The following is a 57,671-nucleotide window of genomic DNA, read 5'->3' on the forward strand; positions in this document are numbered from 1 at the left end:
ATTTCTCGTTGCTCTGCCATTGGCAGTTTATGAATCTCAAGCAGTAAATCTTTAAATTGACGAGATGAGAATTTGCATTCGTTATTACCTCCAAACTGATCAGCATAACCATCAGAAAAAATATAAAAGTATGTAGGAGAAGTAATATCAATTGAGTGCATTGTGAACTCCCGTTGGTTTTCCTTTTGAAGTCCACCAATTGGAACAGGATCACCCTTAATCTGAATTAGCTCCCCGTCAGTAATATAGTAAAGGGGGTTTTTAGCTCCTGCGAATTCTAATCGTTTCCCATTATCCTTTATCACGCAAATGGAAATATCCATGCCATCTCGATTGTCACTATGATTTTGTTTTAGGAGATATCTAATAGATCTATGCAGTTCATTAAGGATTTCATTTGGTTTAATAACCCCACTGCGCGAAATGGTTTCTAATAGGTTAAATCCAATCATCGACATAAAAGCACCTGGCACTCCATGACCTGTGCAATCAGCGGCTGTGATAATAAAACCACTCTCATTCTGGGGAATATTGCTCAACCGTATATGATGTCGGTGTGATTTTTCATTAGTTTCGCCTTTACCTGAATAACCCGTAAACCAATAAAAATCACCGCTTACAATATCACGTGGCCTGAAGAGGACAAATGAATCGGGAAGTATGCCATGTAATCTATCCTCCGTAGGTAGAAGTGCTTCCTGGATCTGCTTTGCATAGTTGATACTACTCGTAATATCTTTGTTTTGTTTCTCAATTTGAACAACCGCTTTTATTAGATCAAAACCCTGTTGTTCAATCATATCCCTTTGCTCTAAAATTTCTTTATTTTGCGTTTCAAGAAGAATATTTGCCTTCTTTTTTTGGTTTAATGCATATATCACAATACCAGTAAAGGCAAGTACACCAAAAATTATAACAATGAAAATATTTCTAATAAGTTTTTGGTTTTTGATAACTACATTTTGTAACTCCCTCTCCTTACTAACCATATCCAACTGTATTTTTTGGAAATTAGAAATTTTCTCGGTTTTTTGAAGATTTTTCTTGGTTTCATCCAATCTCTCCTTGTTCTCTTCGAGTGCAATTTGGGTTTGTTGCTTTTGGGACTCTGCTACTTGAACTTTGCTTTTAGCTTCGTCCACAATTTGCTTAGTTTCAATCTCCTTTTTCTGAATTTCCTCCTTCTGAATTTTTTTAGTTATTGCTGAGTACAATGCAAAATACTCTGAAGATTTTTGGGTATTTCCTAATTTTTCATAGTCTTCAGCCAATAAAGAATAAATATTCTTCAGCAACCTAGCATCATTAAGCTCACGAGCAATAATAACTGCTTCTTCCAGCGTTTTGATGGCTTTTTCATATTTGCCACTTAGAGAATGTGTGTTTGCTATGTTAATAATAGAAGAAACTATTTCTGGTTTTTTATTAATATTTCTACATTCAACCAGGCATTTTTCAAAGTAAACAAGGGCATTCGGATAATCACCTAAATCAGTATAGGCCATACCGATGTTATTATAGGTGTTTTTAATGGCATTCCGATTGCCAATTTTTTCATACATGCTAATAACGTTCAAAAAATTAGCAATGGCTTCCTTTTGAACACCATTTGTCCAATAGGTTGTTGCAACGTTATTATAAAAGTATCCGGCCTGATTATAGTCACCACTTAATTCCATTGACTTGGCCTTTGCCAAATTCTCGCCAATCTCTTTTTGAAGGGTTTCGGAAAGTTGCTGTTGCGACATTAAGTAATTTGGCTGTACAACCGAGATAAATCCCGAGAATATTATGACTCCTATTAATTTAATGTACATCAAAGTATAATATATTATTGTTCTTTTTCAAGAGTAATGGGAATGCTTGTCATTCTTCGAAATTCTTCACCCTCTTCCAGCATGTCATCGTCTTCTGCTTTATAAAACCATTTTATTTCAACCACATAACCTTTAATCGGTAACTGTTCGAGGGCAGTTAATATTTCAACAATATTCTTTGCGGATGATGAATTTAAGTACTCAAGTCTAAAGTTAATAATAGTTTTTTGTTGAGGATTAGTAATATATTCTTTCACTAATTTCTGAAGTGGACTATAACAAACTATAGCATTTTCGGGGAGGGATTTCCCAGTTATTTCAATAATCCCCATATCGCCATCGAATAGTAAAGACGGAGAATCAATTGTTGCTTCAATAAAAAGTTTTTCCATTTAGAATAAAATTTGTTGATAAAAATACAACCAACATATTTAATACAAAATTAAACGATCAAATATGTGAACCAATGAAAATATGTGTTTATATAAATGATTTTAATCAATATCAATCGTGTTAACTATATTATCATCTTGAAAACCAATGTTAGCAATTTATAATCGTTCTTTAATATTAATAAATCTAAACCTTAAAACAAAATATGTTTCTTAACATATTTCATTTGGTTTATCATATATACCTATTTATCAAGACTATAATTAAAATAAAAATGCAATTATAGAATTTAGATATTCAAATTTCAAATTTCAAACCCTTTTGTGAAACTTAAACTTCTAAATTTGTCGAGCAATTTTTTGAACAATCAATTGAAAACTAAATAATAGGAGGTTCCATGACAAAACGTAATGTAATTATCATTGGTGCAGCCGGAAGAGATTTTCACAATTTTAACACTTTCTTCCGCGATAACGAAAGTTATAATGTTGTTGCTTTCACAGCGGCTCAAATTCCAGACATTGATGGCCGTAAATATCCAGCCGAATTAGCAGGAAAATTATATCCAGCAGGTATTCCAATCTTCGCTGAAGAAGAATTGGTTAAACTGATTAAAGATTTAAAGGTTAATGACTGTGTATTCTCATATAGCGATGTTCCTTACAATCGCGTAATGAATATTAGTTCAATTGTTAACGCAGCAGGTGCAAACTTTATGCTACTTGGACCAGCTGAAACTATGGTTAAGAGCACCAAACCTGTTATTGCTGTTGTTGCTACCCGCACAGGTTGTGGTAAATCACAAACATCTCGTAAAGTTGTTGAGCATTTAATGGCTCAAGGTTTAAAGGTGGTTGCAGTTCGTCACCCAATGCCTTACGGCGACCTTGTTGCTCAAAAAGTTCAACGTTTTGCAACTGTTGAAGATTTGAAAAAACACAAATGTACTGTTGAGGAGATGGAAGAGTACGAACCACACGTAGTACGTGGTAACGTTATCTATGCTGGTGTTGATTATGAAGCAATTCTTCGCGCTGCAGAGAAAGATCCTAACGGTTGCGATGTTATCCTTTGGGATGGCGGTAACAACGACTTCGCTTTCTACAAACCAGATTTAACTATCACTGTTGCTGACCCACACAGACCAGGTGCTGAAGTTAGCTACTATCCAGGTGAGGTTAATATTCGTTTAGCTGATGTAATCGTTATTAACAAAATGGATTCTGCATCTCCAGAAGGAATTCAAATTGTTCGTGATAACATTCGCAAAACCAATCCAAAAGCCATCGTTGTTGACGGTGCTTCTCCAATCAAAGTTGACGATCCTAGTTTAATCGAAGGTAAGCGTTGCTTAATCGTTGAAGATGGTCCAACCCTCACCCATGGTGAAATGAAGATTGGTGCTGGTACAATTGCAGCTCGCAAATTTGGTGCATCAGAGGAAATTGATGCTCGTCCATATTTAGTTGGTAAACTAAAAGAGACCTATGCAATTTATCCTAATATTGGTAATATTTTACCAGCTATGGGTTATGGTGAGCAACAACTTCACGATCTTGAAGCTACAATTAACAAGGTTGATTGCGATACAGTTATTATTGGTACTCCAATTGATCTAAACCGTATTATCAAGATTAAAAAACCTAACACTCGTGTTTACTATGATCTAGCCGAAATCGGATTACCAGATCTAAAGGGTGTTCTTGAGGGTTTTGTTAAAAAACACAATCTTAAGAAGTAATTATTCAATATTACGAAATCAAAGACTGCTCCAGCAATGGGGCAGTTTTTTGTTTATAAAAAACGACTCATTAAATTGACTATTTCCCAATGGTATAATTATTGCTATTTTTGCCTCTGATTATTACATGATGAGAAAATTACTGTTTGCTTTGGCATTTTTGCCTCTATTTACATGCCATTCGTCGATGGCAACTGAAAACTATTACTTGCAGGATACTTCAAAGAAAGGGTACAATGCCTCTGCATCATTCCCAAAATCGAAACTTGGAGTAGATGTGATGGTGCTAATGACTGGTGAGCAGCGTGATGTTGAGATTCGTAAGTTTTCAACAAAATTTATTTATTTTTCTAAACCAACTGAATCGGTAATGACACAGATTGACAGGCGCTTAGTTAATGCCATATACTACCGAAGCGGAAGGAAGGAGGTCATTACCCCTAAAGCAGTTGATTTACCCCAAAGTAGTGATTGGGAAAAAATTAAGATTACCGAAGATCCAAATGATATCGGCCCAACAATGATAGAGATTGATGTAATTGAAGTTGAAGTTGAAGCGAGTACTCGCGAACAATACGTTAAGCCACAAACACTCCAAAACTCAGCAAACATAATACTCCGAAAAAAAGCAGCTCTCCTAAATGGAGAATTAGTTTTAATTAAAAAGAAATCGCATAGTAGACCCTACGGAGAAGCCCCTTCGCTTAGAGTTGAAGCCGTTGCTTATCGTAAGATTTAGTTAAGTCATTTCTCGGAAAACAATTCATAAAAAATGCGAGTAATCCTCACATTTTTTACTTTATTTCTTAAGCAAATCCCGGATCAAAGTAAAATTAGGGTGGATTAATTTTTATCTCTACCTTAGATTTATGGAAATAGAATCATTATTAAAGTATTTATTGCCCCAAGAGATATTTCAGTACTTTGATTTAATTGAGATAAAGGAAGAAGGCAATAACGTTTTATTACTTCAATTGGATGAGAAGTCGCTAAAACCATCAGCTCATTCGGACAAAGAATTAGTGTCCAATGGTTTTGATGAGCCTATCCGTATTCAAGATTTTCCTTTACGAGATAGGGCTGTCTATTTTATAGTTAGGCGGCGTAAGTGGAAGGATAAAAAGACGGGCAAGATTTACACCACCCAATGGGATCTAACAGCAAACGGAACGAGTTATTCAAAAGGGTTTGCTGCTTTTTTAAAAGAGTTACTTGGATCATTACCCCATAAGTAGCAATAGTTTAGCCAAGTTCTATTATATAAATGGCGATTACTTTGGGAGGCAATACAAGGAGCACCTGAGCGGATTTAATGGTTGGGAGCAGAAAGAGCATGCTAACGACTGGATTCTTTTTCCTGATAATATAGGAGACCATCTAAGCCTTGATGAGACAAGTCTTTCAAATGGAGAGCTGTATACAATTCTAACGAATAAAGCAGGGAAAGGGAAGAAAGGCTCATTGATTGCCATGGTTGAGGGTACTAGCTCAGCTAACGTTATAAAAATACTCAATAAGATACCTCTAAAGCAAAGAAGCAGAGTAAAAGAGGTTACCCTAGATATGGCCTACTCCATGCATAAGATTGTCAAATCATCCTTCCCGAATGCCCATCGGGTTGTTGATCGTTTTCATGTTCAAAAGCTGGCCTATGATGCGCTACAGGAGATGAGAATACAGCATCGCTGGGATGCCATTAACGAGGCTACAAATGGCATGGAGAATGCCCGGCTAAATCACAAAGAGTATGTCCCAAAACTTTTAACCAACGGGGATACCAAAAAACAACTATTGGCTCGAAGCCGATATTTGCTATTTAAATCAGCAGAGAAATGGACCACCAAGCAGAAAGAAAGGGCAAGTATACTGTTCGAAATGTACCCTGATATTAAAAAAGCATATGGTCTAACTCATAGCTTAAGTACGATATTTACAAAGACCAAAGAAAAAGGAGTAGCGTATACCAAACTTGCTAAATGGTTCAACGATATTACTGATTCTGGCTTCAAATCATTTAATACTATTTCTGCAACTATCTATTCGAATTACCCTGAAATACTAAACTTTTTTGATAATAGAAGCACTAATGCTTCTGCTGAATCGTTTAATGCAAAACTTAAAGCGTTTAGAAGTACTCTGAGAGGGGTTAATGACACATGTTTCTTTTTATATAGAGTAGCAAATATCTATGCCTAATCCACCCTAGTCTTATCATGACCCCAAATCCCTTATCTCGCTTAAAAGTTCTTGTTCCTTTGTTGGTGCTGGAGGACTAGCAGGTAAAGTCGCCTCCTGTTTTCGTTTAGCAGCATTCATAGCCTTTATCACCATGAATACAGCAAATGCAACAATTAAAAAATCGAATATCCCTTGCAAAAAGTTGCCATAATTTAAAGTTACTGCAGGATTAGCATCTGTAGCAGTTTTCATAATAAACTTTAACTCTGTAAAGTTTACACCACCAATAAGCAAACCAAGAGGTGGCATAATTATATCATTAACCATTGATGAAACAATTCTACCAAAAGCAGCGCCAATGATTATACCCACAGCCATATCGGTTACATTACCTTTCATGGCAAATGCTTTAAACTCACTAACAATTTTCATGATTATCGGGGTTTAGAATTTGTACGAAAATCCTACTCCAAGAATCTCTTTGAATTGTACTCTTGGTTTTGACACATTCTTTTTGTCAGCAATCTTGATCTTATCATCGTAAATTAGCTGGGTACTAAGGTTTACAGAGATGTACTTATTAATTTTTAATGCTATTAAAGTTTCCCAGTTCACAACAACATTTTGAGGGTCTTTTGTGTAGTTTGAAAACAAATCAACTTTTGTTGTGAAAGCTACATTTTTCAAAAAATCTCCCTTAAAATCATTTTTGGAGTATATCATCCTGACATAACCCCCAAATTCACTTTTTGTATTTTCCCCTTTATCAACGCCAAAAGCCCCCGCATCAGCTAAACTTTGATCGTTAACAATTGTAAGTTTACCCGTAAATGGAGCAGCAAAAATACTAAAGTATGCATTTGGCTTATAGTCAATACCCAACGCTATAACAACATATGCAGGGGCAAATTTATTCGATATTTTTATTCTTGTTGAATCGGTTGGATAGTTGTAACCAACATCCATTTGAGTTTTGAAATTGATAAGCGCAGCATAATAGAAATTCTTAAAAGCCTCCCGACCATACTTAGAAAGCAGATCGATCTTATCGTCGGTTTTTTTTGTGTATTTTACACCTTCTTGATTAAGAATTCCATATCCAATATCGAGTGAGTTATCCCAAGCATTCTTGTCTTTTTTATATGAGGCAAAAAGGCTAAGAATACCATTTGCTGCTAAAGAATTTTGCCCTCCAGCAGCCCAATTGGTTAGTGACGTTTGTCCAAAATTTATTCCGATTAAACCTCCCCTTTTCCACCCTTTAGTTGTATCGACTGATTGAGTTTTAAGAGTTTTCTCTGCTTCAGTCACTTGTCCTATTGAATAGTAATAAGGTATTGTACACAGAAAAACCGCTATGAGTTTTACAGTCTTCATATAAGTTTAGTTTTGGTAGTTTAAATTAACTCAAATTTAACAATTTAAATTGTTAGATGTTTAACAGTAGTTAATTATTTGTTATTCACTCAACAACAAATGCTACCTGAAGATAATTATTAACTGCCCCCAGCAACTTTGTTTTAATGTAGTATGATTGAGTAAAACACTGGAAAGCATGAAACTCGTGATTTGGAACATTAAACTCATCAAACAAAAGAATATCGCCCTTCTTTAGATAAGGTGCAATACTTGTAAGAATATATAATGTAGATGAAAATAAGTCAGCATCGAGATGGATTACCTTTACCTTTTCGCTTTTCAAACTGTGTAATTGTGAAAATGATATAAAAGTTTCCTGAAATAACCCCTTAATAAACTCAACCCTTTTATCATCAATATCAGGAATAATGGCATTCATATCACCTTTTCTGAATACAACACCCCATGCTTCTGGAAGTCCTTCGAAGGTATCAAAACCATAAAACCTTGAATCCTGATTTTTATTCCCATTCACCCACCAACGAAAGGAATTTCCTTGACAAACACCAAATTCAAGGTAGTCAATAGGAATATCCCCTAAATTCTTAGTTTCTAAAATATGCTGATAGAGTTTATATCGTCTGGCGTAATCCCTTTTGCTTGTATAAAAATCATTATAAGTACCCTTGCTATCCTGCTTAGATATCCATTTTGAAAGGCTTAACGTATTATAGCCAAAAAACATAGGTTTTCGTAAAAAACCAAAAATAAAATGAGGTTTCAGTAGAATTATCAAACCCTTAATAAAAGCATTAACCTTTTTGAAGATCCTTTTCATTGTTATTGAAGATGCGTTATGTTAGCGCAAATATAGAGTTTTTTAGCAATGCAGAAAGATGTTAAGTTACCCGAAAAATTTCTTTTTGAAATCCCCCTTTTGCTTTAACAAAAAATAATCTACCTTGCGTTAGCAAATGGAATTTTTGGAAAATACAGAAAAGGTAATTCTTGCTACCATGCTGTAAATAAATGATTCCTTAAATTTATTCCATTGCTACAAATCAGTTATTTGACATATTGGTTGGCATGATCCAAGTTAAAAAACTTTTTGGTCTTCCTGTTTTCGAATTCTTAAAAACCCGAAAGAGTCTGCAAGACCTTTCGGAGTTTATTTTGGTTGGTATTACCCGAATAAACGCCTTCGGGTACTCCGTACTCCGAAGGGTTTAATTGATCGATACAGAGAAAAAAAAAACTCTGGCAGTTCTATCAACGCTACCAGAGTCTTTTTATTTAGTATTAATAAGCTTTTAGTCTTTATTCTGCCTCAATAACAGTAGTTGCAGGGCTTTCAACTGAATGGAAATCGGCTCCAACAATTACATTTATACTCTTTGGAACAACGCTGAATATGAAGGGTGATACACCCAACGATTCACCGTCTACCTCAAGTCCTATAGGAATATCAGACGAAATATTGACTGTTTTTCCAATATGCCCCGAAATTTTGGGGTGAGAAAGGATGGAACCATTGTACAACCTATAAATATTACGTATCACCTCAAATCTTCTTATCTGGCGAATTACAGTAACATCAAATAGCCCATCATCGGAGATTGCATTTGGGACTTGCATCATTCCCCCGCCGTTAAAACGACCAATGCCAACCGTTAAGCTAAATATCTTGCCACCTAGTTTCTCGTCATCAACGGAAATATTAATATCGGAAGGTTTATAATCAAAAAGTGCTCTTACAAGGCTACCCATATACAGTATCTTACCCCTATGCCCTGTTTCCTTTAATTTATTTGTTCTCCGTGCAACCTCAGCATCAAATCCAACCCCAGCGGCATTGGCAAAATAACGAGCCTGTTTTACCAAAGACTCCTCGTACTCTACCTTTCCAACATCTTGTAGGAATAATTTGCCCGTTTTAATGGCCAAAACCTTCGACTCATAGGTTGAATGTATTGCGTACATCCTCGACCAATCATTACCAGTACCAACCGCTATTACCCCAATAATTATTTCAGCTGTGGGATACTTGGTTTGAATAAATACACCATTCACAATCTCGTTTAGAGTACCATCTCCTCCAACAGCAATTAGCCTCTTAAAGCCGTTATTAATTGCATTTACTGCTAATTCAACTGCATGGTATTTATGTGTAGTAAAAACATGTTCAAAATTGATTTCATTCACCCTAAGCAATGATTCTATTTGCAACCAGTCGGTCTTTCCCTTTCCGCTACCAGCTTGAGGGTTTATAATAACATACCACCTATCAGCCATTGAATTTAATTCCTTTGTGAGCCCAAATATACAATTTTCCTATTATTATGGAAGCTGTGTAAATATTTTTAAGAATTCTTATTTTGCATTCAATCATCTCATTATATGTATATTAATCAATTTAATTGAATTTTGGAAACGCCTCAATATCTCCTTGCAATGGCTAACAATCAGCTATTTCCAAACACATTTGGTTGCAATTATTTACATGGGGGTTTCTTAAAAAGATTTTCTATTTTTGCAGATATTCAAACACAATTTGAATTGTTAATAAGTTGTTAGTAAGAATTGCGAATTTGTTTATATTCAAATTGGTAATATGCTAGCATTAAGTGGGTGATATATATCTTTGAGCCCGATTTTTTTTGTTTTTGATCGTATCCGTTAAATTATTAAATAATGGCAAAAGTAATTGCAATTGCTAACCAAAAGGGTGGAGTTGGTAAAACCACGACCGCTATCAATCTCGCTGCAAGTTTAGCAGTTCTAGAAAAGAAAGTACTACTTGTAGATGCCGATCCTCAGGCAAATGCAACCTCAGGAACTGGTTTTGATCTTAGAAACATCAAAACTAGCATTTATGAATGTTTGGTTGATGAAGTTAATCCCAAAGATATCATTCTGAATAGCGAGATAAAGGGACTTGATCTGATTCCATCTAACATTGATCTTGTTGGGGCTGAGATTGAAATGCTAAATCTACCCAATAGAGAAAAAATGCTAAAAGGCGTAATTGATAAGGTTAAGGACGAATATGATTTTGTACTTATCGACTGCTCACCATCGTTAGGGCTAATCACCGTAAACGCTCTTAGCGCTGCCGATTCTGTTATGATTCCTGTTCAATGCGAGTATTTTGCGCTAGAAGGATTAGGAAAACTTCTTAATACCATTAAGATTATTCAGTCGCGCTTGAATACTGCACTTGAAATTGAAGGATTCCTACTAACCATGTACGATGCACGTTTACGCTTATCGAATCAGGTGGTTGATGAGGTTAAAAAACATTTTCAGCAAATGGTATTCGAGACTATTATTCAGCGTAATATCAAGCTGAGTGAGGCCCCAAGTTACGGCAAGCCTGTAATTCTTTACGACGCTGTATCTACAGGTTCAGCCAACTATGTAAACCTTGCACGTGAATTACTTCAGAGGAACAGCATGACAAAGATTAGCGGTAAGGAAAAGCAAATTAATGAGAATTAATATATTCCTTTTTAGGAGAAGACTAAGGTATGAGTAAGAAAATGGCCCTAGGGCGTGGATTAGGAGCACTAATTGAGGATGCTAACGAGCCCCAAAGAAACGAGGTGACAGAGCATCGAGTAACAAGTGAGCTGGTTAATGAGATTGATCTTGAAAAAATTGATCTCAACCCCTACCAACCACGTACAAGTTTCGATCAAGAAGCCCTAAATGAGTTGTCTGAGTCAATAAAACGATTAGGAATAATTCAACCTATAACCGTTCGTTCTGTTGACGGAAAGTTTCAGCTAATTTCGGGTGAACGTCGTTTACGTGCAGCTAAAATTGCTGGTCTCAAAAGAATTCCTGCTTACATTCGTACTGCTGATGATCAGGGACTTTTGGAAATGGCTTTGGTTGAAAATATTCAGCGTGAAGATCTTGATGCCATTGAAGTTGCAATTAGCTACCAGCGTCTTATTGAGGAGTGTAGCCTTACACAGGAAAATCTTGCCGATAGGGTTGGGAAAAAGAGAGCCACTGTAGGCAACTACCTTCGATTACTAAAACTACCTGCCGATATTCAACTTGGTATTCGCCAAACGAAACTATCCATGGGGCATGCTAGAGCCTTAATCACCATTGATGATCCTATTGCACAGCTAAAAATTTATCGTGCCATCATTGATAATGATCTATCGGTTCGAAAAACAGAGGACGAGGTTCGTGCACTCCAAGAAAAGCATCCTGAAAAATCTCAAAAACTAAAATCAAACAAAGATCTTCCCGAAACTGAAGCTCAGCTTAAGGATCATCTAATAAATAAACTTGGTTGGGCTGCTGATATCAAAACGGGTCCAAAAGGTGATGGTAAAATCGTAATATCCTACCATAACGAAGTTGAACTACAAGAGATTATTCATAAATTTAATAGTTTGGAAGAATAATTTCCAAACTATTTCCTCGTTTTTCTCTAAAATCAAAAAAACGTTGAGAGAATCTCTTTCACCACATATTTGCAGGAATTTTCTAAAATGTTCCGCTATTTTAACTATTATTCTGCTATTGTCGATTCAATCGGTAAAGTCGCAGAATGCGATACACCATAGGGATAGTTTAAAAACAAAGCACCTTTGGCTACTAAGCCAAACCCTTCCCGGATTTGGCCAAATCTACAACAAGCAATACTGGAAAGCTCCTGTTTTTTACGCTGGAATGGGAAGTATGCTTTACTTAGGAGTTAATGCCAACAAAACCTATAATCGGTATATGTTGGATTACAATAAAATAGATGCTTCCGATCCAAATAAGGAGTTTTTTAAGGAACGTTATACCAAAATGAAGCATACACGTAATTTATACTATGCTGGTGTAGGCGCTTTCTATATTGCCAGTGTAGTTGATGCAGTACTTGTTTACAATAAAAACAGCCACTCTCCGGCAACAGCATCAATCCTCTCAACCTTAGTTCCTGGTTTAGGTCAGGTTTACAATAAAAAATATTGGAAGGTTCCTATTGTTTATGGTGGATTGAGCACGCTTTATTTTATGGTTGATTGGAATAATAGGCGCTATTTAAGATTTAAGAATGCCTCAAAACAATATCCCCATGATGAATTTAATGGAGTCCGTACAAGGGATGAACTCAATATTTATAGAGACTCGTATCGTAAGAATAGGGATGTTTGTTTTCTCGGATTTGTTGCTGTTTATGTTCTAAATATCCTTGATGCAAATGTTGATGCCAACTTTTACGATTGGAATGTGGACGATAATTTAGCATTTCGTATTGAACCTACGATTATAAATGATAATTTTGCATCAATAAATTACACACAACCAGCATTTGGTTTATCTTGTAAGTTTAATTTTTAAAACAATACTATGAAGAGAATAATCAGCTACATTTTCACCCTATCTATTCTGCTGAATTACAATCAAGTTGATGCACAAAATACTAAACCAGCTATTCAAGACTCAACCCTTGAGAAAATTGGTCTTTCTGTAGATTTCAATAACAACCTCGATAGCCTATTAAATCTTTGGTATGTTCAACAATCTGTAGATTCTGCCAATTTAACTGCTAAAATGGAGTTGGATAGCACAGTTCCGTTGATAAATATTCCCGATTCTGTTTATACTAAACGCTTATCGAAAATAAATTCATTTATTGAACTACCATATAATAGTATTGTAAAGAGTTTTATCTCCATGTACACCCAAAACAGGAAGGAACTTGTTGGTGTAATGCTTGGATTATCTGATTATTATTTCCCAATTTTTGAAGAAACCCTCGATCTTTACCAATTACCTCAGGAACTGAGATATTTACCGATAATAGAATCTGCCTTGAATCCTAGAGCCGTTTCACGAGCTGGTGCAACCGGATTATGGCAGTTTATGTATGGCACTGGCAGAATGTACAAGTTAACCATAAATTCTTATGTTGATGAGCGTCGTGATCCAATCGCTTCAACCCATGCCGCTGCTCGTTACCTAAAAGATTTATACTCTATTTACAAAGATTGGACTTTGGTTATTGCAGCCTATAACTGTGGCCCTGGCAATGTTAATAAAGCTATTCGTAGAGCAGGGGGTAAGAAAAATTATTGGGATATATACTACTATCTTCCCAGAGAGACAAGAGGTTACGTACCTGCTTTTATAGCAGCAATTTATACCTATAACTATTATAAGGAGTATAATATTAAGCCTCAAATGGTAAATATTCCCCAAACATCAGACACCTTGATGATTAATCAATTACTTCACCTCCAACAAGTATCTGAAGTTCTTGGGATTCCAATCGGACTGCTTCGCGATCTAAACCCCCAGTTCAAACTTGATATAATTCCTGCAAAGGATAGAGCATTTGCTCTAAAAATTCCATTGGATGCTGTAGGTTCATTTATTGATAAAGAGAAAGAAATTTATTCATACAAGGATAGTATCTATTTCAACCCAAAAAACAGCATAAGCCCTACAAAGTTTACCTCATCGTATCAATATGATGTACCAGCAGGGAGCATTAGGTATGAATATAGGGTTCAATCAGGTGATAACCTTGGTTTTATTTCAGAGAGATTGGGCGTTAGCGTTTCACAGCTGCGATCATGGAATAACCTTTATAGTAATATGATCAGGCTAAATCAAAGGCTTGTGGTTTACGTTTCGCCACGAATAGCAACACAACTGGGCATTGCAGTTCCAACCAAAACTACACAAAAAATTGAGGCTGGTTATGTTGTGCATACCGTAAAACCTGGTGATACTTTGTGGACAATTGCTCGTCAATATCCAGGCGTATCTGGTGACGATATTATTAAGATCAATAACCTTAAAAGTGATAGGGTTTACCCAGGTCAAACATTAAAGATTAAAGCAAAGACCTAATCTCCATTTTAACATTACTGGTTTTCTGCAATATTTTTCTACCTTTAAACGGGTTGAACTAAAGAAAACTTTTATTAATGTTAAAACCATATAAAATATTCTTTTTTCTTTCGTTAATTCTAGTACTAGTATCTCTTCCTTCCTTTTTCTTTCCTGAAGGAGGGATTAAGTTTTGCAATATTTCTCTACACTATCCAAGTATCAATCAAATATTTGAGATTGATACGTTCCAAAATCAGAATCAACCTAATCTAAAACCCGAAATCGCTTTCCTCGATCGAATTTTAGATAGCACCCTGAAAACTAATAGTTTACAAAACCAACCTTTAAGTCCAATTAAAGATATTGATTCTACTAGCATTCAAGATTCTAGCAAAATAGCTGATTCCATTCCAAATAAGGCGTTTAGCACAGATTATCTTAAAAGTAAAATCAATAAGGTTCAATTTCCCGATAGTACAAACTACCCATTATCTGCCTTTTTTGAAGCTCTTCGTACAAGGGAGTGCAATAGGAAACTAATTCATGTATTACATTATGGCGATTCACAGATAGAGGGTGATAGAATAACATCCTATTTGCGATCAAGGTTGCAGGCTAAATTTGGAGGCGGTGGTTTAGGCTTAGTACACGCCGTACCACAAAGCAGCCAACCAGCAGCTATAATACAAACAAACTCCTCGAACTGGGAGAAAACAACACTGGCGGATCATGACAAAACACTTACTGACATTAACCGATTTGGAGTACTTGGGGGATACTCGGTTTATACACCAAATCACAATCTTTTTTCTAAATCAACAGATGAGGCATGGGTTCTTTTTCAAAGAACGGGTGGAATAGGTTCTGTACATAATTTTCAAAAACTAAGGCTCTTCTATGGCTTTAATAGTAAGCCATTTATGGTAGAGCTAAATTCCAAAGAAAAAACTCTTGATGCAGAAATTATACCGTCAACCAATAAACTTAATTCATTGACTCTTGATATAGCAAGCAGCATAAATACATTCGAAATTAAATTTAAAGGGGAGAACAGCCCGCTGATTTTTGGGATTTCGCTTGAATCGGAAAAAGGAGTTTATGTTGATAATATCCCAATTCGTGGCAGTTCGGGCACCAATTTTACAAAAACCAATATGGTTTTTATGAAAGATATGCTTCAAATGTTAAATACAAAGCTTATCATACTCCAGTTCGGTGTTAATGTTGTTCCAAACATTGTTGAAAGCTACAAATACTACGAGATTCAACTTTATAGTCAAATTAAGGCCATTCAGGCCGCCAAGCCAGATGCATCAATTATAATGATTGGAGTTTCAGATGTTTCTCGAAAGGAGGGGCTCCGTTTTGTATCGTACCCAAATGTTGAAAAAATAAGGGATGCACAAAAAAATGCCTCCTTTAAAGCAGGTATTCCTTTTTGGGATTGCTACGAAGCGATGGGTGGTAAAAACTCAATGGTTGCATGGGAAAATTCAAAACCTCCCCTTGCCACAAAAGATTTTATTCACTTTACCTATAGAGGGGCAAATCTAATTGCAGAAATGTTCTATGCCGCGCTAATGCTAGAGTATGATAATTATATTTTAAAAGTTAGCAAGCAGAAAATCAATCAATTTGTTTCAAGGGAGGATTCTTTAAATTTATCTGATAAAATGAATTAGCATCAAAATTTCATGTTTAATATTTGGCAATATATCATCGGCATATTCACTTACAACGAAAGCAGACCGATTATTTTTACGGAAGCATCGTTCTGGATATTCTTTACAATATTGCTATTTGGCTATTCTATTGTTTATAAAAAACATCTATTACGCACCATTTACTTACTCCTATTCAGCTATTTTTTTTACTATAAATCAAGTGGGTTATTCTTTGTTCTGCTCATTTTTGCTACCATTTGCGATTTTACAACAGGTATTTTAATACCAATATCATCAAAAAAATGGGTGAGAAGACTTCTTGTTGGGGTAAGCGTTTCAATAAACCTTGGCGTATTATCATACTTTAAGTACTCCTATTTTTATATCGATACTATAAATCATATTTTTGGTACAAACTTAGTGGTTGTAAACTACATATCGCTTTGGACAAATCAAATCTTCAGCGCTCATTTCGATGCTTCAACCATAATTCTTCCTGTTGGAATATCATTTTACACATTCCAGACGATTAGCTATACAGTAGATATTTACAGAGAAAAACTTAAACCGCTCCGTAATATCCTTGATTTTGGATTTTATGTATCATTCTTTCCGCAACTTGTTGCAGGGCCAATTGTGCGTGCAGCAGAGTTCATTCCTCAGATATATAAGAAATTTAGTCTAAGTTGGCAGGAGTTTAACCACGCTTACTTCCTAATCCTTAATGGACTTATAAAGAAGATGGTTATCTCCAATTTTATATCTATTAATTTTGTTGATAGGGTATTCGATAACCCGTTGAGCTACTCAGGGTTTGAAAACCTAATGGCAACCTATGGTTATGCAATACAGATCTACTGTGATTTTTCGGGTTATACTGATATTGCAATAGGCGTGGCTCTCTTATTGGGTTTCAGGTTACCTATCAACTTTAACTCTCCCTATAAAGCGATAAACATTACCGATTTCTGGCGGCGTTGGCATATTTCGCTCTCATCGTGGTTAAGGGATTATCTGTATATCCCCCTAGGAGGAAATAAAAAAGGGAAAACCAGAACCTATATAAACCTAATGATTACAATGCTCTTGGGTGGTTTGTGGCATGGTGCAAATATCCGATTTTTGATTTGGGGGGGCATACATGGAATATCTTTGGCAATTCATAAACTTTGGGTAAGCATATTCCCCGAGCCAAAGGTAAAATCTGCTGTTTGGAAAAGATTCCTAGCAGGGTTTCTTACCTTTCAGATTGTATGCTTAGCATGGATATTCTTTAGATCTACGGATATTGATAATGCGGTTAAAATGCTGCATCAAATTTTTAATCGATTTGGTTTCTCATCAATAATATCAAACCTTACTTCGCAGCTAAACATATACGGACTTATATTGATCGGTTTTGCAATCCATTGGCTACCAATATCATTTAAAGAAAGCTATAGGGGTGCATTTATTAAATCCCCATTAACCTTGAAAATAGTAGCAACCCTTATTATTGTCTTTATTATCATTCAAATTAAAACATCGGATATACAACCATTTATCTATTTTAGATTTTGATGCGTTTAGTTCTTCCTTGCCATACCCTTTATTTTAATTTTCTAAGCGACTATTTTTTATTTATCTTGCTCAATAATAGAATTTTTACTTATGAAATACATAGCGATTAAATCAGGTACATTATTAAAAACCACCCTCTTTATTTTACTACTAAACGGTTGTACTGTAGAAAAACAAACTAATTTGAGTGGTTTTATTGGCCCCAATGAATTTGTATTCATTGAATATTATTTAACACAAGAAGGTGAAGTTCTTAGCGGCACTCCACCACGAGGAATGAGAATCGATGGACCAACCTATAGGTTCGATAAAGAAACAAAACAGCTTGATATCCGCAGAAAAGATAATTTACTTCGCGATTCGATAAAAATCCTTTTAGGTAATGGTAAAATACTTAAAGGTTCTGCTGGAAGTGGGATTTCATTTAGGTTAACCAATATTACCAATCTGCCATATACCAATAATCAGTTAACTATCAACAAAATCGATAAAAATAGAATTTACTTTACGTTCGATAAACAGAAGTATACCCTTAAAACTATTGATGAATGGCAATCATCAACTACCAGAATTGATACAATTAAAACGGTAGAACCCACTATTATAAAAACAAAATTCACATATACATTACGATATCACGGAAAACTAAATAAAAAATCGATCACAGGAATTTAATAATCAACTCATAAACAATTCGATACAAAAGAGTCTTATCGATCGAAGAATTAAATTATCGGAATATTTTCTTCAAATAAAAAGACTTTCAATTATTATTGATTTTATTTGTAATGATTATTTCTACATTTGAGTCCATTTATTTAAAGAAATAGGTCTCCATGATTTAGGGTTTTAAGGCAACTACAAAAAAGAATTCAAATAATATAATTCTGATAATAAACAACTTGTAAACAACGCCTCGATGAAAAAAACATTTACTATTCTACTTTTATTATTACTAATTGTCAAGTTTACATCTGCCGATTCTGTTGATAAAAAAGATGCTCAACGAGTTGCCGAAAATTTTATCCGCGCTCAAATATCTGAAAAAGGCACAAATTTGACCGTTAGCAATATTTCTACCTTCGAATTTCAAGGTGAAACAACGATGTACATCATCTCTTTTAACCCTATGGGTTTTGTGGTTGTCTCTGCTGATGATAGAGCCAATCCGATTATAGGTTATTCAACAACAAACTCTGTGGGCGATGGGCTCAATAATCCTTCTGTTACAAATAGGTTTGAACTTTATAGTAAACAGATAAATGAAACAAAACTTCAAAAGGCTCAAAACATTGAGGTTAAGCAACGATGGGAAAACTATAAAGTAGGCCAACCAGCAAAAATACTCGCTGCTGTTAGCCCCTTGATTACAACAACATGGAATCAACAGGGAACTATAGCAGTTCCAACCTATAATTTATTTTGCCCCAATCATGACTATACTGGTTGTGTTGCCACTGCAATGGCGCAGATTATGAATTATCATAAATGGCCGGCACAGGGTCAAGGGTGGCATAAATATACTCCACAAACAAATCCCTCATATGGAATCCAATACGTTGATTTTTCATCGGTTAGTTATGATTGGGTTAATATGCCCAATTATCTAAATGGATCAAGTTCAACTACTCAGAAAGAAGCAATAGCAACCCTAATGTATCATGCTGGTGTTTCGGTTAATATGGATTACGCATCGGATGGTTCCGCCGCATTTAGTGCTGATGTTATGTATGCGCTGACAAACTATTTTAAATACGATCCTACTACAATCAAAGAGTATGAATTTGATGCGAGTAAAGTAACCGAATGGTTAACCATTGTTAAAGGTGAATTAAATCAAAATCGTCCTATTTATTATTCAGGGCAGGGCACTAGTGGAGGTCATGCGTGGGTGTGTGATGGATACGATGCGTCCGACAATCTTCATATAAATTGGGGTTGGGGTGGATACTTGAATGGTTATTTCGTAGCATCTGAAATGGATCCTGATGCTACCACAAATTTTAGTACATCTAACTCAATAATAGTTGGCATTAAACCTGGGCAAGTCAACCAAAGCATACTTTGGAAGAAGCAAAGTTCTGGCTTTACAGCAGCAGGAAGAGGCATTCAGAATATTTCAGCTGTTAGCGATAGAATTGCCTGGGCCGTTGCTTTCGATGGCAGTGCTGCTAATCCTGCAGCGAAAGTAAAAGATTTCACAAGAACAATTGATGGGGGGTTTACATGGTATTCAGGAACAATCAATGCTTCTGGAACAACAAATTATTCCGCAGCAATGATATCCGCTGTTAGCGACAAGAAAGCTTGGGTGGCGTTATTTGGTCCAACAGGGGGAGGTAAAATTGTTAATACCACTGATGGTGGAGCAACATGGCAAGTTCAATCTACTGCTACGTTTTCATCACCAAATGGCTTCCCAAATGTTGTATACTTTTGGGATGAAAATAACGGTTTTTGTATGGGCGATCCTAATGGAGGTTACTTTGAAATTTATACAACTACTAACGGAGGAAGCACATGGTCAAGAGTATCATCTTCAAAAATCCCATCGAATAGCACAGGAGAGTACGGAAATGTAAGTTACTACTCTGTATATGGCAATACTGTTTGGTTTTCAACTAATAAAGGTAGAATTTACAAATCCATCGATAAAGGATATAATTGGACTGCATACCAAACCCCTATTACCGATGCTTCTTTTGAACTCTCATTCAAAGATGATAACATAGGTATTATTCAAAGAAGAGGAACAGGATCAAACCCTTCATATAAAACAATTAATGGTGGTCAAAATTGGACTTTACTCACCTCAACAGGTAATTTTTACAAGTCAAGTTTTATGTTTATTCCTGGCTCTAACCTTTTAATTTCAACGGGGGCGGATTATACAACTCCTGCCGAGGGTGTTTCATATAGCACTGATAATGGCTCAACTTTTACCGATTATGCAGAATTCTATAAAAGTTACCAATTCCTTGCTATAGGTGCAGCGAGTGATAAATCTATTTGGGCTGGAGGATTTAGTAGTAATCAGTACTATGGCGGGATGTGGCATTATGGTGCTATTCCTATTTCAGCAGATTTCAAAGTAAATAATACACTTGCTCACCAAAATGATTCAACGGTAGTTTTTACCGATAAATCCTATGGTTCTCCAGAAACATGGTCGTGGAATTTTGGCGATGGCGCACTTCCCCAAACCAAAACGGGTGTAGGTCCTCACACAATAAAATATACTACCACAGGTAATAAGACAATTACATTGACCGTAACAAAAGGGACGGATCAACAGATTTATGTAAAAGAAAACTATGTTGCCGTTACTTGGCCTGTTGATGTTGAGACAAATGATATAAGTAAAAAATATTCAGTATTTCCTAACCCTGCTACTACCATTATCAAAATTGATGGTTATGAAAAGGGCACTGTTAAGGTATTTAGTTCTACAGGAGCGTTGGTGTTAGATATTGTAAGTTTACCAAGCGATAAATCTTTAAATATCAGTAGCCTCTCAAGCGGCGTTTACTTCATCAAGATTCAAACACCCGATGGAAAATCTGTAACAAAAAAACTGAGCATTCTCAAATGATAGTAAAAGAATAATTTCTTTAAAATGAAACGGTTTCAACAATAAATTGAAACCGTTTCATTTTTACTATAGTTGAATTCTATTTCACTACTTGCTTGTAAAAATCATTCCCCTTATCATCAATCAAGATAAATGCAGGGAAGTTTACTACCTCTATTTTATAAATTGCCTCCATTCCCAACTCAGGGTATTCAAGTAGTTCAACCTTTATAATATTCTCTTGTGCTAAGATTGCTGCTGGTCCACCGATACTACCGAGGTAAAATCCACCATATTTCTTACAAGCGTCTGTTACAACTTGACTTCTATTGCCTTTGGCAATCATTATCATGCTACCTCCAAGTGATTGAAATAGATCAACGTATGAATCCATACGCCCTGCCGTTGTTGGTCCAAATGAACCCGAAGCCATTCCAACAGGAGTCTTTGCAGGTCCTGCATAGTATATTGGATGATCTTTAATGTGCTGAGGAAGTTCTTCTCCTTTATCTAGTCGTTCTTTTAATTTAGCATGGGCAATATCTCTTCCAACAACAATTATTCCTGTTAACGATAAACGTGTTCCAACGGGGTGTTTGGATAATTCTGCAAGAATTTCCTTCATTGGTTTATTCAGGTCAACTTTAATTGCTTCTCCTTCATCAACCTTTCTATAATTATCTGGAATAAACCTTTCAGGGTTATTCTCCAACTTTTCGACCCAAATACCATCCTTATTGATTTTTGCTTTAATATTTCTGTCGGCAGCACAGGAGACTCCTGCACCAACAGGGCATGATGCGCCATGTCTAGGCAAGCGAATAATTCGAATGTCTAGTGCAAAATATTTACCCCCAAATTGTGCTCCAAGTCCTATACCATAAGCCAATTCTAAAACTTTTTTCTCCAACTCAACATCACGAAATGCCTGCCCATTTTCATTGCCCTCGGTTGGCAAATTATCCAAATATTTTGCTGATGCCAGTTTAACCGTTTTGATGCACGCTTCGGCTGATGTTCCACCAATTACAAATGCCACATGGTAAGGGGGACAAGCAGCAGTACCCAGTAGTTTAAGTTTCTCGACCAAATATTTTTGTAAACTTTGAGGATTTAGAAGTGCTTTTGTTTCCTGAAAAAGCATCGTTTTATTGGCCGAACCACCTCCTTTTGCAATAAATAAAAACTCGTATTCACTCCCATCGGTTGAATAAATATCTATTTGAGCAGGCAAATTAGTTCCAGAATTTTTCTCCTTGTACATATCAAGAGGAATCGTTTGAGAATATCTAAGATTATCCCCAGTATATGTCTTGTATACTCCAAGCGATAATGCCTCCTCATCTCCCCCACCAGTCCAAACCTGCTGACCTTTTTTTGCAAAAATTATTGCAGTACCAGTATCCTGACAGAAAGGAAGTATTCCCTTAGCTGAGATTTCAGCATTTTTAAGCATTACAAGGGCAACAAACTTGTCGTTCTTGCTCGCATTAGGATCATCAAGTATTTCTGCCATTTGCTTTATATGCTCAGTTCGAAGCATAAATGAACAATCGTGCATAGCAATTTTAGACAGCAATGATAACCCTTCGGGTTCAACCTTCAATATTTCCTTCCCTTCGAATTGAGACACTGAAATAAAATCTTTCGATAGTAAATAGTAATCGGTTTCATCTTTCCCAATGGGAAAAGGCTCTTGAAATTTAAAATCTGGTGTTGCCATAGGTTTTATTTTTTGAAAGGTTTCTTTAAAAGGAAAATTTGGGTAAAGTAAAGTTCACCGTCTTTACTCCTTGCAATACCAATACCTGTGAGATTGTAGCTCCCCTCAATATTTTGTTTATGCCCAGTACTTTCGAGCCAGCTCTCTAAAACACTTTCAGCATCAGGTTGCCCGCTAGCTACATTTTCAGCTATTGCATTACCACCAACTTTATTCATTAATCTATCGGCTCTACCATCAAATCCGTCATGGCTAAACGGAACAACACCATTGGCCATGTCCTTTGAATGCTTTAATGCTTCGGCGTAAATAACTTCATTAAACTGCAATTCGCCTAATCCAATCGATTTTCGATGAGCATTTACAAGTTCCAACACTCTTGTTTCCATCTCACCAAATGATTTTTTTTCAACAACCTGTGAAAGAACCGGATAAATTGAAAGAAGATAAATGGTTAGCACCGAAATTAACCTTATGTAGATTTTCTTCATCTATTAGTTGCAAAATAGTTTAGTGATTTCTTCTGGTGGGTTTCCTATAACTGCTTTGTATTTTCCAACCACTATAGGACGTTGAATCAATTTTGGATTTTCTATCATAATTTTTATCAACTCTTCATCAGTAAAACTTCTCCCTTTCAAAGATGTCTTATAGTACGCCTCATTCGTTCTGATTATTTGTATTGGCTTTAAATTGATTTTAAGTAATATTTCTTTAATCTCATTATGTGTAATTGGATCAGAAAGATAATCTCTTACCTCAATCTCTGAAGTCATTTTTTTGAGATAATCCAAACCTGCTCTACTATGCTTACAGTGTGAGTTATGGTAAATTTTATAGATCATATTATTATTTTAAAAAAGGATAAGTTACAATATCCTAAACACAGCATCAAGGAAAATGGTTATCAAAGAAACAAAATATTTGAAAGGAGAAAAAATTATAGATAATAACAGATGGTTAAATCATCTAAAAAATCATTACCCTATCAACTTATCGACATTTTTTTGCATTCTCGTAATATGAATTTACCTTTAGCAATTCAAATATCAAGAGGTAAAAAATGAAGCAGTACATTGATTTTCTTGATCATATTCTCGAAAAGGGGGCAAAAAAAGCCGATAGAACTGGCACAGGAACTCTCAGCGTTTTTGGCTACCAGATGCGTTTTGATTTAGCAGATGGTTTTCCCCTCCTAACCACAAAAAAGTTACATCTAAAGTCGATAATACATGAACTGCTTTGGTTTCTTAAAGGCGATACTAACATTAAGTATTTGAACGAAAATGGGGTTACAATTTGGAATGAATGGGCAGATAAAAATGGGAATCTCGGACCTGTATATGGTTATCAGTGGCGGTCATGGCCAACACCTGATGGTAAACATATTGATCAAATTTCCGAGGTTGTAAATTCAATTATCAACAATCCAGATTCTCGACGCCATTTAGTCTGTGCTTGGAATGTAGGCGAAATCGACAAAATGGCCTTGCCCCCATGCCATGCACTTTTCCAATTTTATGTTGCCGATGGAAAACTCTCATGTCAGCTATACCAACGTAGCGCTGATGTTTTTCTTGGTGTTCCATTCAATATCGCATCCTATGCTTTGCTAACGCTAATGATGGCTCAGGTTACTGGACTAAAACCCGGAGAATTTGTACATTCATTCGGTGATGCACATATCTACCTAAATCATATTAATCAGGTTAAACTTCAGCTAAGCCGTGAACTGCGGAATCTACCCAAAATGATTATCAACCCAAACGTAGAATCTATTTTTGACTTCAATTTTGACGATTTTAAACTCGAAGGGTACGATCCTCATCCACACATTAAGGGGGCAATAGCAATTTAGGACAAGATAAAAATACAATTAATTCACTTTTAAGAAGAAGAACTTAATGACCATCTCAATAATAGTTGCAGTTGCTGAAAATCAAGTAATTGGATACAACAACCAATTGCTTTGGCATATAAAAGAGGATTTACAACGATTCAAGAGTCTAACCATTGGACATCACATCATTATGGGACGAAAAACATATGATAGCATAGGTCGTCCGCTACCTGGTAGAACGAATGTAGTAATAACCCGAGATAAGAACTACCAAGCAGATGGTTGTATGGTTGTAAATTCGTTGGAAGATGCTTTAAATATCGCTAGTCAGGACAGCGAGGTTTTCATTATAGGAGGTGGAGATATTTACAGACAAACGCTTCCTTTGGTCAATAGAATATACCTTACCAGAATTCATGCTAGTTTTTCAGGTGATACCTTTTTCCCCGAACTGGATCTTAAAGAATGGGTTGCTGAAAGTGTTACAAAGGGAAAGCCCATCAATGATGATGGGCTTGGATATACATTTATCAACTTAGTCCGGGAAAAGAAGAACTAGGCTGCTTTCAATCGTTTAACATTTACTTTCTCAAGTTTTTTCTGTGCGTATTCAAGAGAAATTATCATCTCCTGATGATCTCCGGAGGGAAGTTCGAACATTGCATCCATCATAATAGCCTCACAGATTGAACGCAAACCTCGAGCACCAAGCTTAAACTCCATTGATTTATCAACGATATAATTCAGCACATCATCCTCAATTTCAAGTCTAATATTATCGTACTCGAAAAGTTTGATATACTGCTTCACAATCGCATTTTTTGGTTCTGTCAGAATGCTTCGCAAAGCCTCACGATCGAGTGGATCTAAGTAGGTTAAAATTGGCAACCGTCCTATAATCTCAGGAATTAACCCAAACACTCTAAGATCCTGTGGGGAAATATACTGCAAAAGGTTATCCTTATCAATATAATCGCGATTTTTGCTTGCACCATAACCCACAATTTGGGTATTAAGGCGTTGGGCAATTTTTTTCTCAATCCCCTCAAATGCTCCACCGCAAATAAACAGAATGTTCTTGGTATCCACTGCAATCATTTTTTGCTCTGGATGTTTTCGCCCTCCTTGGGGTGGAACATTAACAACAGAACCTTCGAGTAATTTAAGTAAACCTTGCTGAACTCCTTCACCTGAAACATCTCGAGTAATTGAAGGATTATCGCCCTTACGGGCAATCTTATCAAGCTCATCAATAAAAACAATTCCCTTCTCAGCCGCTTCAACGTTATAATCAGCGACCTGTAGGAGGCGCGTTAGAATACTCTCAACATCCTCTCCAACATAACCGGCTTCGGTAAGAACCGTTGCATCTACAATTGTGAATGGAACATGAAGCATCCGAGCAATAGTCCGAGCTAAGAGGGTTTTTCCTGTTCCTGTTTCGCCAACTAGTAGTATATTCGATTTTTCTATCTCAACCTCATCTTCGGTTTTACTATTCTGCATCAATCTTTTATAGTGGTTGTATACCGCTACAGATAGAAATTTTTTGGCCTCATCCTGCCCTATTACATATTGATCAAGAAATTTCTTTATTTCTTTAGGTTTAAGAAGTTTGCTTTTATTCAGTTTAAACTCACCCTTTTTCTTCAACTCCTCACGAACAATTAGGTTTGCTTGTTCAGCGCACATATCGCAAATAAAGGCATTAACACCTGATACAAGTAGGGTTACATCACGTCGATCACGACCACAAAATGAGCATTTATCGCTATTCTTCATCTATTTTACCGTCAATTTCAATTTGTTGTGTGCAAAGGTACAAATAATTTATAGTAAAATATTACCAAATATTTTCAGGCAAACTGGTTCCAATACAAATTTTTATTTAAGAAATCTATAGTATGATACTGCAACTATAAACACAAGACAAATAACAATTCCTATTACCAATAAATATAATGATCCACTTTGAGTTACAGGATTATCACTTCCTAAGACTTGGTATGCCGCCCAGAAATATGGATGCGATCGCAAAGGATCGGCTTTTCTAATAAAGTTTTTTTGAGCAGTTTGAAGCGAAACGCTAATACTTTCACCCTTTTTGATGTACTTAGAAAAATCAATAATTATCTCGGTTCCTGAACTATCATCAACCCTCCATTGTGTAGTGACTAACGAAGGACAACCTGCATAAAAAAATCCTCGTGCCAAACTAATAATCCCTTCGCCTTTTATAAGGTTACCATCACCACTTCTACATGCGCTAATAACTGTTAATCTACTCCTAAGTTTTAAATTAAATATTTCATAGGCATTCAAATAACCATCATTTACGGAATCAGATGTTTGGGTGAATATAAGTTTGGAGAAGTTTGGGTTTTTATCATCAATAAAAGTATGCATTGCTAAATGGATTATATCATACTTTCCGGCAATGGCCTTAAATCTACTTTCAGTTGCATCTTGATCCAAAAGTAAAACTCCTTTGAATCTTTTGCTGACCAAAACAGCTTCATTCTTTGCACCTGGAAGATCTAATAAATCCTGCCGATATACAGATCGCGATGCAATAGTGTCCCTAGTTTTTCCTTTGTATGAAGGGGCAATGGATATGCTTTTAATAAAGGTTATTTTCGGAGCATCTACCTGATCGGTTAGTAATTTTGACGAGAGGGAGTATGATATAGGATAAGTATTAACAAGATAAGGTAAACTAAAAAATTCCTTTGGGTTTAATTGCTTTTCAGTAATTAGAGCCGCAAATGGTATCGAAATTAACTCATTGTGAGGAACTATAACTAATTTTTTTCCTCTCATCTCGCTCTCATAGGGTTCTAAAAGAACGGAGTATAAATAGTAAGAGGAACTAGCAAAGCGTTTTACGTTTTCAATTGATAGGGAACTGAAATTACTAGGAACCAACTCCTCTCTAAATTGAGCAAGGTTATCATAAAAAGTTCTATCTAACTTCTGGATACTATGGGTTACCCTATACTTGCTAATTGCGAATGAGTAAAGATTTGAATCCGTTTTATAGTAATCAATTACCAGTTTATCGTTTGGTAATATTTTTTGGAGTTGTTGTATTGATACCGATGATGTATCATATTTTAGTTTATAATACTTAGGATAGTTGGTCTCTATTTCTTTAAGAATTGTACGATACTCATTTTGAGTATTAAATAGTTGTTCTTCATTTCGCTTTACCTGTTGCGTATTTATACTATTTAACTTTCTTTCTTCATAGAATTTTTCTGTAAGGTAATCGAATCGTTGTTTAATCTGTTGCTCCTGATTTTGCACTTCCAATGATACCCCAGAGATTGAAAGTCCTTTATTTTTTGATATCAACTCATGAAGAATTGCAGCCTTACTTTTGGATATCAACATAAATGCTTCAGTCAAAAATGAGCTATCAACACTTGAGAATTGAAAGGCACTTTCGATAGCTTTATCGTAAAAGTCGTTATATTTTCCTGAAATCAAGAGTTTATCATCTTCACTAAATAGTTTAAACCGGATATCCTCTGATAAGGAAATTGCCTTTTTATAATCCTTTAATGACTCTATAGCTTTTCCTCGATCCTTCTCAATAAGTGATTGTCTTGCATAAATATCACCGAATCCTTTAAAACTATAAGCAGCATTTGATAAAGAGAAAAAGTCGTTAGAATTAATGGTATTTATTGTTTTCGACTTTAAAAACAATTGCTCAGCTTGATCTAAGAGTCCCTGATAAAGTTTTAAATCACCGAGGTAATTGCATAATTGACATATACTTAAAATAGAATTTATACTTGTGCTTAGGCCTAGGGCTTTATTATAATAACTCTCCGCCTCGTTCACTAAAAAAAGTTTTTGATAACATAAACCTATGTAGGTGTATACACTTACATACTCTAATGGACTTTGCTCTTTAGCGTTTTTTAAAATTTCTTCAGATGCTTTAAAATGCAATAACGCATTTCGATAATCTTTGAAATACATATAGGTAATACCTAAATTATTATGAACGGCATAAACCAAGTTTGACTGGTGATTATATGCAAAAACTAAAATTTCTTCCCCATTTCCAAGTGCTTCGTCTAAAAACCCTGCAGTTCTGAAAGCAGAAGCCAATTTGAGCTTAGACAGAATCAACTTATAGCTATCAGGAATCGAATCGCTTTCAATTAAACGTATCCCTTTTTTGATGAATGAGATTGCTGTTTGAACATCATATAAACGGAGATAGCAATCTCCCATTTCAACATAGATGGTTCCGAGAATATTTTTACTAGGTTTCTCAACCTGGCTAATTATTCCCTCTGCTTTTTTATAGTAGATTAATGCTGAATCGGCAGATTTCAACTGCTGCTTGATGTTTGCAAGGTTTAGATAACCACTAGCCAATCTTGTTTTACTAAAACCAGGTATAAGCTGTTTTAAATCAAGAGATTTTTTGAAGTAAATGCCTGCCTTTTCGATATCGCCAGCCACAGCGATATCTACACCTTTATTATTAAAAGATTTTGCAAGGCTATCAAGCATCTTAGCCTTAGAACTAAGTAAATCTTGACCCTGAGAATTAACTAAATTAGAAAAAAGAATTAGTATCAATAGGGATACCGAAAATCTTAACTTTCCCGAGTATAATTTCATGTATGCAATATATACTAATTAGAAGAAATTGGCAAGTAAAATTTACTTGCCAATTCGTTAACTATTCTATTATAGAAAATTATTCTACTACTATATTATTATGGTTGTATAATATTGAGATTCTGTTACAGAAAAAGTTTTTTATCAAAAAATAAAAAAAATTGTGTCACTTTTTATAGTTTTGTGGAATATATAATTGAAGGGACAAACTAAATCACTAACCAAATAATATATTAAACTATGAAAACTCAAAGAAAAACTTTAGAAATGATTGCTCTTAGCATAAATAATCAAAAAGTACTGACCAATAATCAAATGAAAAGTTTAAATGGTGGCGAGAATCTTCCAATTGGTCAAGATCCAAAAATTTATATTAAGGAATAATTTACTTTCAACTAATAACTAAATTTACCAATAAACTAATTTCATGATTGTTTAAGAAAATTTTTGATGATACTTGAAAAAACATAAATTATCATGAATGATCCACACTAAATCAGAAAAAATTGTATAAGGAGTGTGGAAAATATTACCCCCTCATTATTTTCGAAAAATATAAGATTGCAAATATGTTTTCTTTTTTACTCAAACTCTACCAGGGTTTCTAACCTTGGTAGAGTTTTCTTATAATAAAACAACCTGTTTTTGGATTCTATATCTTTTACTAAAACAGTTCAGAAATCAAGTTTTTAAATCTACCTTTTTATCCTGTCTTTAAAAATATATTTAAGCGGGCTAAAGAATCGTTGTAACAATGTTAAATTTTCCGTTGTAATCTCTGCAATACCCGAAAGGTCTCTTTCAAAACTTAATTCTTGTCCGTACGAAGTAATTGGTCCCTTTGGTAAACGAACAACTACTGGAAATCCCTTTTCAACTGAACCGCTTGAAACAGAATGAATTATGCCTTCAACCATTCCGAATTCCATAAATGGGTAGCCATCAAGTTTAATGGTTACTCGCTGTTCCAGTTTTACTTTACCTGCTCCTTCAAAAGGTAGTGTTAACATTGCAAAAATCTCCCCTCTTTCTTCGGGATTAATCGTAAAAAGTCTATCTCCTGATTTTACCTCTTGCAGGTTACTCCAAACATTCATATATGTTAATTTTCCTGATGATGGGGCAATTAATAGATAAGTTTTCTCCCATGTTGAAAGGGTGCTTACCAACTGGTTATAACTATTCACCAAATCCTCTGCCAGTTTTTTGCTTTGGCTTTCTTGCTCAAGCCTAGTATCGATAATGCTTTGTTTAAGTCCTTCAATTGTTATTGCAGTTGTAGAGAGATTCAACCGAGCACTCTCAAGTAATTGACGTTTTGATAGTAATGCTCCTTGAGAACGTTCGTAATCAACAGCAGAAATTACCCCAGTTTTAAAGAGTGAAGAATCTCTGGCAAATTGCTTTTGAGTTAGTTCAAGATCTTTAATGGTAAGATTTCGCTGTGTCCACAGTCTATTATAGTACTGATTATACTGTTTAATCTGTGCTCCAATGGCTTTTATCTTTTGTTCATGGTAACTTTGTTTCAAAAACAACCGATACTCAAAGTATGATTTTGAAAAGGTATTAAACTGAGTTTGAATATCTCCTAAACTGAGTTTGTCGAAATATCTAGAATCAAGAAGGGTATCTGATACTTTTCTGAAATTAAACCCATCAATTATTTTTGAGAGATATTTAATATCTTTTAGTTTGGCTGGATTCTCAATTACTGCAATAGTATCACCTTTTTTAACAAGAGAACCATCAGTAAAAAGAATATCTGTTATCTTACCATTTGCTTTTGAAATAATAACCGAAGGTGGATTCTCACTTGTGATGATTACAGGAGCAACAATAATATCAGGATATTTAAAAAATGCACTACCAATAAAAACTATAGCAATAACCAGAAAAATAATTGTAATTCCCCACCGAACAATTCCCTTTGGAGGCACCCCAAGAATTTCGGCAATCTCCTCTGATCTGAGGTTGATTTTTTTTAATTGATCGCTTTCTTCCATTTTATTGAACACAATAGACGTTTAATAAAAAAATATTTCTGCTTTTGCTAAAAAGATCTTTTTCAAAAGAGATAGTTTCCAAATTTAATTCCTGTTTTACCCTTAGATTTTCATCTACATCCAACTAAAATACAGAACTTACATGCCCTTGATTTGTATTTCTCTATATCAGTTGTTATTATAGCCTTTCGAAAATTCGTTGTCAACTCCTTAAAGTTCCAGCTGGTTTTTTACTAATGTATAGTACGCACCCTTCCTCTCGCTTAATTCCTTATGCGTACCCACTTCAACCACCTTCCCTTTTTCCAGTACAACTATCTGATCTGCATTTTTAACTGTACTTAAACGGTGCGCTACAACAATAACCGTCCTACCTTTGAAAAACTCCTGCAAGTTTTCTAAAATAACCTTCTCGTTGTTAGCATCAAGCGCATTCGTCGCCTCATCGAAAAAGATAAACTTTGGATCTTTATAAACTGCACGGGCAATAAGAATTCTTTGCTTCTGTCCTTGGCTCAGTCCATGACCTTCACCACCAATCTTTGTATTATAACCAAGTGGCAGCGAATCTATAAAATCAGCAATATTGGCAACGTTAGCAGCATGAAGCAATTTTATCTTATCAACCCTATCAACCCCAGGAGCAATATTATTTGCAATAGTGTCTGAAAATATGAATCCATCCTGCATCACCACACCACATTGCTCTCTCCAACGACTAATACTAAATGCAGTAAGGTTATTTTCTCCAATCCGAATTTCTCCTTTAACAGGTGGATAGAAACCAAGAAGGAGCTTAATAAGTGTGGTCTTTCCACTTCCCGATGTACCTACAATAGCTGTTTGTTTACCAGATTCAATTCTAATATTAATATCATCAAGCACCAGATTTGAGTCTGGCTCGTCATAACGAAATCCAAGATTGCTCAGCTCAATGCTTTTATCATCAGGTATATCATTAATCCGTGAATCTTCAATATCCTCTTCATCGTTTCGAAGGTGTATTTCGCCAAGCCTTTCAAGACTTATCTTTGCATCCTGGGTTAAGTTAAAAAATGATATCAGCTGGTCAATCGGGCTGTTTAGCTGACCTATGATGTACTGTACAGCAAGCATCATACCCAAAGACATATCACCATCCACCACGCTCTTCGCCGCTATTACAGTAATAAAAATGTTCTTAATCTCATTGATAAGGACAGCTCCACTTTGCTGGTACTGGCTAAGAGCAAGACCCTTTACACTTACCTTGAATAGTTTTGCCTGAATACGCTCCCACTCCCAACGTTTCTGCTGCTCACAACTATTCAGCTTAATCTCCTGCATTCCCTGTATCAGCTGAATTACATTGCTTTGGTTTGCAGCCATCTGTGCGAATCGACGGTAGTCTAACTCCTCTCGTTTCTTCATGAAAAGCCAAACCCAAAGGGCATAAATAGTACTTCCAAAAAGAAATATTGAGAAAATCATCACATTATAGTAAAGCAAAACTGCACCGAATATAACTAGATTGACCAGCGAAAACATTACATTCAGCGTAGTACCAGTCAAAAAACTCTCTATTCGCTTATTATCATTAATGCGTTGAATTAAATCACCAACCATTTTGGCATCGAAATAACCCATGGGTAGGCGCATCAACTTAACTAGAAAGTCAGATATAAGGGATATATTTATTCGTGTTCCTAAATGCAGTAGTATCCATCCTCTTATAAACTCAACTGACACACGACTAAGGGTTAGTACCATCTGAGCAATTAGCACAAGGTAAATAAAACCAATATTGCGGTTACCAATACCCTTATCAACTATACTTTGAGTTAGGAAGGGAAAAACCAATTGAAGTAAGCTACCAAGAATTAGCCCAAGTAAAAGTTGGGTTATTAATTTTTTGTAGGGACGAAGGTAGTTGAACAGGAAACGGAAACTCTTCTTATTAGGTTTTTCGTCTTGTGCCGAATAAAAATCAGGAGAGGCCTCAAGAAGTAGTGCCACACCACGCTTTTCGCCTTCCTCAACAGTCGAAACCCAGCAACGAACAAATTCTTCACGAGGGAAACTCACTAGTCCACCACCAGGATCCGAAACATGAACAATCTCTTTACCCTTTTTTCCTGTAATATTATAAACAACAACAAAATGGCTCTGATTCCAATGAACAATGGCTGGTAGAGGTGCCTCTTTCAACAACTGCTCAAAGCTGATTTTAACCCCCATTGTACGAAAACCGATGCTTTCGGCTGCACGGCTAATTCCAAGCATACTAACCCCCTCGCGGGTTATATAGCAACGCTCCCGTAAAGTCTGAATATTATAATGCTTACCATAGTATCGTGCTACAATCCTTAGGCATGTTGGACCGCAGTCCATTGCATCGGGTTGGTGGTAGTGGGGGAAAGACATCAGAAACTAAAATTAATTACTTATTTGATAATAATTATTTTACAAAAAATAAAATTGTTTCAACTCTAAAACCTATTATATTAAACAAAAATAGAATTAAATGAATTAAAACAGAGATTTTGAGTGGATATTTAATATAAAAAAAATTCTCTAACTTTCAATATCTTTGAATATAAGACACTTATCCAAACATTTATCGCTAAAAAACCTGTCAGGTTCCTTTTCCTGACAGGTCTAAAAATATAATATCGTTAAATGCTATTTATTCTCAATTCTTACCAATACTTCATCAATCATACCATAATCCTTTGCTTCCTGGGCAGTCATCCAGTAATCACGATCAGAATCTTTTTGAATTCTCTCAAATGGGTTACCTGAATGTTTAGCTACTATATTATAAAGTTCATCACGCAGTTTTAAAATCTCACGAGTGGTGATTTCAATATCTGAAGCTTGTCCCTCTGCTCCGCCCATTGGTTGGTGAATCATTACCCTTGAATGTGGAAGAGCTGTTCGCTTACCTTTTGCTCCTGCAGTGAGTAATACAGCTCCCATTGATGCAGCCATTCCTGTACAGATTGTTGCCACATCGGAACTTATGTACTGCATTGTATCGTAAATTCCTAGTCCTGCATAAACAGAACCACCCGGTGTATTAAGGTAGATTTGAATGTCTTTGGATGGATCCGAAGATTCAAGGAAAAGGAGTTGAGCTTGAATAATATTTGCAACATCATCATTTATTGGAACTCCTAAGAATATTATCCTATCCATCATAAGGCGCGAGAAGACATCCATGGTTGCGATGTTAAGCTGGCGCTCCTCGATAATAGTTGGAGAGATATAGTTACCATGCATAGATTGAAAATTATGCAGTGTTAAACTACTAATTCCACGATGCCTGATGGCATACTTTTCGAATTCACTATTTTTTTGGCTCATATATTATGGTTTTTATTTTAATGGTTTCAAAAAAAAATTATTTGATGTAAATTCAAAGATAAACCCTTTTTTTTAATGTTGGTTTTTAAATAACAGCAATGAGGTTAAATAGTTTTAAAAAAAAGACCGATAGATTTATCTCTACCGGTCCAATTTTATTAATCATCAATCTTTATTTAAGATTGTTAAACTCATCCGTGGTTACTTCCTTCTCATCGAGTTTAACGGCCTCTCTTATCACTGCAACAGCCTTATCTTCAATGAGTTTTTCTTGGATTCTTCGCTTTTCACCATCTTTCTTCAAAACGCTATCGGCATAGCTAACTAAATATTCATCTGGCATCTGGCTCATACCATAAGATGCGAATTGATTACGTGCAAAATTCATGGCAAATCCGTGAATCTCTTCCTCGGTAACGGTTAGGTTGTTCTCCATAGCAACCTTATCTCGAATTAGCTGCCACTTTAGATCTTTCTCAAACATAGGAAACTCCGTTTCGATCTGCTCACGAGTATGTTTCCCTTCGTTTACGGCAACTAACCAACGAATTAAGAAATCTTTTGGGAGTTCAATCTTAAACTTCTCAATCAATTTATCTTTTAAATCTATTAATAAACGATAGTCACTCTCGTGTACAAGGTTTTTGCTTATCTCCTCATCCAATTTGCTATTGAACTCTTTCTCGTTATTTATTACTCCTTCTCCATAAACCTTATTAAAAAACTCCTGATTTAGTTCTGCTTTTTCAAAAGTCAACGTTTCGGTTACAGTTAGCTGAAATTGAGGTTCAACATTGGTTAATTTTTCTTTGGCAATATGAAGTAATGCTGCTCTATCCGCAACATTTGGGAATGATTTTAACGTATCAATAGTAACAACATCCCCAGCCTTTAAACCAATTAACTTTTTTTTCTCATCCTCATTGGCCACCAAAGCGATTGAGATTGAAGCACCTTCAACAAAAACGCCACCCTCCTTTGGAGATTCATCTGGGTTAAGCTCATTTAGGGTTGCTTTAACCAAATCATTTTCTGCAGTAATTTCTACAGGTTTGTAACTTCCATTCCTACGACGATAGCTATCGGAGTATATTTCGCGAAGTTTATCATCAACTTTAATAGAATAGTAGGGAATTTTATCGCGCTTACTAAATTTTAATTCAAACTCAGGAACTAAACCAAGATCGAATGCAAATTCAAAATTTTCCTCTGTATCCCAATCTATTTGTTTTTGTTGTTCGCTCGGTAATGGTTCACCAAGGATATTCAACTTTTGCTCAACAAGGTACTTAGAAAGTGATTCTGAGATTATCTTATTTACCTCATCTACAAGAATGGGTTTACGATACAACTTATTGATAAGAGATGTTGGAGCGTGCCCTGGTCTAAAGCCTTTAATAGTCGCTTTTTTACGATAGTCTTTTAGCGTCTCCTCCACTTTAGGATCATAGTCTGCCTTATCAATTTTAACTTTTAGCACTGCGTTCAGCGCATCTATTTCTTCCTTTAAAATATTCATTAACTAATTCATTTAGATTACTTAACTCAAATTTTGTGATAAATGATTGAAACCTGTTTAAAAAATCAGTGACATAACACTGAAAATCTTTATCGTTCTGAAATACAATTTTGTAATCAATTTTAAAGCTGACAAAGGTAGAAAAATGAGATATAAGAAACAAATGATAAAAAAATGATTTCAAGAACCATTTTTCTATCACTACAACAGTTTGATTTTATGTTATTTAATATTTTTTTTTCAAATTGTAAAAAAAACCGTGTCACCTTTTATGGTTTATGGAATATATAGATGAAGGGTCATTCTACTTAATAGACAAATTGGTATTTATTAAGAGTTTTAAAGAAAATCTATAGTTGAATGCAAAGAATGAAATGGACTTTTTAAGTTGATTAATAGATACTTAATTTTTTTCTATTAGACTTTAAGGGCTTATAATTTTTCAAGATTAAATTTAAAAACTCACACAAGAATAAATCTAAAGAGTAAACATATAGATTAAGAAAACACAACTAACAAAACTCCGGAAATTAATAAATCAAAACCAATGATTGATAGAAACACTCAACGATTAATTGAAAAGCTAATAGATGGCTCAATTAGTAAGAAAGAGGGTCAAACTCTATCGAATAAAATTGAAACGGACGTTTCATTAAAACGAGAATTTGAACTTAGAAAAGAACTAGAAACTATTGCTGCCGAAGAAGAAATTTTTCAGTTAAGACAAAAACTGCAATTAGTGGCTGCCTCGACTTCTAATTCTCTCGTCAATAGAGGTCATACCTTTAAGAAAGGTAGTATTAGGAGATATTTATACTATGCAGCTGCACTTTCTGGTATTACTTTAGGAGGATGGGGTGCTTTAACATTGACCAATAAAACAGTTGATCCAACAAGGGTTTATCTTGATAACTTCCAACCTTATCCAGCAGTTACTGTTGTCCGCTCTGGAGGTGAATTAAATCTAGATAGTATCTTTTTTAGTGCAATGCTATCATATCAAAAAGGAGATTACAATTCAGCAATCGTTGATTTCAAAAAAGTTATTGAGATTAATCCTAATGCATTTACTGTTCAGTTCTATTTAGGGATTACCTATATGGAATTGCTTGATTTTGAAAAAGCACATGAAAATTTAATTGCAGTTGCAGAATCAAATTCTCTTTTTAGAGATCAAGCACTCTGGTATTGCGGACTTTGCTATTTAGGTGAATTTAAGGTTGAAAAAGCGAAAACGATTTTCTTAAACTTATCAAATTCAAATTCTCCTCTTGGGCAAAAGGCAACTAACCTTCTTAGAGATTTATCTAATGGATAAAAATTAATTTTCAAAAAATGATTTACCAATTAACGGTTTCGGAACCGATTTTCCATAACTGAACTATAAATTACCGCCATGAAAACAGAATTACTCGAAGGTGTTAAGGAAAGAGAAAAAGATCTAGCGTCTTTTATCCTAAACAAAAGTTATGAAAGAATTAATTACTTTGAATCTGATGGAATTTTAACTTACATCGTTCTTGAAGATGGTTCACGAGTTAAAATTGACTTGTTTTTACATCAACTCGAAAAAGTATTATCCCCAAAGGTTTTTTACCGCTGTGGATGGTCTTTCATCGTTAACCTTACAAAGATTCATGAATACTGGGTATTAGAATATCCTTTTTTGGTAATGGAGAATGGAGAAATTATACCAGTTCCTCAATCAGAAAAAGATGCTATTAGCGGGTTGATTTCAAGAGAGTTGATAATGAGGAAGGATTAGGTTTTTTCTTAAATACGTTAAAATCTTTATCTTCTTTTAAACACACTGAGGAAAGTGATTCTTTTTGTGTTTATATGGGAATTAGTATTTCTTGTTAAATATTTAATGTGCAATTATAATTATTCGGACTTAACAAATTCTGTTTTTGTTTTTATTCGTGATAACGCCTGATTGATTTTTTCTTCAGGCGTTATTATGTTGTAATCACCCCAAAATGATTCATCAAAACTAAATTTAGAATCAACAAGTATTGCATTTGTTTTAAAAATCTCTTCTCTATTGAACTTAACTACGTTTAATGTATCAATTTGGCAACTAGCAAGTTCTAAAAAAACTTGAAAATCGTTGGAAAAAAGGTGGTATCGTTTTTTATATCTAATGCTTAAATCACCGCGAATATGGTTGATATAATATTTCCCATTCCAAGAACTATAATAAATTGAGTAAAAAATCTTTTCTGGCGTTACATTAAACTTTCTACTTCTCTTTACTATAAAAAGATCATCAGCATTCCTTAAATACTTGGGATTTACCTCAAAATCAGCCTTAAGCAAAGCAAAATTTTCCACATCAATGTAAAGAACTCCTTTGAAAAGAGGTTCGGTAATATTTTCTTTCTGTTCAAATGCTATAACATAAACATTACGTGAGTCTAAAGAAACAATATCCTCCTTTGAATAATTATAACTATCCGTATACTCTGGATCAATAAAATCAGGAATGTTTTTAACTAAATCTAAAGTCAAGCAACTTCTTATTCCTGCTTTAATTTTAAGCACCAATGTATCGTGCTGGTCGATGTTAACAATTTTTCTAGATTTGAGAAGTTTAACCTGATCTGATTCAAAGATTCTATAATATGGTGATTTATAAATTTTCATAACCGCTTCGGAATAGTTTAAATATTTGCTATTCTTTAAAACACCTTCCCTATAAAAACTCGTCATGTAAACTGATTCACCACTATAGTTTACCGAACGGTTACGAAAAACTTTATATACTATATCTCGAGGATCAATATTTCGAATAATTACCTCTTGAAGTGATATATATTCTGTTTCTAAATAAATATCGGCCTTTTGATCAACAAGCAATCTTACAGGTATATATTGGCTTTTATATCCAAGATGTGATATTGTTAATTGTGTGTGTTTTAAAAATGATGGTATTCTCAAAGTAAAAAATCCATCATAATTACTTACTGTTCCAATATTTTTTTCGGCAATACCAACAGCAACAAAGGGTAACGGTTTTTTTGTTAATTTATCAAGTATTAGCCCATTAATACTTATTGATAGTGTAGAATCTTTCGTTACCGATTCATTTTCAATTTTTTGAACCTTTTTTCTATATACTAGAATATGCTTTTCGATAACTTTAAAATCAAGAGTATTATCAGCAAGTACTTCAGAAATAATCTGTCTAAGTGTTTTATTATCAGCATTAATTGTTACTATTTTGTCGTTATCAACTAGTCGACTGTCATAAATAAAGAAATACCCTGTTGCATCTGTAATTTGATTTAACAGGTTATAAATAGTATTCCTTTGCTCCTTTATTATGATTTTTTGATCAAGAACAGGTTCTTGGGCATAAACTTGATTTATTGAATTCCCTGAAAACAAAAAAAGCAGAGTTACCGAAATTATTCGGTAATAAACTGCTTTATGAATGGCATTCGATTTTACTATATCTCTATTTTTCAATAGGTTTAATAATTATGGTTGAATCAGGAGTTTCTTCAACCTCTAAGTTAAGCGATAAGCAAATAAGCTCAGTTATGGTTTTGAGTGAATTATTATAGAAAGTAACAGTTAATTTTCTTTCACCAAGTAATTGGTTTTGTAACTGAATGCTTGTTTTATAGTTTTTATTAATCACCTTAATAATATTACTTAAAGATTCATCTTTAAACTGCATTCTTTGTGTTTTCCATAAAAAATAGGCGGAATTGTTATTGACGACCTTAACAAGATGGTTATTACTTGTAGATATTTTCTCACCAGGAAGTACAATCTGTGTTTGAGAGGGGTCGCTTTTTAATGTAACTCGAACCTTTCCTCGTTCAACTACAAGTTCAAATTGGTTACTATTCAATGTTTTTACATTAAAAGCGGTTCCTAAAACTTCAACAATAACTTTTTCGGTCTCAATTCTAAAAGGTTTTTGGGGATTAGATGTGATATCGAAAAAGGCTTCTCCCTTTAGGTTAACTTTTCTTTCTTTTGTGTCAAACTCGGAGGGGTAAGAGAAAGTTGTATTATTTGCCAAATAAATAACTGAGCCATCTGTAAGTGTCTGAATTAGAGTATTTGAATCACCGCCTGTTTGTAAACTTATCAGATTGGTATTACTTTTGGTAATTGAATAAAACGAAAGACCTGCAATAACCATCAATGTAACAAATGAAGCAGCCCACTTAGCCCAAGTAGGAATTACTCTATGTTCAATAATTCTATTACTAGGAATTAGATCTTCTGTGTTTAATCTGTTATAAAGTGTTTGCCAACCTTTATTGGTGTCAACTTCTTTCTTTTTTTGGTAACCTCCTATTTGCTCCCACTGTTTCTTCATCTCTTCAATAAGGTTTTTGTTTTCAGGAAAAGTTTCGATTTGTTTTTCGAATTGAAAAACATCTTCATTGCTCATCTCTCCTGCAAAATATCTAGCAATGAGCTCGAAATCTTTTGTATTATTTATATCTAGTTTCATAGTAGTCGGATTAATCCGTTTAGCATACCAGCTCATTGTAATGTTTCAAATTCTTTCGAAAAAGCTGTAAGGCTTTACCCATATTTGCTTCAACGGTTTTTATAGAAATTGATAACTTCTCAGCAATTTCATTATATTTCAACCCCTCGAATCGGCTTAGCTTAAAAATTTGGCGACACCTTTCGGGTAATTCGTTTAATGTAACTTCAATAATCTCGTTTAATTCGCTTACTTCAAGTTCATTTGATTCAAAACTTGCTTCGGAACTATTTGTTTCCTTAAAGTTTTGTTCGTATTTTTTCACAACCCTTAAATGCTCCAAATACTTTAATGAATTATTTCGTATTGCACGAAACATATAGGATTTTATTGAAATCTGAATATTCATCGTTTGCCTGTTTTTCCAATAGTTATAGAAAAATTCTTGGACTATCTCTTCTGCCAAATCCATATCCTTAAGAAACCTAAATGCATAATGACAAAGCGGTGAGTAGAGTGATTTAAAAAGCATTTCAAATTCTTTTAAATCGTCCTGTTTAATTCTTGTCTGTTTCAAAAATCCCGCTAGTTGCATCGTACGTTGTAATGTTTGATAATTGTAAAGGTAATTCTTTTATATTATTTGCTAAAAAAACACGATTAAAGCTATCCCGTTAAATCCAATCTAATTTTGAAAACCCAACTAAAAAACCCCACATGCAATGTATTTATTTTGCTTTTACTTACCATGTGGGGGTTTATCTATCACTTTTCCATATACTTTAAATGTTTAACGAGATAGCTTTAATTTAAAATTAATTTTGAATTACTGTTTTTTAAATCTTTTATTGAATTTATTTATCGCTGATTGAATAGATTCATCGGGTACTATAGTATTGTATTCACCCCAGTAATCTTGGTCGAAATACTCATTTACTTTATCAGCAAACACTGTGTATTGTTTAAACGATTCTTTCATTGGGAATTTTTCAATATTATCTGATTTTCTTTCAGTTACTGCCATTTCAGACATTACTGTATAGGTAGTTTTAAATATTCTTTTTTTCCAATCGCATGAAAACTTGACTTCATTGCGAACATAATTTATGTAATACTTCCCATTTTGTTCTTTGTAGGTTACCAAGTAGCTGGTGTTTGATGGAATGAATCTTAAACCCAAGGGTTTCTTCTTAACAAAACTTTGTGCAGCTTTAATTTCATCTTTTAAATCGAGACTAAACTCAGCCATTGTTATAGCTTTACTATCTTTTGATATATATATTTTGCCGAAGTAAAGAGGATACTCAAGAGTTACAATTGGTTGAAATCCTATTACATAGTTCATTTTACCGTCAATATTAACCATGTCCAGATATTCGTATTTATAATAATCGATGCTCTCTTTAGAAAGTAATACATCTGGATTCTTTACAATATCAAGTAGTAACGAAATATTTGGACCACCAACAAGCTTTACAGTAAGGGTATCAAATTTTTTAACATTCGTTCCTTTTCTTCCCTTAAATATTTTTACTCTATCAGAACTATAACCAGAGTTATAAGGTGCTTTATATATATCAATTATTGCTTCAGAAATTGATACATAATCTCTACGTTGTTTAATTGTTTCACGATAAAAACCAGTAAGTAAGTTAGGATCTTGGCTATAGTTATCCTGAATACTGCCAATAGCCTGAAGAACAAGACTACGAGGATCTTCTGGTTTTACAACAAGTTCCTTTAATTCAATGGAATAGGGATCAACAAAAAAGGTTTGTTCTCCCTGAGGGTTATCAACTACGCTAAATTTCTTATTCACATAACCTAAATGTGATACTTCGAATTCGGGTGCATTCAGTGATTTTTGTACTTTAAGAGTAAATTCCCCATCCGAATTCGATACGGTACCAATATTAGTTCCTGGTACAGAGATACTCGCAAAAGTAATTTTTTGCTTTGTTTTAGAGTCTTTTATAACACCATTTACAGTAAAGAATGTGGTGTTGTTCTGAGCATATGAATAGCTAAATCCTATTATCAGGAGTGCTATAAAGCTCAACTTGGTAAATCGCTTAATAAAAGTATTCATAATTTTTATATTTAAATTGTTAAACATTGAATTTCAACCTTCACTTATAAGACCGCAATCCAATAATATACCCTATTTTTTCCTGTTTTTATTAATTAAGCTGAATATTAAACACCTAAACAACTCTTTATAAGTGAAGGTTAATTTATCTTAGAAATTTCAAAAATAGGTAATGAGAAAAAGGAGTCCTCATATTGCAATATTCAATTATATCGCTATTTAAACTAAAATTATTAACTTGTAAAAGTTCTTCAATTAGTTATTGACCATAAAAATTGTATGTATGAAAATTTACCTTATTGGTTTTATGGCAAGCGGAAAAACAACCGTTGGGCTTGAATTGGCAAAAACACTCAATTATGAATTCATTGACCTTGATGTATATATAGAACAAAAGTATAATAAAACCATTAAGCAAATTTTTGAACAAAAGGGAGAAGATCATTTTCGAACTCTTGAAAATGAGGCACTGCGTGAAGTTTCTTCAATTGATGGTAATATTCTTATTGCTTCAGGAGGGGGTACTTCCTGCTTCTATAACAGTATTGATTTTATGAACAAAACGGGATTAACCATTTATATTAAGGTTGATGTTGGGGAATTGGTCTCTCGGCTCATAGAATCAAAGACAGATCGTCCTTTGCTTTGGGGGAAAACGCCCCAAGAACTTAATGATTATATTTTAAGGGTACTTAATGAACGAGAAAAGTATTACGAAAAAGCAAAAATTACTATTGAGTCTTCAAATATTAGTATTGACCAACTAGCACAAACTATCAATGCAGCAATTGGTTAATTCTTTTATATTATTATTTTTTTGAATGCAAAGTTTACTTCTGATTTTTATCGATTTGGTTTAAACCTACAAAATTCTTAAAATTTTAAATATGGCGAACCTTGAAACAACCTACATGGGGTTGAAGCTCAGAAACCCTCTTATTGCAGGCAGCTGCGGTCTTACAGATTCCTTAACGAACATTAAAGCAATTGCTGATAATGGGATTGGTGCAATTGTCATTAAATCGATGTTTGAGGAGCAAATTCATATTGAGACTGAAAAGTACATAAAAAATGGGCAGGGTAATGTTAACACTTCAACAAAAACTGCCGATAATCTTATTGGTAAAAGAATTTACGATTACGACGAGGCTTACTCATATATATACGATTATGCCAAGAACAATACTTTAGAAAAATACCTATCGCTAATAAGTGAGGCAAAGAAAAGTATCGACGTTCCAATTATTGCAAGTATAAACTGCGTTTCCAACTATGATTGGCAGTCATTTGCAAAAAGAATTCAGGATGCAGGTGCAGATGCACTTGAACTGAATATATACATCCTTCCATCCGATTTCCGCCGAAGTGGTGATGAAAATGAAAATGTATACTTTGATATAATTAATGAGGTTAAAAAGTTTATTACAATACCCTTTGCTGTTAAGATTGGTTACTATTTCTCATCACTTGCTCAAACTGTTCAAAAACTTTCGGAGACAGGCACAAAAGGATTGGTTCTATTTAATAGACCATACAACACTGATATCGATATTGAAAAAATCAGCTTATCCGCTGGAAACATTTATAGTTCCGATTTTGAATACAACCATACGCTTCGGTGGATTTCGATACTATCGGGGAAAATAAGTTGTGATCTTTCCGCATCAACTGGCGTTCACAACTATGAAACTGCGATAAAAATGTTACTAGCTGGAGCAACCACGGTACAAATGGCTTCTGTTTTTTATAAGCACGGATTTATAGTAGTAGGTGATTTTCTTGCAAGGATGAACGATTGGATGAATCGGCACCATTTCAATAGCATTTCTGATTTTAGAGGAAAACTAAGCAAGAATAACCTTGAAAACCCCGCTGCAATTGAGCGAGTTCAGTTCATGAAACTTTATTCTGGTATTGAATAATTTGTTTCTTTAAATATTTAGCCGCTCTGCTTTTTAGGCAGGGCGGTTTTTTATTGCTTTAATTGACAGTATAAAAATTATTTAGCCTTGAATTTTTGTAGCTTTACAAAAAAATCCCAAAGGATTCAATCCTATTATATTCCTAAAAACAAAACCATCAATTAAGAACATATACATTGAGATATTTTTTACATATTGGGTATAATGGATTCAACTACCGTGGATGGCAGCGACAACATGAAGTATTAAGCATTCAGGAAGTACTTGAAACAAATCTTAGTAAACTCCTGAAAACACCTATTATCTGCTTGGGTTGTGGGAGAACAGATGCTCAGGTTCATGCAAGCCAATATTTTTTCCATATGGACGTTGATAAAGAGTGGGATTTTGACCTCATTTTCCGTTTAAATAAAATGCTTTCGGAGGACATAGCCATTTTTGAAATCATTCCAATGGAGGGTTATCCCCATGCTCAATTGGATGCAATAAAACGAACATACGACTATTTTATTCACACATACAAAGATCCTTTTTTAAGTGGACTAAGTTCTTATTACCCACTAAAAAATCCAAATCTCAGTAAAATGAAAGAAGCCACTAATCTGCTTCTCAAGTACAACGATTTTGGAGCATTCTGTAAAAGTCCTGATAAAAATCCAAGCAATGTTTGTAATGTAACATCTGCAATACTATTCTCTGATAAGAACGGTGATAGACTAAGGTTTCAAATTTCATCTAACAGATTTTTAAAGGGTATGGTAAGAATTATTATCAAAAAAATTATGGAGGTAGGTACAGACGAACTCAGTTTAGATGAATTTGAAAGTTATCTCGCTCTTAAAAAAATCCCCTTAAAAACAGTTCCAGCATACCCTCAAGGGCTTTACCTTTCCAAAGTCACATACCCCTTTCTCGATATACCTCCTAGAACAGAATTCTCCACCATCTTTCAGAATAAGGTAGACAATACATGGCTACAATTGTAATGGAATCTACTGAAATTCAATTCCATTAATTCAGTTACGTTTTTTATCCATTTTAACCATTTAATTATTAGGTATTAATCCCTCGTTTGATTGAAGATTTAAAGTTTTTCATCGAACAAAAAAGCCTATTGGTGTGTTAAAATAAGCATTAAACAAAAGTTCCAATTTTATAGGATTTTCATAAACCCATTCGGAAGATTTACAGTTTTTTGTCAATAAATAATTTGCGATCAAAATTTAGCACCATAAATAAGTACTATGCAAACTTTATTAACAATTGTTTTCTGGCCTTTTCTAGTATATACTTTTATTGTTTTAGTTATTGTTGGTGTAATGATTGGTCTTTCTTACGTTTTAGGCGAACGCCATAACGATAAACTAACCAATGAACCATACGAGTCAGGAATACCACCCACGGGGAATGCACGCCTTAGATTTTCATCCCATTTTTATTTAATCGCGATATTCTTTGTGATATTCGATCTCGATGCCGTTTTTGTTATGGCTTGGGCCGTATCATTTCGTGAACTTGGAATTGCCGGGTATATAGGAATTCTGGTATTTATTGCAATCCTAATGGTAGTACTATTCTATGAATTAAGTATTGGTGCACTTGATTTTGGGCCAAATGGCAAACGTATTCTGAAGTTTAAAAACAAACTGACAAAATGAATTGGACACTAAATAAACCTAGTGATATCATTCAAAACCCCGACAATGCTATTATTGATGCAGCAATTCAGCGTTCAATTTTGTTTAGTCGCTTAGATGATATGGTTGCCTGGGGTCGTAAAAATTCTATTTGGCCTTTTGCATTTGGCCTTTCGTGCTGTTTTGTTGAAATGGCCACTTCAATCACGAGCCGTTACGACATCGCTAGGTTTGGGGGTGAAGTTATTCGCGGAACACCACGCGAAGCGGATTTGATGATAATTGCCGGAACTGTTTTTATTAAGATGGCGCCTATCATTAAAAGGCTTCATGAGCAGATGATGGCTCCTAAATGGGTTATATCAATGGGTTCGTGCGCAAACTCTGGTGGAATGTTTGATATCTACAGCGTTGTTCAAGGTGTGGATAAAATAATTCCTGTTGATGTTTACGTTTCGGGCTGCCCTCCTCGCCCCGATGCTTTCCTTGAAGGATTATTGCTTCTTAGAGAATCAATCGATAAGGAGAAACGACCATTGAGTTGGGTTATTGGTCCACAAGGAATAACAAGAGCGGAGAAGATATCTCAACGGGATTTAAAGACCGAGGAGCGAATGAAAGTTGATAAACTTAGACCAATGGATGAGGTGTAACCTTTATTTTAAGAAATATCTTATATTATTAGTATCTGTCTTTAATGTAAGATTTTTTTGAATTGAGAACAAGGAACAACGATTAACGATTTATGAAATATGCATAATCAAATGTTTTATTACTACTTCTAAAATCAAAAATCGTTAATCAATATTCGTAGATTATTTTATAAAGCATATTGAATAAGTATCAACTCAGGCTGATTTACCAATAATAAAGTCATGAACGAAGATTTATCCCTATTCTCCGATTTAAAAAACAAATTCACCGAAGGTGCTATTATATCAATGCAAAGCACAGCCGATGAGATACAAACAATTTGGATAAATAAGGATTTTATTGTTGATATTTTAAATTATTTAAAAAATGGGCTACTTCAACCATACCAATCACTCTATGATTTAACCGCAATTGATGAACGAAGGAGAAACAATCGTCAAGGTCAACCAGAAAGCGATTTTACAATAGTTTATCATCTCACCTCGTTCGAGTATAATAAAGATCTCAGAATTAAAACACCTCTTTTAGGTGAATACCCTTCAATACCAAGTATTACTGGTGTATGGGAATCGGCAAATTGGTACGAGCGAGAAGTTTTCGACCTTTTCGGCATCACATTTATTGGGCATCCAAATCTTCGTCGAATTTTACTTCCAAAATCGTGGAAGGGGCATCCATTGCGAAAAGAGTATCCTGCACGGGCAACAGAACTAGATCCATACGTTCTCACAGATCAGATGCAAGAAATTGAAGACAACGATTTAAAGTTCAACCCTGCTGAGTACAGCTTAAAAACAAAAGCTGAGGATACCGATTTTATGTTTCTGAATATTGGTCCACAACATCCTGGAACACACGGATTGTTAAGGCTTGTGCTGCAACTTGATGGTGAGGATATTGTTGACATAATTCCTGATATCGGATTTCATCATCGTGGTGCAGAGAAGATGGGCGAGCGACAATCGTGGCATTCTTACATTCCTTATACCGACCGTATTGACTACCTGGGCGGGGTGATTAACAATCTTGCATATGTTCTATCTGTAGAAAAATTATCAGGTATCGAAGTTCCTGATAGGGTAAAGTTTATTCGTGTTATGATGTGCGAACTATTCCGCATAGCAAGCCATTTGGTATGGTTGGGAACCTATGCACAGGATTTAGGTCAGATGTCGCCTGTGTTTTTTGCATTTAATGATAGAGAGAAGATTTTTGATATTGTTTCAGCAGTTACTGGCGGTAGAATGCACCCTTCGTGGTTTAGGATTGGTGGGGTTGCACACGATTTGCCCAAAGGATGGGAAAAGATGGTTCAGGATTTTGTAAACTATTTCCCCAAAAGGTTGAAGGAGTTCGAGAAAACAATAATTCAAAATAGAATATTCAAAGCACGAACTATTGGAATTGGTGCATACACCACTCAAGAGGCCATTGAATGGGGAATCACGGGTGCTGGATTAAGAGCTACTGGATATAATTTCGATTATCGTAAAAAGCGACCATATTCTGGGTATGAGAATTTCGAATTTGATATTCCCCTAGGAAAAAATGGCGATTGCTTCGATAGATCCTTGGTTCGTATGGGTGAAATGCGTCAGAGTTTAAGAATAGTTGAACAGTGCGTAAAGAATATGCCCGCAGGGCTATATAAATCGGAGCACCCATTAACTACACCTCCGTTAAAAGAACGCACAATGCAAGATATTGAAACATTGATTACACATTTTCTTGGTGTTACCTGGGGTCCAGTTATTCCAGCAGGAGAGGCAATGGTCCCAATTGAGGCAGCAAAAGGAAGTAATGGTTACTATCTTATTAGCGATGGTAACACCTCTGCGTACCGTTCACGAATCCGCACCCCTTCGTTTCCGCATTTGCAGATGCTTCCTTTAATTAGTCGTGGTTATACAATTCCTGATTTGCTTTCGATTTTAGGTGCGCTTGATTTTGTGCTGGCGGATTTGGATAGATAGAAAAATGTGACAATTTGAAGATTTGAGAATGAGAAAATTTGAAAATGATGCACCTTGATCTTGCATTACTTGTGAAAAATCATTCTAGGTAAATAGAAAATATACTTGTACAAAGATTATGTTGAGCGAAAAAGAAAGAGAAGAGATACTTGAAGAGACCAAACTCTATCCATTCCCAAAAGCAGCATGTATTGATGCTTTAAAAATTGTTCAACATCACAGGGGGTGGATATCGGATGAAGCAATTGCTGATATAGCATCGGAATTGTCCATGTCTAAAGATGAGGTTGATGGAGTTGCTAGTTTTTACACTCGCCTGTATCGAAAGCCAGTTGGAAGGAATGTGATTTTAATCTGCGATAGCGTCAGCTGTATGATAATGGGTTATGAATCAATCTACGACTATATCTCAAAGAAACTAGGAATTAAATTTGGTGAAACCACATCCGATGGACGGTTTACGCTTATTCCCAATACATGCTTGGGCGATTGCGACCATGCTCCGGCATTAATGATAAATAACGATCACTACAATAATCTAAGCATTGAAAAGATTGACTCAATGCTCGAAAAATATCAGTAGTTTATTATGGAGACCCCACTAACTAAATATATCAAGCCAAATCAAGCCCCCCTAGATCTAAAGGAGTATGAAAAAACGGGGGGATACGAGGGTGTCAAAAAAATTCTTAAGGGGATGTTGCCCGATGATATCATTGGTCTTGTAAAAACATCGAATCTATTGGGTAGAGGTGGTGCTGGTTTTCAAACTGGGCTCAAATGGAGTTTAGTGCCAAAGGAAAAGGATGTGGCTGGAGTCCGCTATCTAGTAGCCAATGCCGATGAAATGGAGCCGGGCACTTTCAAAGACAGATATCTTCTGGAAGGAAATCCTCATCAGCTGATTGAAGGAATGATTATTGCCTCGTATGCAATTCAAGCCGAAAAGGCATATATTTTCATGCGATGGGCTTATAAGAAGGCAGAGGTCATCATCAAAAAAGCAATTGAAGAAGCTTATAGTGCAGGATATCTTGGAAAAAATATTTTGGGTTCGGGTTATAACTTAGATTTACATCTTCATACAAGCGCTGGGAGGTATATCTGCGGTGAAGAATCTGCCCTGCTGAATGCCCTTGAAGGAAAAAGAGGAATACCACGAGCAAAACCACCCTTCCCCGCAACTAGCGGATTGTTTGGTCAACCAACGGTTATAAACAATGTAGAAACACTCAGTTGGATACCTCATATCATCGAAAATGGTTCTGATTGGTTCATTAAGCTAAGCACATCGGGTGAAGGAGGAACTAAACTTTACGGAGTAAGCGGGCGAGTCAAGAAGCCCGGTCTTTGGGAGTTACCGCTTGGAACAACAATTCGTGAGATAATAGAGGATTATGCAGGTGGAATGCAGGATGGCTATCAGCTAAAAGGAATAATTCCTGGTGGAGCATCAACTGATTTTCTTATTGCAAGTCAGATTGATACAAAAATGGATTTTGCGTCTGTTAGGGCAGCAGGGAGTAGACTTGGTACAGGCACCATGATGATTCTTGATGATAAAACCTGCCCAGTTGCATTTATTCATAATCTAATTAAATTTTTTGCCAAGGAGAGTTGTGGTTTTTGCACACCATGCCGCGAAGGTCTACCATGGGTTGAAAAGGTCTTGATGAAATTCGAGGAGGGTAATGCAACTCTTAAAGACATTGAAATACTTGAATTTCATACCAAATATCTTGTCCCTGGCAATACCTTCTGTGCACATGCTCCGGGTGCAATGGAACCACTCCAAAGCGGTTTAAAATATTTCAAAGATGATTTTTTACGGCATATTAACGAGAAACACTGTCCATGGAGGTAGTAATGGTAAAAATTCAAATTGATGGAACAACATACGAGGTAAAACCCGGTAAAAATCTACTGGAAACATGCCTTTCACTGGGTTTTGATATTCCATACTTTTGCTTTCATCCTTCCCTAGGTTCTGTGGGTGCTTGTAGACTTTGTGCCGTAAAGAAATATGCAAATTCCAACGATAAAACTGGTCGAATTGTAATGTCGTGCATGGAACCTGCTGTTGATGGGTTGATTATTTCAGTGGCAGATCCCGAAGTTAAGGCTTTTAGAGCATCTATTTTGGAGAGCCTAATGACAAATCATCCGCACGATTGCCCTGTTTGCGATGAGGGCGGCGAATGTCACTTGCAGGATATGACCGTAATGACTGGTCATAACTATCGCCGATTTGATTTTAAGAAGAGGACTCATAAGAATCAAAACCTTGGCCCTTTTATTCATCACGAGATGAACCGATGTATTCAGTGCTATCGCTGTGTAAGGTTTTATAGAGATTATGCAGGAGGGAAAGATCTTAATGTATTTGGATCTGCAAATAATGTATACTTCGGAAGGCATGAAGAGGGAACGCTGGAAAGCGAGTTTAGCGGAAATCTTGCAGAGATATGCCCTACAGGGGTATTCACTGATAAAACTCTCAAAAAACATTTCACCCGTAAATGGGATTTAACCAATGCTCCATCAATATGCGTTCATTGTAGCCTCGGGTGTAATACCATTGCAAGCGAACGCTACGGTTCATTACGAAGAGTTGTAAGTCGTTATAATGGAGATGTTAATGGATACCTGCTCTGCGATAGGGGCAGATTTGGCTATGAGTTTGTAAACAGTACCAAAAGGATTAAAAATCCTCAGATACGCCAATCGAAAGGAAGTGCGCTTGAAGTAAAAGAGGTTAATGAAATTATTCCGAAACTTTCAGAAGCATTAAAAAGTAAAAGTCTTGTTGGCATTGGTTCTCCTAGAGCTTCGCTTGAAGCAAACTTTGCACTCTCAAAATTAGTTGGTACGGAGAATTTCTATCATGGGATTTCCGATAAAGAATATCATCTCACAAAACTTTGTCTTCAAATCCTAACCAGCAATGCAGTTCACTCACCTTCATTGAAAGAGGTTGAAAAGGCAGATGCAATCTTTATTCTTGGTGAGGATGTGACCAATACAGCACCAATGCTAGCCTTAGCCATACGTCAAGCCACTAGAAATAAATCCATCGAAAAAGCCGAAAAAATTGGAATTCCAAAATGGAATGATGCGGCTGTTCGTGAATTGGCACAAAATATTCACAGTCCATTGTTTATTGCTTCTCCCTATTTCACAAAACTCGATGAACTTGCTGAAATTACCTATAGAGCGACATCAGAAGATATTGCAAGACTAGGATTTGCGGTTGCTTCGTATATTAGTAACGATGCTCCTTCTGTAGATAATTTGAATATTGATATTCAAAATCAAGCCAAGAGAATTGCAGAAGGACTCAAACAGTCCAAGAATCCTCTAATTATTATTGGTGCTCAAGGAAATGAAGAGATCGCTCATGCCACAACAAATATTGCTCTGGCTCTAAACTCAATCGATAAAAAAATATCTTTAAGTATTGCCCTACCTGAAAGCAACAGTATGGGTTTAGGTATGATGGAAGGTAAGCCATTTGGAGATCTTAGGATTGAAAACGATACGACTCTAGTTATTCTAGAAAATGACCTATACCGAAGGGTCGAAAAGTCAATAGTTGATGATCTTTTAGAAAAATGCCAGAATATAATTGTTCTTGATCAACTAATGAACAATACATCAGCAAAGGCCAATATTCTAATGCCCACAGGCACTTTTGCTGAGTCAGAAGGAACACTAGTAAACAATGAGGGTCGTGCTCAACGTTACTATAGCGTCTTTCCCGCAGTTGAACCAATTAGGGAAAGTTGGCGTTGGGTTGTTGAACTCATGAGAATTCAGGGTAAACCAGAAGGTAACTCATGGCAAAAGTTTGATGATGTTGTTAATTCAATGGCTGTTTCATATCCTATTCTCTCGAAAATTAAAGAACATCTACCAAATGCTGAATTCAGAATGTTCAACGAGAAAATCTCAAGACAAACTATGCGTTTTAGCGGTAGAACTGCGATAAATGCGAACATCAGCGTTCATGAGCAAAAACCACCACTGGATGCTAATTCTCCTTTGGCCTTTAGCATGGAGGGATATCAAGGAGTTCCGCCATCATCGCTAACACCATTCCACTGGGCTCCAGGGTGGAATTCAAATCAGGCTGCAAATAAGTATATGGTCGAACCGAATGGTGAGTTAAAGGGTGGAAATCCGGGTATTCGGTTAATAGAGAGTACAACTAGTCAACAACAATCATACTATAAAAGCATTCCTCAACCTTTTAAACCAAGCGATGAGGGATTATTTATTGTTCCTGTTCATCAAATTTTTGGCTCAGAGGAACTGAGTTCAAATGGGGAGGCATTGTCAAGTCGCATTCCTGAGCCATTTATCAAAATCAACCTAAAAGAGGCAACAAGGTATAGTATAAAAGGTAATGATACGGTTCATCTCACCATGGAAAATATTGATGTTTTAGTTAAAGTTGATATTGATGCTAGCATTCCTGATGGTATTGCAGGTATCTCTTTTAATCTGCCGGGGATGCCATTTATTAGTTTGCCTAAACTGGGAATAATAAAAAAATGAATTAATGAATCCAGTATAAAAAAATAAATAATGCCACCAAAACACCAACACACAAAAAACCACAAAGGGCTTAAAATAAATGAATTAAATTTGGTGATGTTTTGTGTTTTAGTGTTTTGGTGGCAAAAATTTATACTGAACACATTGATTAAAAACTAAACCATGGAATATATTTTCATTATCGCAGGGGTTTTGCTAATCGTACTAACAATAGCTGCCGGATTAATATGGGTAGAACGTAGGCTTCTTGCACTTTGGCAGGATAGATATGGCCCCAATAGGGTTGGTCCATTCGGGCTATTTCAGGTGCTTGCAGATATGATCAAGATTTTCTTTAAGGAGGACTGGATACCACCTTTTGCCGACAAAGCGGTATTCGTTATTGCTCCGGGAATACTAATGATTACAATCCTTCTAACATTTGCAATAATTCCTTTTACTGATAGCTTTTTTGTTCTTGATTCGAACATCGGTCTTCTTTTCTTTTTAGGGAATTCATCGCTTGGAGTTTATAGTATTGTTCTTGGTGGCTGGGCATCGAATAATAAATATTCGCTTTTAGGATCTATCAGAGCATCTGCCCAGATGCTTACCTATGAGGTATTTATGGGTCTTTCGCTAATGGGAATTGTGATGATGTCCGATAGTTTTAATCTCCGTGAGATTGTTGAAGCCCAAAGAGGTATGTGGTTCGTTTTTCCTCAGTTTATCGGGTTTGTTGTATTTCTGATTGCTGGAGTTGCAGAAACACATCGAACGCCTTTTGATATACCCGAAGCTGAGGGCGAATTGGTTGCTGGATACCATTCCGAGTATTCAGGGATGAAGTTCGGGATGTTCTTTGTAGGAGAATATCTAGGGGTAACCTTAATATCCGCATTAATTGTCACTCTATTTTTTGGAGGTTGGTTGGGCCCATCATTCCTACCACCAGCATTTTGGTTTTTCTTCAAAACAGCATTTTTCATCTGCTTCTTTGTTTTATTGCGAGCATCTTTGCCCAGACCTCGCTATGATCAACTGATGGATTTTGGGTGGAAGATATTACTACCATTGGTTTTATTAAATGTTTTGGTTACAGGGGCGGTTATACTGTACCTACAATAAAAAAAGTATAATAGTATGTTCAGCATATTACGAAGTATTTGGTTAACATTTCTGCACGCTTTTCATAAACGTGAAACGGTTGGCTATCCTGAGAAAAAGCCATACCTGCCACCTCGATATCGAGGGAGAATAGTGCTAACACGCGACTCTGACGGGAATGAAAGATGCGTGGCGTGTAATCTTTGCGCAGCAGCATGTCCTGTTGATTGCATATCGTTACAAGCAACTGAGGATGAGAACGGGAGAAGATATCCCGAATTCTTCCGAATTAATTTTTCACGCTGCATTTTCTGTGGTTTATGTGAAGAAGCCTGTCCAACCTATGCAATACAACTTACACCCGATTTCGAATTGGGTGAATACGATAGGCAGAGCATGGTTTATGAGAAGGAACATCTACTAATTAGCGGCGAGGGCAAGTATCATGGGTATAATTTTTACAAAAATGCGGGGGTTGACATGGGTGTAAAAGCAAAGGGGGAAGGTGAAAACGAAGAACCTACTGTGGATTTAAAGAGTTTATTAAAGTAAAATACAATTACTAATGAATACTATCTTTTACATTGCAGGTGCAATAGCATTGCTCTCTTCAATTCTAGCAATTACCAATCGAAATGCAATTCATGCGCTTATATATCTCATACTCTCCCTGCTTTCTATATCAGTGATATTTTATATTCTCGGAGCACCCTTTATTGCTGCACTTGAAGTAATTGTTTACGCAGGTGCAATTATGGTGCTTTTCATTTTTGTTGTGATGATGCTGAATATCGGATTAGAAGAGGAACTGGAGAATAAATGGCTAAAACCCCGCATGTGGATTCTACCCTCAATAATTGCAGCAATTCTTCTTGCAAATTTAATTTATGCACTAAGGGTTTTGGAACATCAAACGGTTACTCCTCAGATAATTCAACCCAAACAAATAGGTATTTCACTTTTTACAACATATCTGCTTGCCGTTGAACTATCCGCAATACTATTGTTAGCGGGTATTATCGGTGCGTATCATATAGGAAAACAGAAGAAAAAAATTATACATCGATTTTTAAAAAAATAGAATATGGTAACTGTTTCGCTTGAAGTACAGATACTCTTTGCAGGATTGCTCTTTTTGATAGGATTAGTTGGTCTGCTTGTTCGTCGAAATATCATTTTTATGCTGATGTCGATAGAAATAATGCTAAACAGTGCTGGCTTGGTTTTCGTAATTGCCGGATCTCATTGGGCTCAGGCCGATGGTCAGGTGATGTTTATCTTTATTCTAACAGTTGCGGCAGCAGAAGTTTCCGTTGGATTAGCCCTGATACTTCAGATGTACCATCATTTTAAAACGCTCGATGCAGATGCCCTCAATACGCTTCGAGACAAAAATGAAAGATAATAATTAACAAACATGACAGCATACATTCCATTTATACCGGCAATTCCGCTTTTCAGCTCGCTGATTATTATTCTTTTTGGAAAAATTCTTTCAAAAAGAGTTGTCGCATTTCTTGGGGTTGGATCAGTTTCACTTTCAGCTCTAATCACGATTATTGCTGGAATAAGTTTTATCTCTTCTCCCCCAGCAAGTGGTTCATACACTGTAACTGTTTGGAACTGGCTGACTGCTGGAGGTTTTTCAGCAAATATTGCTTTCTCTGTTGATGCTTTATCTCTGATATTCTGTTTTGTTATCACATTTGTTGGTGCGCTTATCCATTTATATTCAGTGGAATTCATGGATCACGACGAAGGATTTGCACGCTTTTTTGCTTACATGAATCTTTTTGTCAGCTCAATGCTAATATTGGTTTTAGCAGATAATCTGTTGCTCATGTATCTGGGCTGGGAGGGCGTTGGGCTTTGTAGCTACTTGCTAATCGGTTTTTGGTATAAGGAACCCGAAAATGGGTACGCTGCCCGTAAAGCATTTATCGTTACTCGTGTTGGCGATACTGCAATGATAATCGGACTTTTCCTTCTTTTTATCAACCTAGGAACTCTGAATATTAATGAGTTGATGCAACAAGCATCGCTAAAATGGGCTGTAAGCTCTCCACTTGCGATTCTATCTGCTGCACTATTACTAGGTGGTGCATTAGGAAAATCGGCTCAACTACCTTTACAAACATGGTTACCCGATGCCATGGCAGGGCCATCGCCTGTTAGCGCATTGATACATGCCGCAACTATGGTAACTGCGGGTGTTTATCTTATTGCCAGAACTCATGTTTTATTTGCCCTCGCTCCTGCTGTACAAGCAGCTGTGGCAATAATCGGAGCAGCCACCTTGATCGTTGCTGGTTTTAGCGCATTAACACAACATGATTTCAAACGAGTACTAGCCTATTCAACTATCAGCCAGATTGGTTATATGTTTCTTGCGCTTGGCGTTGGCGCATGGAGTGCTGCTGTATTCCACTTCATGATTCATGCATTTTTTAAAGCCCTTCTATTCCTTGGCGCAGGGGCAGTAATTCATTTGCTACATCATGAACATGATATGTTTAAGATGGGAGGCCTCTGGAAAAAATTGCCAATAATATTTATTACTTTTCTAATTGGTTCAGCCTCGCTTGCTGCATTACCATTGATAAGTGCAGGATTTTACAGCAAGGACGCAATACTTTGGTTCGCATGGTCATCAACAAATGGAAGCAAATGGTTATGGCTTGCAGCGTATTTCGGAGCGTTCATCACATCCATTTATACTTTTAGGATGATTTTCGTAACCTTCTTTGGCGAAGCCAAAACCGAACCTACACACAAACCCGGAAAATTAATGACCATCCCGTTGGTTGTTCTTGCAATCTTATCTCTTATCGGAGGTTTTATTGAACTACCTGAAAATTTTGGACATTTTCAGATTTTTTCGAAATTTTTAAGCACAACACTTCCATCGATTCAACTTGCAGGTGAATCTCACAATGAATTGTTATTCCAGATCCTTTCGGCTGTAGCATCACTATTAGGAATTTATCTGGCTTATCTTTTATATTTCAAGAAATCATCATTTGCCAAATCGTTTAGTAATAGCCAATTAGCAAACTTTTTTTACAAAGGATGGCAATTCGATTGG

General features: G+C 35.5%; 50 protein-coding genes (2 of these 50 cut by a window edge). 31 read left to right on the forward strand and 19 right to left on the reverse strand.

The genetic code is table 11. The features are described from left to right. Together HOO91_08770 and HOO91_08775 are read right to left on the reverse strand one after the other, a co-directional pair. Positions 1-1,817, reverse strand: the 5' portion of a protein-coding gene (locus HOO91_08770; GenBank protein ID NOU17637.1) for a tetratricopeptide repeat protein. The gene continues 106 nt to the left of window position 1, outside the view; 1,817 of the gene's 1,923 nt are visible here — the first part of the coding sequence; it begins with the start codon at positions 1,815-1,817; the stop codon falls past the left edge of the window. Between the two features lie 14 nt (positions 1,818-1,831). Further along, positions 1,832-2,209 carry a DUF1987 domain-containing protein gene (locus HOO91_08775; protein NOU17638.1) on the reverse strand — a complete coding sequence of 126 codons (378 nt, stop codon included), beginning with the start codon at positions 2,207-2,209 and terminating at the stop codon, positions 1,832-1,834. 398 nt (positions 2,210-2,607) lie between these two features. Here HOO91_08775 and HOO91_08780 point away from each other — a divergent pair, with 398 nt between their 5' ends. From HOO91_08780 to HOO91_08795, 4 genes are all read left to right on the forward strand, one after another. Continuing rightward, complete coding sequence (locus HOO91_08780; GenBank protein ID NOU17639.1) at positions 2,608-3,951, forward strand: GTPase; 1,344 nt, start codon at positions 2,608-2,610, stop codon at positions 3,949-3,951. A 130-nt stretch (positions 3,952-4,081) separates the two neighbouring features. Next, positions 4,082-4,690, forward strand: a complete 609-nt coding sequence (locus HOO91_08785; protein ID NOU17640.1) for a hypothetical protein — start codon at positions 4,082-4,084, stop codon at positions 4,688-4,690. A gap of 130 nt (positions 4,691-4,820) precedes the next feature. Further along, positions 4,821-5,186: a transposase gene (locus HOO91_08790; GenBank protein NOU17641.1), complete on the forward strand. Its 366-nt coding sequence runs from the start codon at positions 4,821-4,823 to the stop codon at positions 5,184-5,186. Then, entirely contained in the window at positions 5,164-6,147 is a 984-nt protein-coding gene (locus tag HOO91_08795; GenBank protein NOU17642.1) for a DDE transposase, read from the forward strand. The genes HOO91_08790 and HOO91_08795 overlap by 23 nt, the downstream gene beginning before the upstream one ends. Positions 6,148-6,162: 15 nt before the next feature. Here HOO91_08795 and mscL read toward each other — a convergent pair whose 3' ends face one another. From mscL to HOO91_08815, 4 genes are all read right to left on the reverse strand, one after another. Beyond that, a complete protein-coding gene (gene mscL / locus HOO91_08800; GenBank protein NOU17643.1) occupies positions 6,163-6,561 on the reverse strand; it encodes a large-conductance mechanosensitive channel protein MscL in 399 nt (132 codons plus the stop codon). Positions 6,562-6,573: 12 nt separating this feature from the next. Continuing rightward, complete coding sequence (locus HOO91_08805) at positions 6,574-7,506, reverse strand: DUF3078 domain-containing protein (GenBank protein ID NOU17644.1); 933 nt, start codon at positions 7,504-7,506, stop codon at positions 6,574-6,576. Between the two features lie 85 nt (positions 7,507-7,591). Continuing rightward, positions 7,592-8,326, reverse strand: a complete 735-nt coding sequence (locus HOO91_08810) for a class I SAM-dependent methyltransferase (GenBank protein NOU17645.1) — start codon at positions 8,324-8,326, stop codon at positions 7,592-7,594. A 479-nt stretch (positions 8,327-8,805) separates the two neighbouring features. Then, on the reverse strand, positions 8,806-9,780 hold the full coding sequence (locus HOO91_08815) for a diacylglycerol kinase family lipid kinase (GenBank protein ID NOU17646.1): 975 nt from the start codon (positions 9,778-9,780) through the stop codon (positions 8,806-8,808). 399 nt (positions 9,781-10,179) lie between these two features. Here HOO91_08815 and HOO91_08820 point away from each other — a divergent pair, with 399 nt between their 5' ends. From HOO91_08820 to HOO91_08855, 8 genes are all read left to right on the forward strand, one after another. Next, entirely contained in the window at positions 10,180-10,986 is an 807-nt protein-coding gene (locus tag HOO91_08820) for a ParA family protein (GenBank protein ID NOU17647.1), read from the forward strand. 29 nt (positions 10,987-11,015) lie between these two features. Further along, positions 11,016-11,912 carry a ParB/RepB/Spo0J family partition protein gene (locus tag HOO91_08825; GenBank protein ID NOU17648.1) on the forward strand — a complete coding sequence of 299 codons (897 nt, stop codon included), beginning with the start codon at positions 11,016-11,018 and terminating at the stop codon, positions 11,910-11,912. Between the two features lie 43 nt (positions 11,913-11,955). Then, positions 11,956-12,840, forward strand: a complete 885-nt coding sequence (locus HOO91_08830) for a hypothetical protein (GenBank protein NOU17649.1) — start codon at positions 11,956-11,958, stop codon at positions 12,838-12,840. A 9-nt stretch (positions 12,841-12,849) separates the two neighbouring features. Next, positions 12,850-14,358 carry a LysM peptidoglycan-binding domain-containing protein gene (locus HOO91_08835; GenBank protein NOU17650.1) on the forward strand — a complete coding sequence of 503 codons (1,509 nt, stop codon included), beginning with the start codon at positions 12,850-12,852 and terminating at the stop codon, positions 14,356-14,358. A gap of 77 nt (positions 14,359-14,435) precedes the next feature. Beyond that, positions 14,436-16,022: a hypothetical protein gene (locus tag HOO91_08840; protein NOU17651.1), complete on the forward strand. Its 1,587-nt coding sequence runs from the start codon at positions 14,436-14,438 to the stop codon at positions 16,020-16,022. Positions 16,023-16,034: 12 nt separating this feature from the next. Continuing rightward, entirely contained in the window at positions 16,035-17,564 is a 1,530-nt protein-coding gene (locus HOO91_08845; GenBank protein NOU17652.1) for an MBOAT family protein, read from the forward strand. Between the two features lie 90 nt (positions 17,565-17,654). Continuing rightward, positions 17,655-18,239 (forward strand): hypothetical protein, encoded by a 585-nt coding sequence (locus HOO91_08850; GenBank protein ID NOU17653.1) that lies wholly within the window; start codon positions 17,655-17,657, stop codon positions 18,237-18,239. Positions 18,240-18,483: 244 nt separating this feature from the next. After that, positions 18,484-21,156 (forward strand): T9SS type A sorting domain-containing protein, encoded by a 2,673-nt coding sequence (locus tag HOO91_08855; protein NOU17654.1) that lies wholly within the window; start codon positions 18,484-18,486, stop codon positions 21,154-21,156. A gap of 79 nt (positions 21,157-21,235) precedes the next feature. Here HOO91_08855 and HOO91_08860 read toward each other — a convergent pair whose 3' ends face one another. From HOO91_08860 to HOO91_08870, 3 genes are all read right to left on the reverse strand, one after another. Then, positions 21,236-22,858: a fumarate hydratase gene (locus HOO91_08860; protein NOU17655.1), complete on the reverse strand. Its 1,623-nt coding sequence runs from the start codon at positions 22,856-22,858 to the stop codon at positions 21,236-21,238. 5 nt (positions 22,859-22,863) lie between these two features. Further along, complete coding sequence (locus HOO91_08865) at positions 22,864-23,247, reverse strand: CAP domain-containing protein (protein ID NOU17656.1); 384 nt, start codon at positions 23,245-23,247, stop codon at positions 22,864-22,866. A gap of 105 nt (positions 23,248-23,352) precedes the next feature. Further along, positions 23,353-23,700 (reverse strand): arsenate reductase, encoded by a 348-nt coding sequence (locus HOO91_08870; protein NOU17657.1) that lies wholly within the window; start codon positions 23,698-23,700, stop codon positions 23,353-23,355. Positions 23,701-23,921: 221 nt separating this feature from the next. On the opposite strand from HOO91_08870, the gene HOO91_08875 reads away from it, so the two are divergent. Continuing rightward, a complete protein-coding gene (locus tag HOO91_08875) occupies positions 23,922-24,716 on the forward strand; it encodes a thymidylate synthase (protein NOU17658.1) in 795 nt (264 codons plus the stop codon). A gap of 46 nt (positions 24,717-24,762) precedes the next feature. Then, positions 24,763-25,257, forward strand: coding sequence for a dihydrofolate reductase (locus tag HOO91_08880; protein NOU17659.1), 495 nt, complete (start codon positions 24,763-24,765; stop codon positions 25,255-25,257). Here the strand turns inward: HOO91_08880 and clpX are convergent. Continuing rightward, positions 25,254-26,480, reverse strand: coding sequence for an ATP-dependent Clp protease ATP-binding subunit ClpX (clpX, locus tag HOO91_08885; protein ID NOU17660.1), 1,227 nt, complete (start codon positions 26,478-26,480; stop codon positions 25,254-25,256). The two genes, HOO91_08880 and clpX, sit on opposite strands and share 4 nt — an antisense overlap. A gap of 102 nt (positions 26,481-26,582) precedes the next feature. Then, on the reverse strand, positions 26,583-29,342 hold the full coding sequence (locus tag HOO91_08890) for a CHAT domain-containing protein (GenBank protein ID NOU17661.1): 2,760 nt from the start codon (positions 29,340-29,342) through the stop codon (positions 26,583-26,585). A gap of 240 nt (positions 29,343-29,582) precedes the next feature. Between HOO91_08890 and HOO91_08895 the strand changes: the two genes are divergently transcribed. Further along, a complete protein-coding gene (locus HOO91_08895) occupies positions 29,583-29,726 on the forward strand; it encodes a hypothetical protein (protein ID NOU17662.1) in 144 nt (47 codons plus the stop codon). A 311-nt stretch (positions 29,727-30,037) separates the two neighbouring features. On the opposite strand, the gene HOO91_08900 is transcribed toward HOO91_08895, so the two are convergent. The 4 genes from HOO91_08900 to tig all read right to left on the reverse strand — a co-directional run bounded on the left by HOO91_08900 (position 30,038) and on the right by tig (position 36,212). Next, on the reverse strand, positions 30,038-31,348 hold the full coding sequence (locus tag HOO91_08900) for an HlyD family efflux transporter periplasmic adaptor subunit (protein NOU17663.1): 1,311 nt from the start codon (positions 31,346-31,348) through the stop codon (positions 30,038-30,040). A 210-nt stretch (positions 31,349-31,558) separates the two neighbouring features. Beyond that, positions 31,559-33,751 carry a peptidase domain-containing ABC transporter gene (locus tag HOO91_08905; GenBank protein ID NOU17664.1) on the reverse strand — a complete coding sequence of 731 codons (2,193 nt, stop codon included), beginning with the start codon at positions 33,749-33,751 and terminating at the stop codon, positions 31,559-31,561. Positions 33,752-34,009: 258 nt separating this feature from the next. After that, the gene (gene clpP / locus HOO91_08910) at positions 34,010-34,693 is read right to left on the reverse strand and encodes an ATP-dependent Clp endopeptidase proteolytic subunit ClpP (GenBank protein ID NOU17665.1); all 684 of its coding nucleotides are present in this window, start codon (positions 34,691-34,693) and stop codon (positions 34,010-34,012) included. Positions 34,694-34,865: 172 nt separating this feature from the next. Beyond that, positions 34,866-36,212 (reverse strand): trigger factor, encoded by a 1,347-nt coding sequence (tig, locus tag HOO91_08915; protein ID NOU17666.1) that lies wholly within the window; start codon positions 36,210-36,212, stop codon positions 34,866-34,868. A gap of 547 nt (positions 36,213-36,759) precedes the next feature. Here tig and HOO91_08920 point away from each other — a divergent pair. Further along, positions 36,760-37,530, forward strand: a complete 771-nt coding sequence (locus tag HOO91_08920) for a tetratricopeptide repeat protein (GenBank protein ID NOU17667.1) — start codon at positions 36,760-36,762, stop codon at positions 37,528-37,530. Positions 37,531-37,608: 78 nt separating this feature from the next. Next, on the forward strand, positions 37,609-37,977 hold the full coding sequence (locus HOO91_08925; GenBank protein ID NOU17668.1) for a LytTR family transcriptional regulator: 369 nt from the start codon (positions 37,609-37,611) through the stop codon (positions 37,975-37,977). 119 nt (positions 37,978-38,096) lie between these two features. Here HOO91_08925 and HOO91_08930 read toward each other — a convergent pair whose 3' ends face one another. From HOO91_08930 to HOO91_08945, 4 genes are all read right to left on the reverse strand, one after another. Next, complete coding sequence (locus tag HOO91_08930; GenBank protein NOU17669.1) at positions 38,097-39,683, reverse strand: carboxypeptidase-like regulatory domain-containing protein; 1,587 nt, start codon at positions 39,681-39,683, stop codon at positions 38,097-38,099. Beyond that, positions 39,673-40,689, reverse strand: coding sequence for a FecR family protein (locus HOO91_08935; GenBank protein ID NOU17670.1), 1,017 nt, complete (start codon positions 40,687-40,689; stop codon positions 39,673-39,675). Before HOO91_08935 ends, HOO91_08930 begins: the two co-directional genes overlap by 11 nt. Before the next feature lie 19 nt (positions 40,690-40,708). After that, the gene (locus HOO91_08940) at positions 40,709-41,245 is read right to left on the reverse strand and encodes an RNA polymerase sigma-70 factor (protein ID NOU17671.1); all 537 of its coding nucleotides are present in this window, start codon (positions 41,243-41,245) and stop codon (positions 40,709-40,711) included. Positions 41,246-41,494: 249 nt separating this feature from the next. Continuing rightward, the gene (locus HOO91_08945; GenBank protein ID NOU17672.1) at positions 41,495-42,757 is read right to left on the reverse strand and encodes a carboxypeptidase-like regulatory domain-containing protein; all 1,263 of its coding nucleotides are present in this window, start codon (positions 42,755-42,757) and stop codon (positions 41,495-41,497) included. A 283-nt stretch (positions 42,758-43,040) separates the two neighbouring features. Between HOO91_08945 and HOO91_08950 the strand changes: the two genes are divergently transcribed. The 14 genes from HOO91_08950 to nuoL all read left to right on the forward strand — a co-directional run. After that, entirely contained in the window at positions 43,041-43,553 is a 513-nt protein-coding gene (locus HOO91_08950; protein ID NOU17673.1) for a shikimate kinase, read from the forward strand. Between the two features lie 91 nt (positions 43,554-43,644). Further along, a complete protein-coding gene (locus tag HOO91_08955; GenBank protein NOU17674.1) occupies positions 43,645-44,679 on the forward strand; it encodes a dihydroorotate dehydrogenase-like protein in 1,035 nt (344 codons plus the stop codon). Between the two features lie 176 nt (positions 44,680-44,855). Continuing rightward, entirely contained in the window at positions 44,856-45,665 is an 810-nt protein-coding gene (locus tag HOO91_08960; protein NOU17675.1) for a tRNA pseudouridine synthase A, read from the forward strand. 258 nt (positions 45,666-45,923) lie between these two features. Beyond that, entirely contained in the window at positions 45,924-46,337 is a 414-nt protein-coding gene (gene ndhC / locus HOO91_08965) for an NAD(P)H-quinone oxidoreductase subunit 3 (GenBank protein NOU17676.1), read from the forward strand. After that, the gene (gene nuoB / locus HOO91_08970) at positions 46,334-46,969 is read left to right on the forward strand and encodes an NADH-quinone oxidoreductase subunit NuoB (GenBank protein ID NOU17677.1); all 636 of its coding nucleotides are present in this window, start codon (positions 46,334-46,336) and stop codon (positions 46,967-46,969) included. Before ndhC ends, nuoB begins: the two co-directional genes overlap by 4 nt. A gap of 222 nt (positions 46,970-47,191) precedes the next feature. After that, positions 47,192-48,943, forward strand: a complete 1,752-nt coding sequence (gene nuoC, locus HOO91_08975; GenBank protein NOU17678.1) for an NADH-quinone oxidoreductase subunit C/D — start codon at positions 47,192-47,194, stop codon at positions 48,941-48,943. A gap of 118 nt (positions 48,944-49,061) precedes the next feature. After that, the gene (gene nuoE / locus HOO91_08980; GenBank protein ID NOU17679.1) at positions 49,062-49,526 is read left to right on the forward strand and encodes an NADH-quinone oxidoreductase subunit NuoE; all 465 of its coding nucleotides are present in this window, start codon (positions 49,062-49,064) and stop codon (positions 49,524-49,526) included. Positions 49,527-49,532: 6 nt separating this feature from the next. Beyond that, on the forward strand, positions 49,533-50,807 hold the full coding sequence (nuoF, locus tag HOO91_08985; protein ID NOU17680.1) for an NADH-quinone oxidoreductase subunit NuoF: 1,275 nt from the start codon (positions 49,533-49,535) through the stop codon (positions 50,805-50,807). Positions 50,808-50,809: 2 nt separating this feature from the next. Further along, positions 50,810-53,500, forward strand: coding sequence for an NADH-quinone oxidoreductase subunit NuoG (gene nuoG, locus HOO91_08990; protein NOU17681.1), 2,691 nt, complete (start codon positions 50,810-50,812; stop codon positions 53,498-53,500). A gap of 162 nt (positions 53,501-53,662) precedes the next feature. Beyond that, a complete protein-coding gene (nuoH, locus tag HOO91_08995; GenBank protein ID NOU17682.1) occupies positions 53,663-54,607 on the forward strand; it encodes an NADH-quinone oxidoreductase subunit NuoH in 945 nt (314 codons plus the stop codon). A gap of 15 nt (positions 54,608-54,622) precedes the next feature. Further along, complete coding sequence (nuoI, locus tag HOO91_09000; GenBank protein ID NOU17683.1) at positions 54,623-55,138, forward strand: NADH-quinone oxidoreductase subunit NuoI; 516 nt, start codon at positions 54,623-54,625, stop codon at positions 55,136-55,138. A 13-nt stretch (positions 55,139-55,151) separates the two neighbouring features. Beyond that, complete coding sequence (gene nuoJ / locus HOO91_09005) at positions 55,152-55,667, forward strand: NADH-quinone oxidoreductase subunit J (protein NOU17684.1); 516 nt, start codon at positions 55,152-55,154, stop codon at positions 55,665-55,667. A 3-nt stretch (positions 55,668-55,670) separates the two neighbouring features. Next, positions 55,671-55,991, forward strand: a complete 321-nt coding sequence (nuoK, locus tag HOO91_09010) for an NADH-quinone oxidoreductase subunit NuoK (GenBank protein NOU17685.1) — start codon at positions 55,671-55,673, stop codon at positions 55,989-55,991. A gap of 12 nt (positions 55,992-56,003) precedes the next feature. Continuing rightward, positions 56,004-57,671: the 5' portion of an NADH-quinone oxidoreductase subunit L gene (gene nuoL / locus HOO91_09015; GenBank protein NOU17686.1), read on the forward strand. The gene runs 210 nt beyond the window's last position; only the first 1,668 of its 1,878 coding nucleotides appear in the window; it begins with the start codon at positions 56,004-56,006; the stop codon falls past the right edge of the window.

It is taken from the genome of Bacteroidales bacterium, assembly GCA_013141385.1.
Lineage (GTDB): Bacteria > Bacteroidota > Bacteroidia > Bacteroidales > Tenuifilaceae > UBA8529.

Coding starts and splice junctions, on each gene's coding strand:
- HOO91_08845 (NOU17652.1), top strand. CDS start 16,035: ATGTTTAATATTTGGCAATATATCATCGGCATATTCACTTACAACGAA.
- HOO91_08775 (NOU17638.1), bottom strand. CDS start 2,209: ATGGAAAAACTTTTTATTGAAGCAACAATTGATTCTCCGTCTTTACTA.
- nuoE (NOU17679.1), top strand. CDS start 49,062: ATGTTGAGCGAAAAAGAAAGAGAAGAGATACTTGAAGAGACCAAACTC.
- HOO91_08950 (NOU17673.1), top strand. CDS start 43,041: ATGAAAATTTACCTTATTGGTTTTATGGCAAGCGGAAAAACAACCGTT.
- HOO91_08840 (NOU17651.1), top strand. CDS start 14,436: ATGTTAAAACCATATAAAATATTCTTTTTTCTTTCGTTAATTCTAGTA.
- HOO91_08875 (NOU17658.1), top strand. CDS start 23,922: ATGAAGCAGTACATTGATTTTCTTGATCATATTCTCGAAAAGGGGGCA.
- nuoK (NOU17685.1), top strand. CDS start 55,671: ATGGTAACTGTTTCGCTTGAAGTACAGATACTCTTTGCAGGATTGCTC.
- tig (NOU17666.1), bottom strand. CDS start 36,212: ATGAATATTTTAAAGGAAGAAATAGATGCGCTGAACGCAGTGCTAAAA.
- nuoF (NOU17680.1), top strand. CDS start 49,533: ATGGAGACCCCACTAACTAAATATATCAAGCCAAATCAAGCCCCCCTA.
- HOO91_08955 (NOU17674.1), top strand. CDS start 43,645: ATGGCGAACCTTGAAACAACCTACATGGGGTTGAAGCTCAGAAACCCT.
- HOO91_08945 (NOU17672.1), bottom strand. CDS start 42,757: ATGAATACTTTTATTAAGCGATTTACCAAGTTGAGCTTTATAGCACTC.
- HOO91_08785 (NOU17640.1), top strand. CDS start 4,082: ATGAGAAAATTACTGTTTGCTTTGGCATTTTTGCCTCTATTTACATGC.
- HOO91_08790 (NOU17641.1), top strand. CDS start 4,821: ATGGAAATAGAATCATTATTAAAGTATTTATTGCCCCAAGAGATATTT.
- HOO91_08890 (NOU17661.1), bottom strand. CDS start 29,342: ATGAAATTATACTCGGGAAAGTTAAGATTTTCGGTATCCCTATTGATA.
- HOO91_08850 (NOU17653.1), top strand. CDS start 17,655: ATGAAATACATAGCGATTAAATCAGGTACATTATTAAAAACCACCCTC.
- HOO91_08855 (NOU17654.1), top strand. CDS start 18,484: ATGAAAAAAACATTTACTATTCTACTTTTATTATTACTAATTGTCAAG.
- HOO91_08905 (NOU17664.1), bottom strand. CDS start 33,751: ATGTCTTTCCCCCACTACCACCAACCCGATGCAATGGACTGCGGTCCA.
- HOO91_08835 (NOU17650.1), top strand. CDS start 12,850: ATGAAGAGAATAATCAGCTACATTTTCACCCTATCTATTCTGCTGAAT.
- HOO91_08825 (NOU17648.1), top strand. CDS start 11,016: ATGAGTAAGAAAATGGCCCTAGGGCGTGGATTAGGAGCACTAATTGAG.
- HOO91_08820 (NOU17647.1), top strand. CDS start 10,180: ATGGCAAAAGTAATTGCAATTGCTAACCAAAAGGGTGGAGTTGGTAAA.
- HOO91_08880 (NOU17659.1), top strand. CDS start 24,763: ATGACCATCTCAATAATAGTTGCAGTTGCTGAAAATCAAGTAATTGGA.
- HOO91_08935 (NOU17670.1), bottom strand. CDS start 40,689: ATGAAACTAGATATAAATAATACAAAAGATTTCGAGCTCATTGCTAGA.
- nuoC (NOU17678.1), top strand. CDS start 47,192: ATGAACGAAGATTTATCCCTATTCTCCGATTTAAAAAACAAATTCACC.
- clpP (NOU17665.1), bottom strand. CDS start 34,693: ATGAGCCAAAAAAATAGTGAATTCGAAAAGTATGCCATCAGGCATCGT.
- HOO91_08860 (NOU17655.1), bottom strand. CDS start 22,858: ATGGCAACACCAGATTTTAAATTTCAAGAGCCTTTTCCCATTGGGAAA.
- nuoG (NOU17681.1), top strand. CDS start 50,810: ATGGTAAAAATTCAAATTGATGGAACAACATACGAGGTAAAACCCGGT.
- HOO91_08805 (NOU17644.1), bottom strand. CDS start 7,506: ATGAAGACTGTAAAACTCATAGCGGTTTTTCTGTGTACAATACCTTAT.
- mscL (NOU17643.1), bottom strand. CDS start 6,561: ATGAAAATTGTTAGTGAGTTTAAAGCATTTGCCATGAAAGGTAATGTA.
- HOO91_08810 (NOU17645.1), bottom strand. CDS start 8,326: ATGAAAAGGATCTTCAAAAAGGTTAATGCTTTTATTAAGGGTTTGATA.
- nuoJ (NOU17684.1), top strand. CDS start 55,152: ATGAATACTATCTTTTACATTGCAGGTGCAATAGCATTGCTCTCTTCA.
- HOO91_08780 (NOU17639.1), top strand. CDS start 2,608: ATGACAAAACGTAATGTAATTATCATTGGTGCAGCCGGAAGAGATTTT.
- nuoI (NOU17683.1), top strand. CDS start 54,623: ATGTTCAGCATATTACGAAGTATTTGGTTAACATTTCTGCACGCTTTT.
- clpX (NOU17660.1), bottom strand. CDS start 26,480: ATGAAGAATAGCGATAAATGCTCATTTTGTGGTCGTGATCGACGTGAT.
- HOO91_08895 (NOU17662.1), top strand. CDS start 29,583: ATGAAAACTCAAAGAAAAACTTTAGAAATGATTGCTCTTAGCATAAAT.
- HOO91_08920 (NOU17667.1), top strand. CDS start 36,760: ATGATTGATAGAAACACTCAACGATTAATTGAAAAGCTAATAGATGGC.
- ndhC (NOU17676.1), top strand. CDS start 45,924: ATGCAAACTTTATTAACAATTGTTTTCTGGCCTTTTCTAGTATATACT.
- HOO91_08815 (NOU17646.1), bottom strand. CDS start 9,780: ATGGCTGATAGGTGGTATGTTATTATAAACCCTCAAGCTGGTAGCGGA.
- HOO91_08925 (NOU17668.1), top strand. CDS start 37,609: ATGAAAACAGAATTACTCGAAGGTGTTAAGGAAAGAGAAAAAGATCTA.
- HOO91_08900 (NOU17663.1), bottom strand. CDS start 31,348: ATGGAAGAAAGCGATCAATTAAAAAAAATCAACCTCAGATCAGAGGAG.
- nuoB (NOU17677.1), top strand. CDS start 46,334: ATGAATTGGACACTAAATAAACCTAGTGATATCATTCAAAACCCCGAC.
- nuoH (NOU17682.1), top strand. CDS start 53,663: ATGGAATATATTTTCATTATCGCAGGGGTTTTGCTAATCGTACTAACA.
- HOO91_08865 (NOU17656.1), bottom strand. CDS start 23,247: ATGGAAACAAGAGTGTTGGAACTTGTAAATGCTCATCGAAAATCGATT.